The organism is Rhizobium mulingense (assembly GCF_029194105.1).
GTDB classification, from domain to species: Bacteria; Pseudomonadota; Alphaproteobacteria; order Rhizobiales; family Rhizobiaceae; genus Rhizobium; species Rhizobium mulingense.
In genome coordinates this window covers 398445-455309 of the sequence record NZ_JARFVE010000005.1, presented here as the reverse complement: position 1 = coordinate 455309, position 56865 = coordinate 398445, and the positions used below count along the sequence as shown (strand labels likewise).

The following is a 56865-nucleotide window of genomic DNA, read 5'->3' as shown; positions in this document are numbered from 1 at the left end:
CCGCATCTGCCGTTGCCGCCGACAGCGATCGCCAGGCTGACAGAGCTGCGCAAAGTGAAGGCGGCGACGGCCTGAAGTCTTTCAGACGCGCAAAGGACGCTGTAACACTTTGAGTTGCTGCACAATTTCATGCTTAAATCGATACCGATTTAGCGAATTGTGCAGGCAGCCCGCAGCCGTTCTACCTCGTTGACGACCTGCTCCAACCACTGATCGCGAATGCCCATCTGCCTCAGATGCGCAAGCGTGTTGAAGACATAGGCATCGTTCGGACCGGACTGACCCCTGGCCTCGTTCACCACCTTTGCCGCCGCGAGCGTATCGAGCGTGCCGGCATATTGCTCGTGGTCGCGATCAGCGACATAGGTAACCGCCTGCGTCCTGCGACCGCCGGCAAACTGCAGCCGAACCCGGCGCTCCAGATAGACATTGGTGACAAGTTCGCGGGCGCGGAGATACTCGATCACCTCATCCCATCTGTCCGGCGAAATACGGAAGGCCATGCCGCGGCAGGCGCCGCCCCTGTCGAGGCCGAGAACGAGGCCCGGATTGTCGCGTGTGCCGCGATGAACGAAGGAACGGACACAGAGCGAACGCCTGTAACCATGCACCAGGGCTTCTGCCCGTTCAAGGAACTCGAAGCCCGGATTCCACATCAGCGAGCCGTAGCCAAACACCCAAAATTCGTCCATATCGCACGCCAGACCGGAATCACTTTGCGATTCACCATTGGAGAACATCATGGCAGCGTCAAGCCGATCCGGCAGCGGTCAATCCAGCAGCGGCAAGAAATTCTGGTTGCTGGGCGGAGGTATTCTCCTGGCGATCACGCTTTATACCGGCGGCTGGTTCTATGCGGCATCGGCGTTGAAGACCACGGTGCTGAAAGCGATCGCGCCGCGCGATCAAGCGGGCGTCAGCGGCGAATGCTCCGATATCGAATTCCGCGGCTATCCCTTCCGCATCGGCCTGTTCTGCTCGAAGGTCGATGTCGACGACAGTGTCAACGGCGTCTCCGCCACCTTCGGCGCCCTGCGCTCGGCAGCCCAGGTTTATGCGCCCGGCCATATCGTCTGGGAACTCGATTCGCCGGCCGAGATCCGCACCAGCAACGGCCTTTCGATCTCAGCTCAGTGGGCGAACCTGCAGTCGAGCCTGGCGACCAGACTGAAGGGCATCGACCGCAGCTCGATCCTCATCGAGGGGCTGAAGGCGACGGCGGTCTCTTCCTTCACCGGCCAGACGGTGAGCTTCGATGCCGCCCGCACGGAAATTCATCTGCGCCAGAACGGCGCCGATCTCGACGGCGCGATCTCCGTGAAGGATGCGAATACGGCAATCACCGACTGGCCCCAGGTCTTCCCGAAACTCTCCGCCAGCATCGATGTGACCGTTGCCGGCAAGGCCGGCCTGATCGACGGCAGCGACCCGAATGGCCTCAACGGTTCTGCCGGCGAGCTGCGCCGCATCGTTGCCAACATCGGCGACGGCAAGGTCATGACGCTGACCGGTCCCTTCTCCTTCGACGAACAGGGTTTACTGTCGGGAAAATTCAAGTTGGAGATCGAACGGCTCGAACCATGGGGCGAGAGCCTGAAGCAGACCTTCCCCGACATCGCCTCGACCGTCAACACGGCGACCAAGCTCTTGAAATCACTTGCCGGCGGCAAGGATAAGGTGTCGGTAGATCTCATTGTCGATCATGGCAACGCCACCGTCAGCGGCTTCATCCCGCTCGGCCGGATACCGCCGATCTGACCAGCCCGTTTCTCAGGCTATGTGCTTGATGAAAAAAACCTCGGGCACCGATTGCAGACCGGGCAGCTCGATTGCGCCGGTTTCGATAAATCCGTTGCGGCGATGCCAGTCCTGCGGCCGGCTCTCGTCGCATTCGCTCGAGGTCATCAGCAGGCGTGCGCCTTCGCCGCGCATCGCCGCCTCCCAGGCGAGAAACAGCGTCGTCCCGACACCCGACCGGCGATGACCGGGAAGGACGCGGATCATTTCCATATAGGGAACTCTGCCCCAGAAGCGGGAGAACCGCAGGAAACCGACCATCTCGCCGTCCTCCCGGGCGACGAGATATTCGCCGAGCGCCACACATCGCGATATCCATGGCTGACCGAGGTTGGCATCTTCGCGCACAAGCCAAGCGATATCCTTCTGGCTGGCGCTCGCCACCTCCACCATCGCTCGGCTACTTCTTGTCCAGCGGGTGAGGGCGGCCGAAATCCGGCGCGTCGACGTCTTGACCGGCCTGGACGATCGAGCGGCGGATGGCGCGCGTACGGGTGAAGAGCTCGAAAATCTTATCGCCTTCACCCCAACGGATCGCCCGCTGCAGATAGGCGAGATCTTCAGAGAACCGCGCCAGCATTTCGAGGATCGCATCGCGATTGTGCAGGCAGACGTCGCGCCACATGGTCGGGTCGGAGGCGGCGAGGCGGGTGAAATCGCGAAAACCTGAAGCCGAATATTTGATGACTTCCGATTCCGTCACCGTCTCCAGATCGTCGGCCGTTCCGACGATATTATAGGCGATGATATGCGGCAGGTGCGAAACGATCGCGAGCACCTTGTCGTGGTGTTCCGCATCCATCTCGTCGACCTTTGAGCCGAGCGCCTCCCAAAATGCGCGCAGCCGCTTCAGCGCCGTCTCGTCGGTGCCCGCGACCGGCGTGAAGATGCACCAGCGGCCTTCGAAAAGGCCGGGGAAGCCGGCATCGGGGCCGGATTTTTCCGTGCCGGCCAGCGGATGGCCGGGGATGAAATGCACATTGTCAGGCATATGCGGCTGCATCTGCGCGATGACCGACGCTTTGGTCGAGCCGACATCGGTGACGATCGCCCCGGACTTCAGGTTGCCAGCGATTTCCTTCGCCACACTTTCCGAAGCGCCGACCGGCACCGAAACGATGATGAGGTCGGCATCCTTGACGGCCTCTGCCGAAGAGGTCGTATAGCGATCGCCGAGGCCAAGCTCCTCCGCACGCTTCAGCGTATCGGCGCTGCGTGTGGCAACGACGATCTGCTTCGTCAACCCGAGCCGGCGAACGTCGTGGGCGAGCGAAGAGCCGATCAAGCCGATGCCGATCAGCGCGATCCGGTCAAACAGCACGCTCATGCCTGACGTCCCATGAATTCGCGGAGGGTTGCTATGACACCGCGATTGGCCTCTTCGGGACCGATGCTCATCCGCAGCGCATTGGAAAAGCCGTAGCTGCGCACCGCGCGCAGAATGTAACCGCGGCTCGTCAGAAGTTCGTCCGCATCGGCGGCACGCTTGCCGTCGATCTCAGGGAAATGGATGAGGATGAAATTGGCGACCGAAGGCGTGACTTTAAGCCCGATCGCTTCCAGCGCCTCCGTCAGTGTTTCCACCCACATCTGGTTGTAGGAGACGGCCTGCTGCACGAAAGCCTGGTCACGGATAGCCGCGGCACCGGCAGCGATTGCCGCCGCATTCAGGTTGAACGGCGCACGGACGCGGTTCACCGCATCGACGACCTCGGCCGGCGCATACATCCAACCGACGCGCAACGCCGCCAGACCGTAGGCCTTCGAAAAGGTGCGGGTCATCACCACGTTGGAGCTGGAAGACACGACCTCGATTCCGGCTTCGTAGTCGTTGCGGCGCACATATTCGGCGTAAGCCGCATCGAGCACCAGGACGACGTGTTTCGGCAGGCCCGCCTGCAGGCGGCGGATTTCGCTCACCGGAACATAAGTGCCGGTGGGATTGCCGGGATTGGCGATGAAGACGATCTTCGTCCTTTCCGTCACCGCGGCAAGGATCGCGTCGACATCGACGGTATAGTCCTTTTCCTTGACGACGACAGGCGTGGCGCCCGCGCCCATGATCTGGATCTTGTAGACCAGGAATCCGTGCTCGGTGATGATGCCCTCGTCGCCGGCGCCGAGATAGACATGGCAGAGCAGGCCGAGCAGTTCGTCCGAACCATTGCCGCAGAGGATGTTTGCCGGATTGAGGCCATGCACGGCGGCGATCGCCTCGCGCAGTTCGATCGCCTGCCCGTCGGGATAACGTCCCAGATTATCGGCAGCGGTCTTGACCGCCTCGATCGCTTTCGGGCTGGCGCCGAGCGGCGTTTCGTTGGAAGAGAGCTTGTAAACGCGGGCAACACCCGGCGCATGTTCTTTGCCCGGAACATAGGATGCGATATCGAGAATACCGGGACGCGGAACGGGCTTGCTGATCTCAACGCTCATGGGTCGACCTTGGATTTTCCGGAAAATGACCCAGTGGCATTAAAGCGGAATGCGGTTCTTGTCGAGAGCCGGGAACGGGCTTACCGGTTGCGCGTCGTCGGCACGCCGTGGGGTGCGAGAACCGGCACGAAGACGCGGCGGGAGGCGCGTGCCGCTACCGGCAGTCCCTGATAGAGCCGCTTCTGCGCCTCGACGATGATCACGCCCGAAAAAGCCGGCCACAGCGTCCGGCCGATCCGCTCGAAGGCGCGGCGAAGCCGCAGGATGGTCCTGAGCTTCGAGGGCGGAAAGAACAGCGCTTCGGCCGTCGCGCCCGGGGTGAAATTCGTCTCGCGCAGCAGATGCGTCAACTGACCGCGCGAATAGGGCCGGCCCGAACCGAAGGGCGTATGCTCCATGCGGGCCCAGACGCCGCGCCGGTTCGGCACGACGATGACCAGCCGTCCGCCCGGTGCCAGCACCCGCCAGAGTTCCTTCAGCGTCTCGCGCGGGCTTTCCGCAAATTCCAGCGAATGCACCATCAACACCCGGTCGATCGAGGAATCGGGCAGCGGCAGTTCCTCATCGAAAATCAGCGTCGTCGACGACAGCGAGCCCATCGGCCAGTTCACCGCGCCCTGCCCGGCCGGCATGAAGGCAAAGGTGCGCTCGGTATCGGCCTGGAACCGATCGAGGAAGGGCACGGCATAACCGAGACCGACCAGACGCTCCTGCGGCAGGCGCACCCAGAGCGAGGCTAGCGCCATGGCGATCGACTGCTCGGCAAAACGCCCGAGGTCGGAATGATAGAACTGACGTAGGTCGACGATATCGGCGTGCATTGCGATAAATGTTATCAGCGGGCGGTTGGACTTCAAGGCCGGAACCTCTACATTCCCGCGAGACTCGCAGGACAAAGGATTATTGAACGATGAAACCTTTGGAATTAGACGTTTTTCTCTGCCGCACCGATAATTTCGGCGTTCTCGTGCATGATCCGGAGACGGGATTTACCGCGGCGATCGACGCGCCGGAGGAAGCCCCGATCCTGGAAGCGGCGACACGGCGCGGCTGGAAGATCACGCATATCTTCACCACCCATCATCACACCGATCACGTCGCCGCAAATCTGGCGCTGAAGGAGCAGTTCGGCTGTGAAATCATCGGCCCGATCAACGAGGCCGTCGCCATTCCCGGCCTTGACCGGACGATGGCGGATGGCGACAGGTTCCTCTTCGGCAACCACACGGTCAACGTGATCGAGACGCCGGGCCACACCGCCGGCCACATCTGCTATCACTTCGTCGACGACAAGCTGCTTTTTGCCGCCGACACGCTGTTTGCGCTCGGCTGCGGCCGCCTGTTCGAGCGCCCCGCGGCCGACATGTGGCATTCGCTGCAGAAACTTGCCGTGCTGCCGGATGAGACGGCCATCTATTTCGGCCACGAATATACGCTCTCCAACGCCCGCTTCGCGCTGACGGTTGATCCCGACAATGAACGCCTGAAGAGCCGCGCCGCCGAGATCGAAGCTTTGCGCGCCGAGGGCAAGTTCACCATCCCGACGACGCTTGGACTGGAAAAGGAAACCAATCCGTTCCTGCGCGCCGGCGATCCGGCGATCCGCCGCAACCTGATCATGGAAGGCAAGACGAACGAGGAAGTCTTCGCCGAGATCCGCAAGCGCAAGGACAATTTCTGATGTCGCCCGAGGACATCGTCCGGCAACTTGGCATGCAGCCGCATCCGGAAGGCGGCTGGTACGTCGAGACATTCCGCGATACGGCAGGCGGAGAGCGCGGACATTCCACCGCGATCTATTACCTCCTGACCAGCGGGCAGCGCTCGCACTGGCATCGCGTCCACGACGCCGCCGAAATCTGGCATTACTACACCGGCGCGCCGCTGGCGCTGCACCGCTCCCAGGACGGGGCGGCAAGCGAGACCCTGACGCTCGGACCGAATCTGATCGCAGGCGAGCGGCCGCAGGCGATCATTCCCGCCAATTGGTGGCAATCGGCCGAGACCCTTGGCGATTTCACCCTGGTCGGCTGTACCGTTTCGCCCGGTTTCCTATTTTCAAGCTTCGAAATGGCCCCGCCCGGCTGGACGCCCGGCGGCTAGAGCCTTTCCTGGTTAGATTGAAGCATTCTGCCGGGGGCAGGTTTTCGTCATGGCAGAGGCGATTGGCGACGGGCATACCCCAAGGTACGTCCGAGCCGATCGCCTCTGATCCTGGTGGAAACATGCCCGGCCCACCGGCCGCACCGCTTCGCCGTGGCGAAGCGATCAGTGCGTCCGGCGATTCTGAGTCTCGCAGATTTGCCAGGAAAATCTGCGGGAGGGTTGGCTGAAACGGGCCGGCTGATGGACCGGCCGGCTTGGCCGTAGAGCCGGGCTACGACGCGCGCCGGCCGGCAGAATGCTTCAATCTAACCAGGAAAGGCTCTAAGACCTATTCCGCCGCGGCCGGCCTTAGCCCGGACTTGCGACGGAACATCTCCTGAGCGGCCAGCACCGCCCCGCCGGTGACGAGCAGGCAGGCGAGCGCGATCCGCCAGCTCGGTTCGGCAAATCCGAACAGCGTCAAGATCAGCGTCGAAAGCAGCGGGGCTGCATAACTTGCCGCGCCGAGGATCTGGATATCGCCGTTCTTGACGCCGTAATCCCAGGCGTAGAAAGCAGCGCCGACGGGCAAAAGTCCAAGCCCGATGACGGCGATCCATTCGAAGCCCGTTGCCGGCCAGACGGTCGTCTCGAGGCCGAGATGGCAGAAGAACGACAGGATTGACGTCGCAAGGCAGAAGCCGGTGACGACGTCGGTGGAGACCGCCTCGAAGCGCCGCGTCAACAACGAATAGCCCGACCAGGTGAAGGCGCAGAGGAAGGCGGCGCCGTAACCGACGGCATAGGCGCCGTCGAAATCAATGCCATTGCGGCCGACGATCAGGAAGGTGCCGCAAAGGCCGGCCAGCGCGCCCGCCACGTGATACCAGCGCAGCCGTTCGCCCGGCAGCAACGCCGAGCCGACGACGATCAGCAACGGCCAGAGATAGGCGATCAGCCCCGCCTCCACCGCCGGCGCGTTCCTGAGCGCGGTGAAATAGAGGAAATGGTAGCCGAAGAGCCCGGCAATGCCGGTCAGCCACACCTTTGCCGGCTGCTTCAACAGCGTCAGCCGCGACGGCTTGAGAATGAGCACGACGAGGCCGGGGACGCTGCCGATCGCAAAGCACATGGCCGAAAGCTGGAACGGCGGCATCTTGCCCGAAGCAGCCGTAAACAGCGCCAGGAACGACCACATCAGAATGGCCGTAAAACCGATAAACGTCGCGCGAAGCTTCACCTGTCCCCCCTTCACGGAGGCGAAAGCTCTCCGTCAGCTGACGCTGCCATATTTGACGGCAGTGATCGTCACCATCCCATATTCGGTTGGGATGCGCACATAGACGGGAGCATATACATTTGCCGCGTCCGACTTGGCAAACCAGATTTCCATGCGGTCGCTCTTGCTCAGATAGTCGATATCCTTGCGGCCCTTCTTGTAGCCCGAGCGCGGCACAAAGCGGACGCCGCAGACGACCGCCTTGCCCTTGAAGCCGTCGGTCGAAAAATCCTCGTCGCCCTTCGGAGAGAGCACGAGATCCATGCGCGTCTCGCCATCGAAGATCGGCAGCGTCTGCGGGCAGATTTTGGTGTCGCCGGTGAAGACCAGGCCGGAGATCGGATCGAGCACGGAGCGCATGTCGCGCGGCGTAACGTCGATCCAGTTCTTCGGCCGCTTCGGCGGCGGGGTCGTCGTCGCCGAGATGATATCGCCGTTGCGATAGCTGACCTCGTAGACGCGGGCTTTCTTGCCTTTCTTGTAGTAGAGCGAATATTTCAGCGCCTGCAGTCGGTCGTTACGGACGACGCCGCTGACGCTGGTCTTTGCCGAAATGGTCGTGACGAGATCGGCAAGGCCGGCGGATTTGATATCGCCGGCGATCGTGTAGCTGTGATCGTCCTCGATCTGCGTCAGGAACGCGGCGCGCGCGATCGGCAGGCCCGCAAGCGTCACCCGGTATACCGTCCGGTGCTGGATCTCGGCCGCCGATGCCGGTATGGCAAGAAGCGCGGCGATGACCGAAATGAAAATGCGTCTGCCCGAATGAGCCATGTGTGAAGCCTTGTCTTGCACCGCGCGCGGCAGCCCTTGCCGAAACGCTCTATACTCCCGCCATGCCGGGAAGAAAACAGCAGCTTTTTGACAGAATTGCGGGAAAGGCCAAGGTTTGGCTTGACGCGAGCGGGCTCTCTGACTATAGAACCGCAACTTTCCAATCATGCCTGTTGGATTGCGAGCCCGGTTTTGCCGGGGATGGCAATTCGATGGCCCGAGAAAAAACAAGAATAGGTGTTCCATGTCCCGCGTGTGCGAATTGACCGGCAAGGCCGTCCTGACTGGTAACAATGTCAGCCATGCCAACAACAAGACCAAGCGCCGGTTCCTGCCGAACCTGTGCCAGGTAACGCTGATTTCCGACGCTCTCAACCAGCGTTATCGTCTTCGCGTTTCGGCTGCTGCTCTCCGTTCCGTCGAGCATCGTGGCGGCCTCGATGCCTTCCTGCTGAAGGCCAGCGAAAACGAACTGTCGATGCGCGCACGTCTGCTGCGCCGCCAGATCGTCAAGAAGACCGCCGAAGCGGCTGTTGCCGCCTAAGCTTCCGCCCTTCTTGCATACGGCTTCAAAGGCTTGAACGGGTGATACCGGACAAGCCTTTTGCTTTGCCGGCCCGTCTCTCCAACTGGTGGCATCACCCAGGATAAAAAAATGCTGAAGACGCGCTATACCATCGCCTATGTCGCGCTGATGACGCTGATCGTCGTCGCCTCCAACTTCCTCGTCCAGTTTCCGCTGAACGCCGAAGTTGCCGGCATCAACCTTGCCGACATTCTGACATGGGGCGCCTTCTCCTATCCGGTCGCCTTCCTGATCACCGACCTGACCAATCGCCAGTTCGGCCCGCAGGCGGCCCGCAAGGTTGTCTTTGCCGGTTTCGTCGTCGGCGTGACGCTCTCGTTCTTCACCTCGGCCCCGCGCATTGCCATCGCCTCCGGCTCGGCCTATCTCGCCGGCCAGCTGCTCGATATCGCCGTCTTCAACCGCCTTCGCCGCCAGGCTTGGTGGCGCGCGCCGCTCCTCGGCTCGCTGATCGGCTCGGCGCTCGACACGGTGATGTTCTTTTCGCTTTCCTTCGCCGCGTTTTTCGTCGTCCTCGGCCCGAACGAGCCCTTTGCGCTGGAGGCGGCTCCCATCCTTGGCGTTTTCGCTGCCGAGGCGCCGCGCTGGATTTCCTGGGCGATCGGCGATTTCGCCGTCAAGATGATCGTCGGCCTCGTCATGCTGCTGCCTTATGGCGCACTGATGAACGTGCTGCGGCCGATGCAGCCCGTCCGCGCTGGCTAAGTCTGAGCAAGTCACCGCCGCCGCCGGACCGCACCGGCGGCGATTGCCGGGTGCAGCAGTACCTCCGCAGCTAGATCGTCTAGTTCCCGCGATGAATCGAGCCTGAGGACGGGCGCCGTCTGCGTTTCCAGCCATTGCTCATGCGCCGCAAGACTACGGCGTTCCGGGCCGGCCGTGTCATAGCTTGCCGCCCATTCCAGGAATTCTCCGCCTTTGGTTTCCATGTCGCCGCCAGGCCCGATCCTATTTCCGTATCGAGCCGCCTCGCGCGCACAGATTCGCGCCATTCGAAGCTCCGGTTCGATCCTGAGGAACACGATCAGATCGTAGAGCGGCTCGAGCGGCCTTCCCCATTTCAGCGCCGACCCGGAAAGAACCCAGGCCGCCGGGCCGCCGCGTCTCCTCGAGCAGCAGCCTTATGCGCTCGCCGGCATCCCGCGGCGTCGTGAACGGTGGATCAGTCGGCAGCCAGAAGAAGTCGTCGGTGTCGAGATGGGCGATATCCAGCCGTGCCGCAAGCGCGTGACCGAGCGACGTAGTGCCGGAACCGGACGCACCCATGACATGAATATGCACCATGATTTTCCTCCGAAACCGCCGCTTGCGATACCGCGAGCGGGATAACCGAGGCATGTGACGTCAATCTGACGATCCGAGCAATTGCGGCTCTTCGGCGAGCCGGAATTCCAGCATCAGATTACGCTGCAGAATGGAATGGTTGTCATCCGACACCAGAACGATATGGGTCGTGCCGTCGGCCGCCTGAAAAGCATCGAGACCTTCCATATTGTCGATCTGCGAATTGAAATTGCCTTCGAGCAGCAATTCGCCCTCGACCACGGCCCCCGGCCTGATATCGGCGCCCTTGATGCGACGAAGCCGCATGCCGATGCCCTCGGCCATGTTGAAGCGGCGTTCGAGCAGCAGCAGGTCGCCGTTCGGCAGGAAGGTCCCGTCGGTGGCGTCGAAGCTGCCGTCCCGCGCCACCGCAAAACGCCCTTTCAGCGGCCCGCTGAGAATCGCCGCCACCCGGTTGCCCTCGCTGTCGAGGCCGCGCTCCGAGACCACAACCACACCGCCCTTGAGCGGGCTCGATGCGGGCGCAACAGCAATCGTCTCGATGCCGCGATTGTCCTTCAGCATCTTGCGCGGAATGAGCAGCGGAAGGGTGCCGATCGCCCGCGATTCGGCAAAGCCGGGATCGGGATAGATATCGACGCGATGATCCTGCTCGAAGGAGACCAGGACCCGGTCGCCGTCGAGCGCCAAGCCCTCGGCATCCATATATCCCTTGCCTTCCAAACTCAGGCCCGCACGGTTCTTCATCGGGGTGATCTCGACATCCGAAAGGCCCGAAAGCTTTCCCTTGGCGTCGCGCTCGATGCTGCCGGTCAGCCACTGGCCGGTATCGAGCACGACCACGAAATGCTTTTGGTCCGGCCGGAAACGGATAGAGGAAAGCGAGCCGAACAGCGCCTTGCCGGAAACCATCTCCAGGCCGCCGAGAAATTCCAGCGGTCCGAATTTCGCCTCCGAAGAGCCGATCCTGAATTCCGATATTTTGCCGGCTAATAACCGGCACTTCGCCGCCGGCCCATGAGGGGCAAGCGCCTGTTGCGATGCAGAGAGCGATCGACGCCGCACGGCGGAGGCGCTTACCTGTCATTCGGGACATTTCCCTGAAGCGGCGTCAGCCGGCACGGCGCAGCCGGCCGCCGCGCGGCTGGACGGATTGATCTTCGAAGAGCGACGCAAGCTGCTCGGTCATCGCCCCGGCAAGCTCGTCGGCATCGACGATCGTCACGGCCCGGCGGTAGTAGCGCGTCACGTCGTGACCGATACCGATCGCCAGCAATTCCACCGGCGAACGGGTCTCGATCCGTTCGATGACGGCACGCAAATGCCGCTCCAGATAATTGCCGGGATTGACCGACAGCGTCGAATCGTCCACCGGCGCCCCGTCCGAGATCATCATCAGAATGCGGCGCTGTTCGCGGCGCGCAAGCAGGCGGTTATGCGCCCAGATCAGCGCCTCGCCGTCGATATTTTCCTTCAGCAGACCCTCGCGCATCATCAGCCCGAGATTGGCGCGCGCCCGCCGCCACGGCGCATCGGCCGATTTGTAGACGATGTGGCGCAGGTCATTGAGGCGGCCCGGCGTCTGCGGCTTGCCGCCGGCAAGCCAGCTTTCACGCGCCTGTCCGCCCTTCCAGGCCTTTGTCGTGAAGCCGAGGATCTCTACCTTGACGCCGCAGCGCTCCAGCGTGCGGGCAAGAATGTCGGCGCAGGTGGCCGCAACCGTGATCGGCCGGCCGCGCATCGAGCCGGAATTGTCGATGAGCAGAGTGACGACCGTATCGCGGAACTGGGTGTCGCGCTCCATCTTGAAGGAGAGCGCCTGCATCGGATCGATGATGATGCGCTGCAGCCGGGCCGGATCGAGATAACCCTCCTCCAGGTCGAAATCCCAGGAGCGGTTCTGCTGCGCCATCAGGCGGCGCTGCAGCCGGTTGGCGAGGCGACCGACGGCGCCCTGCAGATGCGCCAGCTGCTTGTCGAGGAAGGCGCGCAGGCGCTCCAGCTCAGCGGCGTCGCAGAGCTCCTCGGCGGTGATGATCTCGTCGAACTCTTCGGTATAGACGTGATAATCGACCTTTTCGTTGAAATCGGCAAAGGGCGTGTTCGGGCGGCGGGTCTCGCCCGGCGTTTCCGAATCGTCCTCGCCCTCTTCCATCATGTCGTCGTCGGAGATTTCGGCGCCTTCGGTCTCGCCGTCCTCCATCTGTTCGTCGGAAACTTCACTGTCCTCGACCGGGGCGGCATCGGTGCCGGCATCCTCGTCGACCTCGTCCTGATCCTGCTCGTCGCCGCTCGGCTGGTCTTCCTGCTCCGACTGATCGTCATTGTCGGCTTGGCTGTCGTCGTCGCCGTATTCCTCGGCCATCTCCATGGCCGACAGCATGTTGCGGATTACCTTGGCGAAGGCCTGCTGGTCGTTGATCGCGCCCGACAGGTTATCGAGCTCGGAGCCCGCCTTGTCCTCGATGAAGCCGCGCCAGAGGTCGAGCACCTTGCCGGCGGAGGCCGGCGGGCGCTGGCCGGTCAGCTTCTCACGCACCATCATCGCGACGGCTTCACCGATCGGTGCGTCTTCCTGGCGCTCGATGCCGGTGAAGTTCGCCTTGGAGTATTTCTCCTCCGTCATGGAACGAAGGTTCGACGCCATGCCCTCCATGCGCAGCGCGCCGATCGATTCGACGCGCGCCTGCTCGACCGCGTCGAAGATCACCCGGGCGTCCGAGCCCTGCGGCGCCATCGTCGCATGCACCTTCTCGTCATGGCAGGCAAGCCGCAGCGCCATGGAGTCGCCAAGCCCGCGGGTGACCGCCAGCTCATGCGCCGTCGGCCGCTTGGAAAGCTCCGGCAGGCGGATGCGCTCGCCGGTCATTCCCGGCCGTTCGTTGGCGAAGGTTACCTCGACATCGCCGTCACCGGCGACCGAGCGCACGCACCCTGATATCGCCCGGCGCAACGGCTCGACATCGACGGGCGCGCCGGGCTTTGCTTTCGAATTGTCACCGCGAGCTGCCATGATCGGTCGGTCTCAGGCTCCGAGAACGATGTTGGCGGCACTTTCCTTCAGCTCGACGCCGAAGGCGCGCTGATAGTGCTCGGCGACCAGCGGCCGCTCCAGCTCGTCGCACTTGTTGAGGAAGGTGGTGCGGAAGGCAAAGGCGAGATCACCGAAGATCTCGGCGTTCTCAGCCCAGGTGATAACCGTGCGCGGGCTCATGACGGTCGACAGGTCGCCGTTCATGAAGGCAGCGCGGGTCAGATCTGCGACACGCACCATCTTTGACACGATCTCGCGGCCTTCCCTGTCCTTGCCGAAGCTCTTCACCTTGGCGGCGACAATATTCACTTCGTGGTCATGCGGCAGGTAGTTCAGCGTCGTGACGATCGACCAGCGGTCCATCTGCGCCTGGTTGATCTGCTGCGTGCCGTGATAAAGGCCTGTGGTGTCACCGAGGCCGATCGTATTGGCGGTCGCAAACAGGCGGAAAGCCGGGTGCGGCCGGATGACGCGGCTCTGATCGAGCAGCGTCAGGCGGCCGGAGGATTCGAGTACGCGCTGGATGACGAACATCACGTCGGGACGACCAGCATCATATTCGTCGAAGACGAGGGCGACATTGTGCTGATAGGCCCAGGGCAGAATGCCGTCCTTGAATTCGGTGACCTGGAGGCCGTCCTTGACGACGATCGCGTCCTTGCCGACGAGATCGATACGGCTGACATGGCTGTCGAGGTTGATGCGCACGCAGGGCCAATTGAGCCGTGCCGCCACCTGTTCGATGTGCGAGGACTTGCCGGTGCCGTGATAGCCGGAGATCATCACGCGGCGGTTATGGGCAAAGCCTGCGAGAATGGCGAGCGTCGTGTCGCGGTCGAACAGATAGTCGGGATCGAGGTCCGGCACATAGGCGTCGCCCTTGCTGTAGGCGGGAACGCGGATGTCCGAATCGATGCCAAAGGTCTCGCGGACCGAAACGGTGGTATCGGGCAGTTCAGATATATCCAGGTCGATCTTGCTCATCATGTCTCCAAGGCGGGTGATGCCACCCGGCCATACTGTCTCAGGCCATGTCGCAACCGTGACGCCGCGATTATCTCCGCGCCCGTCCAGGTCGGAACGTCGGCGATACTTCTCCGGGACTGAAACGAAACCTCGGCGGGATGATGACCGCGTGCGAGCATTCTTGAAAGAGTCCCGGACAAGAAACGCCGCGTCCGGAAGGTCGGCGGAGGCGATGGGTAAACACGCAAATAGGAGCCGCGTTTGCCTGCGGCCTCAGCCGATTTGGACCATACCCGATTGAAGCCTAAGAGCAAGGACGGGAATTAACAAAAACCATTCTGCTTCAACAATTGATAGGCCTGGATGACGGCACGGAAACGCTCCTCCGAACCGCGGTCACCGCCATTGGCATCCGGATGGTGCTTCTTGACCAGTTCTTTGTAGCGGCTCTTGATCTCCGCCGACGTCGCATTGGCATGCAGCCCCATCGTATCGAAGGCCTTGCTTTCCAGCGATTTCAGCTTGCGCGCCTGGGGAAAACGCGGCCCGCTGCCCTTGCCGCCTTCCTTGACGAAGCCGAAGGGATCGCGAACGCGCGTATAAGCGCCGGAGCGGACTTCCGAATGCAGCGGACTGTCCTTCGCCGATTTGTTGACGCCGACGGTCCATGTCGGCCGGTGGCCGGTGACCGCCTCTTTCTGGTATCGCGCGATCTCGCCGTCCGAAAGACCGGAGAAATAGTTGTAGCCCTTGTTGTATTCCTTGACGTGTTCGAAACAGAACAAAAAGAACTGGCCTTCGGCATTGCGTCCGACGGGAGCGCGATGCGCACCTTTCTTGTCGCAGCCGTCCCATTGACAGGTAGGCGGCGCCTGCTCTGTCTCCTGCTCGCGTTTGCGGCGTGTTCGGATGCGATCGAAATATTTGGAATCAAGTCTCATGGCGGCGCTAATTATGGGGCTGTCGCAAGGCGACAACAAGAATTGACAAATGGGAATGTTGCTGGCTTGGTGGGAACCCCTTTCGCGCAACAGCAAGACCGGATGATGACCCTCAGGACCCGCATCGAAGAAAAACTTGTCGAAGCCTTCGCGCCCGAACGCCTAAGCGTCATCGACGAAAGCCACCTGCATGCCGGCCATCAACCCGATATCACAGGCACCGGCGAAACCCACATGCGGGTGAGGATCGTTTCGGCGAAATTCGCCGGCCTGTCGCGGCTGGCGCGCCACCGCGCCATCACGGATTTGTTGAAACCGGAACTCGAAGCCGGCCTGCACGCGCTGGCCGTCGAACCGGCGGCACCCGGCGAGGCGACGCGATGGTAGCAGCGTCTATATGGGGAATGACCGCCGGCGATCCAAGCGGGATCAGGCGGATTTCGCGCCGTCTTCCCCGGCCGGACGGATGCGCAGCTTGGTAATGCGGTTCTTCTCCCGCTTCATGACGACGAAACGTTTGCCGTAAAAGGTGAAGGCCTGGCGCTCTTCCGGAATGGTCATCGATTCATGGATGACGAGGCCGGCGATTGTCGTCGCCTCCTCGTCGGGCAGGTTCCAGTCGAGCGCACGGTTCAGGTCGCGGATCGGCACGCCGCCATCGACGACGACCGAACCATCCGCCTCCTGGCGCACGCCCTGAATCTCGATGTCGTGCTCGTCGGAAATGTCGCCGACGATTTCCTCGAGAATATCCTCGAGCGTGACGATGCCCTGCACCTCGCCATATTCGTCGACGACGACGGCGAAATGCTGTTTGCGGCGCAGGAAGGCATTGAGCTGGTCTTCGAGGTTGGTGCTGTCGGGCACGAACCACGGCTTCTGCGCGATCTTGACGATATCCAGGTTCTGCGGCTCCATGTTCGGCTCGGCCAGTGCGCGCAGCAGATCCTTGGCATGGACGACGCCGATGATGTTGTCGATCGTGCCGCGCCAGAGCGGCATGCGCGTATAGGGGCTTTCAAGGATGGCGCGCACCACCGTTTCCGGCGGATCGTCGGCATTGATTGCCCGCATCGCGGTGCGGTGGACCATGATGTCTGACAATTCCAGCTCACCGAGGTCGAGCACGCCGCCGAGCCGGTCGCGATCGGCCTTTACCACCGATCCCTCACGGTGGAGCAGATCGACGGCGCCGCGCAGTTCCTCATGCGCCGTCAGCATCGACACCTCCCGTGAGAGATTGATGCCGAACAGTGCCAAAATCTGCCGCACGACCGCATTGACGAAGGAGGAGGCCGGTCCGACGACGGCGACGAAAAGCCTGGCTGGAAGCGCCACCGCAAGCGCGAAGCGCTCCGGCGTCGAGATCGCCCAGCTCTTCGGAAGCACTTCCGCGAAGATGACGAGGATGACGGTCATCGCCAGCGTCGCCAGCGCCACGCCGGAACTGCCGAACAACCCGAGAAACACGCTAGTGGCGATCGACGACGACAGGATATTGGCGAGATTGTTGCCGATCAACAACGCGCCGATTAGCCGGTCGCGCCGTTCGATCAGCTGGCGGACGAGGCCGGCGCGCTCGTCGCCGTTGACCTCAAGCGTATGGATGCGGCTGCGCGAAACGGCGGTCAGCGCGGTTTCCGAGCCGGAAAAAAAGGCGGACATCAGCACGAGGGCCGTGATCGAAAGGATCTCCGGCCAATATGTCGCGAGAAATGCCAGAGCGCCTTCGACCGTCATCAGGGGTGTTTTTCCCGGAGAAAGCTGATCACCTCGGAGGCCGGAACGTCGTCGGCGACGAAGGACTGGCCGATGCCGCGCGTCAGGATGAAGGTGAGCTTGCCGCCCTTGACCTTCTTGTCCTGCGCGATCGCATCCATCAGCATCTCGGCCGGCGGCAGCTCGCCCGGAATGTCGGACATCCGGGTCGGCAGGCCGACCGCCTGCAGATGCCGCTCGACGCGGCGCGCATCGTCGGGGCTGGCAAGGTTCATCCGTCCGGAGAATTCATGGGCTAGCACCATGCCGATCGAAACGCCTTCGCCGTGCACAAGGCGGCGACTGTCATAGCCGGTGGCCGCTTCCAGCGCATGGCCGAAGGTGTGGCCGAGATTGAGCAACGCCCGCTGACCGGTCTCGCGCTCGTCGGCGACGACGACATCGGCTTTTGCCTGGCAGCTGGCGGCGATCGCTGCGATGCGGGCGGCGCCCCCGGCAAACACGGCCTTCCAGTTCGCTTCCAGCCAGGCGAAGAAATCCGGCTTGTCGATCAGACCGTATTTCGCCACCTCGGCGTAGCCGGCGCGGAATTCCCGTTCGCTCAGCGTATTCAGCACGTCGGTGTCTGCCAGAACCAGGTCCGGCTGATGGAAGACGCCGATCAGGTTTTTGCCGTGGCGGGAATTGATGCCGGTCTTGCCGCCGACGGAGGAATCGACCTGCGCCAGCAGCGAGGTCGGCACCTGCACGAAGCGCACGCCGCGACGCACAATGCCGGCCGCAAACCCCGAAAGGTCGCCAATGACTCCGCCGCCGAGCGCGATGACGCAGTCGTTGCGCTCGACGCGGGCTTCCAGCACCTTATCGCAAGCCGTCATCAGATGTTCGAAACTCTTCGTCTTCTCGCCGGCCGGCAGCACGACCGCAGCCGAGGCAATGCCCGCCGCATCGAGGCTGGCAACGAGGGCGTCGAGATAGAGCGGCGCGACATGTTCGTCGGTGATGACAGCCGCCTTGCGGCCCTTGAGGCGCGAAGCGATCTCGGCACCGGCCCGCGCAATCAGCCCCGGCCCGATCAGGATGTCGTAGGCGCGCTCGCCGAGCGGCACATGCACGGTCTGGACGGCCTGCGCTGAGCTTATCGCATTCATGACGCTGTATTTTCCTTCTGAGCTTCGATCACCGCCTTCAGCACCTCGTCGGCCATGATTTCCTTGCGCACATCGCGCGAGAGCACGGTCAGATCGGCCTGGGCGTAGATCGGATACCGTGCGTTCATCAGGTTTTCGAGCGTCTGCTTCGGACTTTCGGTCTTGAGCAGTGGCCGCGTGTCGCGTTTGTTGACCCGTTCCCAGAGCACGTCGAGATCCGCCTTCAGCCAGACCGAAAGGCCGCCCCTCTTGATATGCCTGCGCGTCCGCTCGTTGACGAAGGCGCCGCCGCCGGTGGAGACGACGCGCGGACCGCTCTTCAGCAGACGCTTCATGACCCGCGTTTCCAGCGCCCGGAATTCGTCCTCGCCATAGGCCGCGAAAAGTTCGGCGATCGTCATGCGCGACACTCGCTCGATTTCGTGGTCGCTGTCGATGAAGGGAATGCCGAGCTGGCTGGCGACAATCCGCCCGACGGAGGATTTTCCCGCCCCCATCAGGCCGACAAGGATCAGATTGCGTGAACCGAGCGCGGCGCGAGCTCTGTCTTTCAGGCTGTCAGCAACGGTCAGCAGTGGTTCACTCATCGGTCCATTCACACTTTGTTTGCAAACCGTATCGACAAATGCAGATGGAGCGTCAAGTCGCGGACAAGGGAATCATGGCTTGAATACCGCTTCTTGCACTTGCAGATACGCTTCTTATAACAGAAGCAGAGCATGAAGGAGTTGCCGGATGCCGACCCTGTTCCGTTTTCTGTTCGTCTGCGCGATCCTCGCCGGGACGGTTTACGGAGCGATGTGGGCGCTTGCGACCTTCGTGGAGCCCGAGCCGCGCGACGTGACAATCCGCATTCCGTCCGAACGGGTCAATCCGCCGGCGACGGGCGCGATCGGCACGACCAGGAAGTGACCGGCATGGTGGATCTCGGCCGCGTCCATGTGGAATCCTTCCTGGAAATGATGAGCGCCGAACGAGGCGCCGCCGCCAACACGCTGCAATCCTATGAGCGCGATCTCGATGACATCCGGTCCTTCCTGAACGGCCGCAGCATCAGGTTGACCGAAGCCGCCTCCGCCGATCTTTCCGCCTATCTCGCCTCGCTCGCCAGCCAGGGTTTCAAGCCCTCCTCGCAAGCGCGCCGGCTTGCGGCCATGCGGCAGTTCTACAAGTTCCTCTACGCAGAAGGCATTCGCACCGACGACCCCACCGGCGTGCTCGACGCGCCGAAGAAAGGCCGGCCGCTGCCGAAGACGATGGGGGTCGAGGAGGTCGGCAGGCTGCTATTCCAGGCGCAGACCGAGGCCGAGGATCCGGCCCCGGGCCAGTTGCAGCGCCTGCGCATGCTGGCGCTGCTGGAATTGCTCTATGCCACCGGCATGCGCGTCAGCGAGCTCGTCTCGCTTCCCGCCCGCGTCCTCGACCAGGAGGGCCGCTTCCTGATGATCCGCGGCAAGGGCAACAAGGAGCGGCTAGTGCCGTTGTCGCAATCGGCGATCAGGGCGCTGAAATCCTACGGGCGGCTGCTGACGACCGAAAATGCCGTGGCGAAGGAGCCGCAGGAAAGCCCCTGGCTGTTTCCGGCCGCCTCGAAGGAGGGCTACCTGCCGCGTCAGGTCTTTGCGCGCGACCTGAAGAACCTAGCGATCCGCGCCGGTCTGACGCCGTCGCTGATCTCGCCGCATGTCATGCGCCACGCCTTTGCCAGCCATCTGCTCGCCAACGGCGCCGATCTGCGCGTCGTGCAGGAACTGCTCGGCCATTCGGACATTTCGACCACACAGATCTACACACATGTGCTCGAAGAGAGGCTGCAGCAGCTCGTCCAGACGCATCACCCCCTTGCCAAACAGGCGAAAAAGCACGAATAGGACCGGCGACAAGGGGCGGAGCCAGGAAAACGCCCCGGGCACAAGGAACGGAAACGCACCTCATGCACAATTATCTCGACTTCGAAAAGCCGATCTCCGACCTCGAAGGCAAGATCATCGAGCTGAAGAAGCTCGCAACGGAAGACGAGAGCATCGACACCACCGACGAGATCAGCCGGCTGGAGGTTCGCGTCCGTGAGGCGATCGTCGAAATCTATTCCAAGCTCAACGCCTGGCAGAAGACGCAGGTCGCCCGCCATCCGCAGCGCCCGCACTTCGTCGATTACGCCAAGACGCTGTTTCAGGAATTCACGCCGCTGGCCGGCGACCGCAAGTTTTCCGAGGATGCCGCCATCCAGGCAGGCCTTGCCCGCTTTCGCGGTCAGCCTGTCGCCGTCATCGGCCAGGAAAAGGGCAACGACACCAAGTCGCGGCTGAAACACAATTTCGGCAGCCCCCGCCCGGAAGGCTACCGCAAGGCGATCCGCATCCTTGAAATGGCTGATCGTTTCGGCCTGCCGGTGATTTCGCTGGTGGATACGGCCGGCGCCTATCCCGGCGTCGGCGCCGAAGAGCGCGGCCAAGCCGAGGCGATCGCCCGCTCGACGGAAATGTGCCTCGGCGTCAAGGTTCCCCTCGTTTCCGTCGTCATCGGCGAAGGCGGCTCTGGCGGCGCGATCGCGATCGCCACCGGCAACAGGGTCTATATGCTCGAGCATTCGATCTACAGCGTCATCTCGCCGGAGGGCGCCGCGTCCATTCTCTGGCGCGATTCGACCCGCGCCCGGGAAGCGGCGACCAACATGAAGATCACCGCCGAAGACCTGAAGTCGCTTGGCGTCATCGATGGCATCATTTCCGAGCCGCTCGGCGGCGCCCATCGCGATCCCGACAGCGTCATAGCCGCAACCGGCGATGTCATCGCCAATGCGCTCGGCGAAATGGCATCGCGTTCCGGCGAACAGCTGCGCAACGAACGGCGTCAGAAATTCCTCAATATGGGCCGCAACCTCTAAGACAAGTTGCGCTTTTCAGCGATTGAGGCCAAATCTTGGCCACATTGATATTATCTGTAACATTCGCGCTTGCGGGGATGTTCGGGGCACGTCATAGGCTGATAAGGTTTTATAAAGTATAAGCCGCCTATGATTCCTTCCAGTGCCCGAACTCCATAGGCGGACCGGGTCGCACTATCTTTATGGGCTAATTTGGATGCGCATACGTCATTTTGCCTATGTTTCCCTCATCGCGCTGGCTCTCGCCGGCTGCAACGACACGCTGGAAACCGCGCAGGTTGATCTCTCCAAGGTCAAGAACAAGGTCGAGCAGCCGCTCCCTCCCCATATCCTCAACGCCATGGCCGCCAAGGGCATGGACCGCAATTCGCCTATCATGATCCGCATCTTCAAGGAAGAAGGTGCAATGGAGATCTGGAAAGCGAAGACCGACAACCGTTTCGACAAGATCGCCGATTACAAGATCTGCGCCTGGTCCGGCCGCCTCGGTCCGAAGGTCAAGACCGGCGACCGGCAGGCGCCGGAAGGCTTCTACGAGCTGACACGCGCCAACCTGAACCCGAATTCCAAATATTATCTGGCGATCAACACCGGCTTCCCGAACCGCTACGACGCGGTGAACGGCCGCACCGGCTCCGATCTGATGATCCACGGCGCCTGCTCGTCCTCCGGCTGCTATTCGATGACCGACCAGCAGGTGCTGGAGATCTATGCCTTTGCCCGCGACGCCTTCAAGGGCGGCCAATCGACGGTGCAGCTGCAGGCCTTCCCCTTCCGCATGACGGCGGAAAACATGGTCAAGCATCGGCTTGACCCGAACTACGACTTCTGGAAGATGCTGAAGGTCGGCTACGACAATTTCGAAGTGACGAAGCGCCCGCCCGAGGTGAACGTCTGCGAGAAGAAATATGTCTTCAACCAGCAGGCAACCGATGGCGGCGCCTTCAACGCCGCCGGCAAATGCCCTGCCATGTCGACGCCGCCGGCGCTGACGGCCGCCCTTGCCTCCTACGGCAAGTCCTATGATGCCGAGTATGCCAAGGCGATGAGCAAATATGACGGCATGGCCTGGTACGACCCTTCCGAAGCCGAGCGCAAAGCCGTGGTCGCCAAGCTGCGCAAGGGCCGCGAACTCGCCTTCGCGCCGACCGGCACCTCTCTCGAAGCCGGCCGCATGGTCAAGGTCGCCGAACTCGAAGACCTGATGGCCAAGCGCACGACGCAGAGCCTCACCGCCAACTCCGCGGCCGGCGCCACGCCGACAACGCCGGCCCAGCCGCAGGCAACGACCGTTGCCGCCGCGGCGCCTGCGGTCGTGCCGGTGCCGATGCAGAATCCGCTGGCCTATACCGCGCCCGCGCCCGAACCGCAGGAGACGGCAGAAGCCGCGGCAAAGAAGCCGTTCTGGAAATTCTGGGCGCGGAACTGAACGGCTTGAACCCCGTTCTCTACGATCTTCGCGGCCTGAAATGCCCACTCCCCGTGATGAAGACACGCAGGAAGCTTGACACCATGGCAAGCGGCGCGCTCATCCTCGTCGATACCAGCGATCCGATGGCGGTGATCGACATGCCGCATTTCTGCAATGAGGACGGCCACGAACTGGTCGAGATGGAAAAGACCGAGGGCGGTCATCGCTTCCTGATCCGCAAGCGGTAGAACATGTCACCAGCGCATCGGCCTGAAAATCCGACTCGATTTTCCGATAGCTTGATGTGGCGCTTTTAGATTCGCAAACCGGGAATTGCGAGCGGATTGTCGGACAGCGCCTGGCGATCCGGTGTGTCGATCCGCGGCTTGCCGAGGAAGGCGTCAAAGAGATCCTTCACGAAGGCCTCGGGTAGGTCCTTGGTGATCAGCACCATGCGCGTGCGCCGGTCTTGCGGATTCGGCCACGCTGGCAGCCGCATCGGCGGGTGAAAGATGCTCTGGACGCCGTGCAGCACCAGCGGCCGTTCCGGCCGGTCGGAGACGGATACGATCGCCTTCATCCGCAGCAGCTTTTCGCCATGGGCCGAGCGCAGGAGATCGACGAACATTTCGAGTGCCATCGGATCGATCGGCTTCTCTTCGACGATGGAGAAAGACCGGATCGAGGCATCGTGACGATTGACGTCGTGCGGATCCTGACCCGCATGGCTGTGGCCATTGTGATGGTGATGGTGATTGTGATCGTGGCCGTGATTGTGGTGATGCGCCTCATGCGCATCCTCGTCCTGCAGCCAGCGGCCGACATCGGCGATCTTCGTCGCCGGATCGTAGAGACCGTTCACCAGGAGCGCGGCGCTGCCGGCCTCGGGTTCGTCGGCATCCATTATCGCCGCGCGCGGATTGAGCGTCCGCAGGCGCTGTTCCAGCTCCGCCGTTGCGCCGGCCATTGATATCTTCGAGACGATCAGCCGGTCTGCGACCGCAACTTGCTTGCGCGCTTCCTCGTGATTGTCGAGCGTCTGCAGCCCATTAACCGCATCGACGACCGTCATGACACCGTCGAGCTCGAAATTCGTGGCGATGACCGGATTGCCCATGATCGCCTGCATGACGGGCGCGGGATCGGCAAGGCCGGTCGTTTCGATGACGACGCGCTTCACTAGTTTGACGCGACCCGTCTGCACGGCGTCCATCAGGTTCGCCAGCGTATCCACAAGCTCGCCCCGCACCGTGCAGCAGAGGCAGCCATCGGACAATTCGATGATGGAATCGCCTGAACTTTCGACCAGCAGATGGTCGATGCCGACATCACCGAATTCATTGATGATGACAGCCGTATCCTTCATGTCAGGGTCTTTGAGGATGCGGTTCAATAGCGTCGATTTGCCGGCGCCGAGAAAGCCGGTCAGGATGGTGACCGGAATCCTGTCATTAAACGCGCTCATATCTGCTTTTACCTTAGAAAGCCCATCTTGTCTTAAAACGAGGTCGGGCGCCGCAGCGGCACCGGCACGTTGGCGATGCCTCCAGCCGTATCGCCGGTCGCCACCTTTTCCGGCTGCTGAGACGGCTGCGGATCCTGCCCCGGAATGAGGCCGGCGAAGACGAATTGCGGGTCGTGGTCCATTTCCAGAATATAGGGCGAGTGCACCTTCATGCGGCCGACCTCGTCTCGCGTTTCGCTGCGTATCTTGGCGCCCTTGGCGCTGCAGATATCGGCGGTGATGTCGGTCACCTGGTCTTGTCCCGGCCCGTAGGGCTTCAGCGAGCCGAGCGTGTCGCTGCCGGGAAACTGCGTCGTAAAGCCCTTCTGCAACAGGTTCGCCGTCGCATCGGCACGCGCCGCGAGACTGTCAGTGCCGAGCACCACGGAAACAAGCGTACGGCCGTTGCGCGTCGCCGAACCGATTTGGTTGAAGCCCGAGGCGCAGATGAAACCCGTCTTCATGCCGTCGGCGCCGGCGAAGCGGCCGATCAGCATATTGAGGTTCGGCACGTTCTGCTGACCGGTGGTGAAGCCCTCGAGCGCGAAATAGCCGGCATATTGCGGAAAGTCACGGCGCAGCGCCACCGTCAGCACCGCCAGGTCGCGCGCCGTGGTATACTGCCCCTTGCCCGGCAGGCCGTTCGGATTGACGAAATGCGAATCCGTCATGCCGAGCTTCAGCGCCTCGCCGTTCATCCGATTCACGAAACCTTCCTGCGTACCGCCGACGGCTTCTGCGACCGCAACCGCAATGTCGTTGGCCGATTTCACCATGAGTATCTTCAAGGCACTGTCGAGCGTCAGCTTCTGGCCTGGCTTGAAATACATTTTGGCTGCCGGCTGCGCGGCGGCGCGCTTGCTCATGACAATGGGCGTATCAAGGCTGATCTGGCCGGCGCGGATCGCATCGAACACGGTATAGACCGTCATCAGCTTGGTGAGCGAGGCCGGATACCACTTGCGGAAGGCTTCCTCGTGTTCGAGCACGCGGCCGGTCTGGACGTCGACGAGAATATGCGGATTGGCCTGAGCGAGCGAAACGGAGGCGAAAAAAGCGGCAGTCGCGGCGGCGGTGAAACGCAACGGCCGCTTGGCGGCAAACAAACGGAAGTGGCTCGTCGACACGGTTCGTCCTTCAGATGTCCGGAAAATCTCGCAACCTTCATCTATCTAGCCTATATGGCTATGACATGGCAAAGGTCATTGACGAAGTAATTTCCAAAAGCCTCACACCCTTTTGATGCGATCAAAGATTGTCGGGATTTCATAACAGGAACGCCAACATGCCGATTTTGAACAGAGCCGCCGAATTGCAGGATGAAGTCGCCGAATGGCGCCGCCACATTCATGCCCGCCCCGAGCTCCTCTTCGCGGTGGAAAACACGGCCGCTTTCGTCGCCGAAAAGCTCAAGGAATTCGGTGTTGACGAGATCGTCACCGGCATCGGGCGCACCGGGGTCGTCGGGCTGATCAAAGGCAAGGGCGAAGGCCGCCGCACTATCGGCCTGCGCGCCGACATGGACGCCTTGCCGCTGACCGAGATATCAGGCAAGCCCTGGGCCTCGAAGACGCCGGGCAAGATGCATGCCTGCGGCCATGACGGCCATACCGCCATGCTGCTCGGCGCCGCGAAATATCTGGCCGAGACCCGCAATTTCAACGGCAACATCGCCGTCATCTTCCAGCCCGCCGAAGAAGGCGGCGGCGGCGGCAACCTGATGGTCAAGGACGGCATGATGGAGCGCTTCGAGATCGAAGAAGTCTACGGCATGCACAATCTGCCGGGCCTGCCCATCGGCCAGTTCGCCACCCGCAAGGGCGCGATCATGGCGGCGACCGACGAGTTCACCGTCACCATCAAGGGTCGCGGCGGCCACGCCGCCCAGCCGCACCGGACGATCGACCCGATCGCTATCGGCGCTCAGATCGTCGCCAACTTACAGATGATCGCTTCGCGCACCGCCGATCCGATCAGCTCGGTCGTCGTCTCGGTGACCAAGTTCAACGCCGGCTTCGCCCATAACGTCATTCCGAACGATGCGACCTTCGCAGGCACGGTCCGCACCCTGGACGACAAGATGCGCACGCTTGCCGAGACGCGCTTCCGGCAGATCGTCGATGGTGTGGTCGCAGCCCACGGTGCCGAAGCCGAGATCAGTTTCCACCGCAACTATCCCGTCACCGTCAATCATCCTGATGAGACGGAGCACGCGGTCGCCACCGCCAGCGCCATTGCCGGCGAGGACAACGTCAACGCCGAAATCGATCCGATGATGGGCGGCGAGGACTTCTCCTACATGCTGAATGCCCGCCCCGGCGCCTTCATCTTCATCGGCAACGGCGACAGCGCCGGCCTGCACAACCCGGCCTACGACTTCAACGACGAAGCCATCGCCCACGGCATCTCCTATTGGGTCCGCCTCGCCGAACAACGCTTGGGTCTCTAAAGAGCGTCGCGATTTTTCAATTCGTCCTCGTGCTTCAGGTTCATTTTACGCATGTCGTCATCGCAAAATCGCCGCACAGTTTTGCGCGACATGCTTCGGCAACAATTAAGGCTTGGCTTCACGCCAAGCCTTTTGTATGCATGGCGTGCAAGTGGTCCCGTAGCTCAGCAGGATAGAGCACCAGATTCCTAATCTGGGGGTCGCGCGTTCGAATCGCGCCGGGATCACCAGTCTTTAAGCGATGAGCAGATCGCGTATTGCCTCACACCTTGATTGGAATCCTTGCCTCAATCGCAGCTTCGATGAAAGCCTGTCGCGCGTCCTCCCGGGTTCGCTTTCCGGAGATGACATCGGCGCACACGGCGCAAGCCCGATCCAGGGCGGGGCCCTCGTCTGTGGGCCAGTCTTCAATCAATGCCCATGTCGCAGCCTGCGTGGTCTGGATCACTACCCATTGATCCGGTCCTTCAAGGGCGATCGTCACCGGCTTCGTCCAGATGGTCTGCATTCTCTTTGGCCTTCCTTGGGTGCTGTGGGAGTAGTTAGACTGATCGGTCTCGTCTTGCAAATCAGCACCGACCGCATTGCTTCCCAATCGGTTCAATGTGCGTGAGGAGAGGTTCGCCGGCCGCGCACAACCCGCCGCACGCCAAATCCCAGCAGCGCCGCAATCACCCAAGCGCTGATAAAACCAATCGCAGCCCAGACGAGGCCTGCGAAGCTGACCGGCACGCCGGGCACGAAATCCCGCAACGTATTGGCGAAAACGACATCATCCGGTTCCCCGATGAGCACGAACGGCTTGGTCACGGGGGCGGCGGCGCCGAGTTTCAGCTGCTGCGACAGCAGCGTTTCGTAGCGTGCGATCGTGCTTTGCATGGAGGCGCCGCGATCGCGCAGGAAGTCGTCGGAAGATTGCGCGTAGGTTTTCAGCGCCTGCTGGCGATTGAGATGGTGCTCGGTCGCCTGCCTGTTGAAATCCTCGACGATGACGCGCAATTCGTCTATCGCTCCGCCGATTCGCTGGCGATATTGCTGGGCAAATTCAGGCGCCTGCGAAAACACCGTGCCACCGGCAAGCCCGGCGACGATGGCGATGATTCGTGCAATCGGTCCCATGATCGATGCCTCCGGCTATCCCTGCGCTAACGATCCGCGGCCGCAAAGGTTTCTGCTTTCGACACAATCGGTAACGCTATGTGATTGAACCGGCGACGCTTCTGGCGAGTTGACACCGTGACAACCGAGTTGCTCCCCGTGAGCAACTGAGAAAGAGAGGCTCGTCATGAAACAGTTCGTCCTCGCCTGCACGCTCGCCGCGGCGTCCGTTTTGTCAGCCATGCCGTCCCAGGCGGCAAGCGTGACCATCACTACGGATGACGCGCGCCCCTACTATCGTGATTCGGAGCGCCCCTATTACCGCCACCACAGTCCCTATTATCGCCACGACATGCGGCGGCGCTACGTTTCCCGCGATTGCTTCACCAAGACGGAAAAGATCCGCCGCCACGGCCATACGGTCATCAAGGAAACCCGAATCTGCCGCTAAGGCAAAGCCCGGCCGATCCTTTCGGCCGGGCTTTTCATCTGGTATCCTCCGGCAAGGAACTTCGCAAATCCCGCCGCGTTTAGGGCGAAATGGGAGTATTCGCGATGCTTATCAAGATGACTGTTCTGGCAATCGCGTATGTTGCGGTCTGCGCTCTGCTTCTCACTATCGCCTATCAGTTGCAGGGACCGGTGGCCACGGCGAAGACCGATCGGCCGGCCGGCTCGTCTTTTCTGATCGAGCGCTTCGCCGGTTGATCAGCTGAACGCCGGCCCGACAAAGGCGACCGAGAAGGCAGCGCGGCTCGCCGTCGAGCCACGGCCGCGGCCTATCGACCTGCGCTCCTTCCAATGCGGTGGAGCGCCCCTCACCATCAATGCGTGCCGTCCAGGGAGAACCCGCCAAGGAGGATCCGGTTCTGAACGTTATGCACGCCCTCGACGGCCATGGCGACCGCGGTCGCCCGTTCGATCTCCCCGACTGTGCCGACCGTGCCGCTGAGCACGATCTGGTCTTTTTCCATCGTCACCTCGACGTCGGACGCATCGATACCGCCGGCAATCGCCAGTGCATTGGCGACGGCCGCCTCGACAGACGCGCGATTGGCGATTTCCGCTTCCATTTCAGGCTCCAGCCCGTGAAATGTCTGCTCCTTGAAAACCATGACCCGTTCCTCTGTGAAACCTTGAAAGGAAACGCCCGCCGGTTGGTTTTGGTTTCAGCGTGTTACCAGTTGAGGCGATAGCGCAGATTGAGACTGCCGGCCTCGTCCTCGGAAAACGGGTTGTTCATCGACGCATCGAGATTGAGGTTCGGCAGGATCGTCTGGCTGACAGCCACCGAACTGGAGAAATCGCCGCTGGCATTGCTGAGGCCGGCGCCGGCCGAAAGCGCGGTCCCTGTCCAGGGGTGGATGAGTTTCAGCGCCTGCGACGCCGTCACCGAGGCCTGCCGGGCATCGACCGGATCGTAACCGACGCTGACGGAGCGGCTCGATTGCACGTCGAGCGAATCCGACAGGATCCAGCTGCGCGAACGACTGAGCGTCAGCGCGCCGCTGCCGCGCAGCGTATCGACGCTGACCTTCACGCCCCGCTGTGATTGGCCTGCCGGTGTGACGTTCGTTCTCACGATTCTACCCCAGAGCATCGCCTGTTCGGAATCGGGCAGCGGCGCGCCTCCTTTCGTCGCTGCCAGCGCAATGTCGGCGCCGGCGCTTGTTTCCCATTCCGCCGGCAGACGAAAACCCATCGTCGCCTTGTACGACCGGTCCGAAAGCTTGGCGGGCGACCAGATCAGCAGGTCGTCTGCCTTTGCCGCCGCGGGAAGCGAAAGAAGCAGCACGGTGAAAAGAACGCAGGCTATCTTGAATATCGTCATGTGACCCAATCGTTTGGCAAGCTTGCTCACCGAACGGCGCGACGCCGCAGCAAAAGTGCGCACTGAAAACCCGCAAGGAAGCAGCGCGGCCAAGCCGTCCTTCCCAATGTCATCCTCGATTTAATATGTGGCCGAACGGCCGGCGGCAGCTAGGTGCCCGTCAAATGGACGCCGCTGCGCCCTTTGATACCCATGCGGCCATGAGCGGCCGCCTGAGATTCACGATTCCCTCAGGAATATTGCCAGGATCACATCTCGCCGCCGCTCTGTAAAGCCCTTGAGGGCCGAAATCTGCTGCACCGCACACTTGCCGCACCCTCCAAACCCTAGTAGAGCCTGAGCCTACGAGACAAATTTTCGCGAAATTCCACATGACGACCGGCAAAACGGCGCCGCGGCGCCTCAGCATCTTCGGTTCGACCGGCTCGATCGGCCGCAACACGCTCAATGTCGTCGAACACCTGGGCGGACGGGACAACTTCGAAATTTCCGTGCTGACCGGCAACGGTAATGTCGAATTGCTGGCCCGGCAGGCAAAAGCATCGGGCGCGCGGCTGGCGGTGACGGCGAGCGACCGGCATTACGAATCGCTGAAGAGCGCGCTTTCCGGCAGCGGCATCGCGGTCGCCTCGGGAAAATCAGGCCTTATGGAAGCCGCCGATCGCGAAGCCGACTGGGTCATGGCTGCAATCGTCGGCACGGCGGGTCTCGCGCCGACGCTCGCCGCCGCACGCCGCGGCGCCGATATCGCCCTTGCCAACAAGGAATGCCTGGTCTCGGCCGGCGATCTCTTCCTCAAGTCGATTCGTGAAGGCGGCGGCAAGCTGCTTCCAGTCGACAGCGAGCACAATGCAATTTTCCAGGTGCTGGAAGAAAGCCAACGCCACGCTGTCGAACGCGTCATCCTGACGGCGTCGGGCGGCCCCTTCCGCACCGCCTCGCTCAAGGAAATGGCCGATGTGACGGTGGAAACCGCGCGCGCTCACCCGAACTGGTCGATGGGCTTGAAGATTTCGATCGACAGTGCCTCGATGTTCAACAAGGCGCTGGAAATGATCGAAGCCCGGCATCTGTTCGGCCTGACGCCCGAACAGATCGAGGTCATCCTTCACCCGCAATCGATCATTCATTCGATGGTCGGCTATACCGATGGCTCTGTCCTAGCCCAGCTCGGCGCGCCCGATATGCGCACTGCCATCGGTTATGCCCTGTCCTTTCCGCGCAGGCCGAACCTGCCGATCGAGCGCTTGGATTTCGCTAGGCTCGCGAGGCTAGATTTCGAAGCGCCTGACGAGGTGCGGTTCCCGGCGCTGCGGCTGGCGCGTCTTGCGATGACCCGCGGCGGTGTCCAGGGCGCCGTGCTGAACGGCGCCAAGGAAGTGGCCCTGCAAGCCTTCATCGAAGGACGCCTGTCCTTCCTCGCCATGGCCGACATCACCGAGAGGGTCATGGACGATCTGGCCCACCTGCCGCCGGCTGCCGGGATGGACGATGTTTTCAGCGCCGACAGCCAGGCCCGGCAGCGGGCTTCGGAATTGATGAAACTGGATCTCGTCGGCTGAGCCTACCGCATAATTCCTTGCGCTGTAGCGGCTGCAATTACCGCAACCGGTTGCCGCCCTCGTCGAACAACCGGCAATCAGCCGGCTCAAATAGCAGGCTGACCTGATCGCCGGCCGCGATGCTGACCGGCGAACGATGCTCGACAGTCAGCGATTGGCCGTCGCCAAGCTGACAGTAGAGATATTGCGTTCCCCCGAGATATTCCGAGAAATCGACCGTGGCCATCAGCCTGCCCGACCGATCGGGCGCCACCTTCAGATGCTCCGGCCGCAGACCGAGCGTCACGGCGCCGCCGGCCAGTCGGCCCGTGCAGGACAGGACGGTTTCGATGCGGACGCCGGCAACTTCAACCAGGCCTTGCTCGGCCGAGCGAGCGGTTAGGAGGTTCATCCTCGGCGAACCGATGAAGCCCGCCACGAAGGTATTGGCGGGATCTTCGTAGATCTGCCGCGGCGTTCCGGCCTGCTCGACCCGGCCGTCGCGCAACACGACGATCTTGTCGGCAAGCGTCATCGCCTCGGTCTGATCGTGGGTGACATAAATCATCGTGTTGCCGAGATCGCGGTGCAGGCGGGCAATCTCGATGCGCATGGAAACGCGCAGCTCCGCATCGAGATTGGAGAGCGGCTCGTCGAACAGGAAGACATCGGGCTTGCGCACGATCGCCCGGCCGATCGCCACGCGCTGGCGCTGGCCGCCGGAAAGCTGTCCGGGCCGGCGGTCGAGCAGGTGGTCGATCTTCAGGATCGCAGAGGCCGCCTTGACGCGCGCCTCGATCTCGGCGGCGCTCGTGCGCGCCATCTTCAAGCCGAAGGCGAGATTGTCCCGCACGCTCATATGCGGGTAGAGCGCGTAGGACTGAAAGACCATCGCAATGCCGCGTTCGGATGGATCGAGATCGGTGACGAGACGTCCCTTGATCTCGATCTCGCCGTCGGTAACGTCCTCGAGGCCGGCGATCATTCGAAGCAGCGTCGATTTTCCGCAGCCGGACGGTCCGACGAAAACAACGAATTCGCCCTCATCGATCGTCAGATCGATCCCGTGGACCACCGGCAGACTGCCATAGCTTTTTCGCACGTCCTGGAGCACGACGCTCTTATTGCCCATACCGTTCGTCATCCCCAAACGACCTACTTGTCCGCCTGGACCCAGACGAGCATCTCTCCGGGCGCGCGGTTGTCCCACAGATGATAGGGCACGAAGCGCGCCGTGGCGACCCGCCTTTCGGCCGGCGCCTGGCGGTAGAGCGGCGCTCCCCAGTTCGATGTCTCCTCGCGTTCGACTTTGAGATCAAGGGCGACGGCATCGTTGAGGTCCTTCAGCACGACGGTTTCGGCGGCCGGCAGCGTGCGTGGCAGGACGATGGCGTTGAGATCCTCGCCATTATCCGTCGTTTCCACGCAGTAGACGAGCGGGCCGCGCATCAGGGCGACGCGGCCGGCATCCTGGCGCACCTTCGGATTGGCATATTGCGGACGAAGCGAAAGCGGCAGATGAAGGGCGACGCGATCGCCGTCGGCCCATTGCCGATCGATCCTGGCATATCCGTCACGGATATGGTCGCTGAGGTCGAGCATCGATCCGTTGACGCTGAGGGTTGCGCCCTCCGCCCAATCGGGAATGCGCAGCGACAGCGCGAAGGCCGCCGGCTTCTTCAGCCGGGTGGTAAAGGCGACCGCACCGTCCCACGGATAGCTGGTGGTCTGCTCCAGTTCCACCTCGGCGCCATTGGCGAGCTTCAGCCGAGCGGTGCTTTCGCCGTAGAGATGCACGGCGATCTCATCATCGGCAACCGCATACATGTACGAGCCGATCGAGGTCACCAGACGGGCGATGTTCGGCGGGCAGCAGGGGCAATGGTGCCATTTCCACCGGTGGTGCTTGCCGGCGCTTTCAAGCGGATTGTCGTAGAAGAAGGTCTTGCCGTCTGTGGAAAGGCCGGGCAGCGCGCCGTTATAAAGCGCCTGCTCCATGATGTCGGCATAGCGCCGATCCGGCCCGCGCCCGAGCATGCGGCTTGCCCAGAAAACCAGACCGACAGAGGCGCAGGTTTCCGCATAGGCCGTGTCATTGGGCAGATCGTAGTAATCGGTGAAGCCTTCATTGGAGGCGGCCGGCCCGATTCCGCCGGTGATGTACATCTGCTTGGTCGTCAGATCGTCCCACAGCGTTTCCAGCGCCGCCGTCAGGCTGTCGTCCCTGTATTCGGTGGCGATATCGGCCATGCCCGAATAAAGATACATGGCGCGCACAGCGTGGCCGACGACCTTTTTCTGCTCGCGCACCGGCTGGTGCGCCTGCCCATATTCATAGGTCTTCTGATGGTAATCGGACACGCTGCGGCCGTCGCGAACGGCCTCCGCCGTGAAGAAATGCGGCTCGGTGCCGCGTTCGTCGATGAAGAATTTCGACAGGTCGAGATACTTCTTCTCGCCCGTGACGCGGGCGAGCTTGACCAGCGCGAGCTCGATCTCCTCATGGCCGCAATAGCCGGGGATCTGGCCTTCGCCATGGCCGAAAACCTTGATCATGTAATCGGCATAACGGCACATGATGTCGAGTAGCTTGCGCTTGCCGGTCGCCTGATAATAAGCGACCGCCGCCTCCATCAAGTGTCCCGCGCAATAGAGTTCGTGATGATCGCGCAGGTTCGTCCACCGGCGGGATGGTTCGACGCGCTGGAACCAGGCGTTCAAGTAGCCGTCCTTGTCCTGCATCCGCTCATACATATCGATGATCTCGTCGGCGCGCGCCTCGAGCTTCGGGTTCGGCCGGCGGTAGAGTGAATAGGCGATGGTCTCTATCGACTTGCCGAGGTCGGAATCCCAGAACATCTGCGTCGTCCCGCCCCAAGGCTGAATGGGAATGACGACACCGGGGCTCGGCTGATTGACATCGATCGCCTTGAGCATGCCGGCCTCGACGCAGCGGTCGAGCAGCGTCTCGGCGGTGGAGTTGCAGACGGCATCCTGCCATTTGCCCCAGAAGCCGCCGAGATCGACATCGGGAACGGCGACGGGACGAAACTGGCGGTCATTGCTTGATTTGGTCATGGGCTCGACTTTCTCTCATTTCACCGCGCCGGCCATCAGCCCGCGCATGTAGTAGCGTTGCAGTAGCAGGAAGACGATCAGGCATGGGATCGTCATGACGATGACGCCGGCCTGAACCGCTCCCCAGTTGATGGCGCCGAGGCGCCCGGCGCGGACCGCCGTCATCAGCACCGGCAGGGTGTATTTCTCGTTGCTGGAGAGCAGCACGAGAGCGGCGAGAAACTCGTTCCAGGCATTGAGGAAGGCAAAGATCGCCACCGTCGCGACACCGGGCAGCACCAGCGGCAAGAGAACGCGGGCAAGAAGCCGGAGGTCTCGGGCCCCGTCGATGCGGGCGGCCTCCTCGATCTCCTTCGGCACGGCGTCGAAGGCGTTGCGCATCATGAAGACCGAGAAGGGCAGTTGCAGCGTCACATAGACGAGTGTCAGCCCGATGAGCGAATTGTTGAGGCCGAGCTTTGCCAGGATGATGAAGAGCGGCGTCAGGATCGACTGGAAGGGGATCATCAGCGTGGCGATGATCAGCACGAAGAGCGCATTCTTCATCGGGAAGCGATATCGGGAGAAGCCGTAGCCGGCGAGCAGGCTGACGAGGACGGTCAGCACGACGGTGGCGACCGACACGAACAGCGAATTGATCATATGCCGCCAGATGCCGGCGCCGAACGTATCGAGCAGCGCATAGGCATCGAAGCTGACGCCCGATGTCGGCCAGGGCGGCAGAGGCGGCAGGCTGGCCTCCGTGCCCTGCCGGAAGGAGGCGAGCAGCGTGATCGCGAAGGGCGCCAGAAAGAAGATCGAAATGGCGATGCCGGTGAGATGATAGACGGACTTCACGCGGATCGCCTTGCGCGTCCGGCGTTCCCTTGACGTCGTCATGGACGCTCCTCCCCGACGCGCAGCAGCCAGAGCTGCACGATGCTGATCGCCACCAGGATGGCGAGAAGGGCGATCGAGAGCGCTGCGCCATAACCCAGGTTGAACGACACGAAGGACTGGTTGAAGATATAGTAGACCACCGAGATCATCTTGTTCTGCGGTCCGCCCGACGTCATGATGTAGAACTGGTCGAAGGCGAGGATCGAGCCGGTGACCGAGACGATCAGCGCCAAGGCGATCGTCTTGCGCATCAGCGGCAGCGTCAGATGCCGGAAACGCTGCCAGCGGCCGGCGCCGTCGATGCGGGCCGCCTCCGTCAGTTCGGACGGAATGGCCTGCAGCCCGGTCAGAAGGATGATCATGGTGAAGCCAGCGATCTTCCAGACGACCATCACCACAACAGTGAGAAAGGCAGTGTCAAAGGTCGCCAGCAGATTCGGGCTCTTTTCGACGAGGCCGAGCGCTTTCAGGGCTGGGCCGATGAAGCCGCTATCGACATTGGCAAGCCAGACCCAGAGCAGCGAGGCCGTCGCAAGCCCGACGACGACGGGCAGGAAGATGATCGTGCGATAGGCGCTGACGAACTGCCGTTCCTTTTCGACGAAGATCGCCAGCGGAAAAGCAACGGCGAAGATCGCGATGGTGACGATGACAGTATAATAGGCGGTGAAATTCAGCGCCGTCATGAACCGCGTGTCGTTGACCATGCGGTAATAGTTGTTGAAGCCGATCCAGCGCGACGCGCCCATCAGCGGCCAGTTATGCAGGCTCATCCATCCCGTGAAGAGAACCGGCATGATGAAGAAGACGATGACCAGCGCCATGGCCGGCGCGATATAGGCAAGGCCGCGCCAGTTTGATCTGCGCCGTCGCCTGCGCCGAGGCAATAGAATCTCTGAGCCGGAACCGGTCATCGAAACGCTCCGCATCTTTGAATTGGAATTGGCCGGGAAGCTGCCACCGCCCCCCGGCCGCGGCCGTGGGAGAGTTTATTGGCCGCTATCGATGATCGATTGCATTTCCGACTGGGCGCTGGAAAACGCACCATCGACATCGTCGCCGAAGATGGCGGCGTTGGTGAAGCTTGCCCATGGGCCGTTGGCGCTGTTGATCAGGTCGTTGAACTGCAGCGTATAGGGCGTCTTCGCGACGCTAATCGCCTTGAGGCCGACCTGCATGCGCGGATCGAGGCCCTCCAGCACTTTGTCGGCGATATCGCCGCGTGTCGGCAGGCTGCCATATTTCGCCATGATCTTTTCACCGTCCATCGAATAGATATATTCGAGGAACTCCTTCACCGCGTCGATCTTCTTCGTTCCCTTGGTGATGACGAAGTTGTCGCCGCCGGCAAAGGACGAAGGGTTGCCGTCAACGCCCGGAATGAGGGTTACGCCGAAATTGATCTCCGGATGCTGGGTCACCAAAGTTCCGATTGCAAAGGCGCCGAGGCTCTGCTGCCCGATCTTGCCGTTGGTGAAGGTCAGGAAGTTCGTGCCGTTGTCGCTGGCCGCGCCCGCCGGCACCAGATCTTTCTTGACCATGTTGCGGTAGATGTCGACCGCCTTGCGCATCTGAGGCGTATCGAGCGTCGCCGTCTTGCTGTCGGCCGACAGGATGTCGGCGCCCGCGCCCCAGACCAGCGGCGTAAAGGTGAAGATCATGCAGCCACCGCAGCCACCGCCAGAGAAATAGAAGCCGTAAGTGTCGTCACCCAGCGCCCGGATCTTCTCGGCGTTGGCGGTAATTTCATCCCAGCTCGCCGGCGCTTTCTCCGGGTCGAGACCGGCCTTCTTGTAGAGATCCTTGTTCCAGGCGAAGACCGAAGTCTCCACCGAGAGCGGCAGGCCGTAGATCTTGTCCTGATAGGTGCCGAGGCGGACATGCGACGGCGAAAGCGAATTGAAATAAGGCAGCGACTTTGCCCAGTCCGTTAGGTCTTCCAGCTGGCCGGCCGCGGCAAAAGCCGGGTTATAGATGAGATCCATCGACAGCGCATCGGGCGCCTGCCCGCCGGCAATCGCGGTCGCATATTTCTGCACCAGTTCGGAGAACGGCACTTCGGTCATGACGACCTTGTTCTCATGGCTGGAGTTATAGGCTTCGACGACCTTCTTGAAAGCGTCGCCGATCCCCGAGCGAACCCACATTTCGACATTTTCGGCAGCCGACGCAGCCGAAAACAGGCATAAGGTAGCGATGCCGGTCGCCGCCAATAGACGCTTGATCATGACATTCCTCCCAATATGGCGCATCTCCTCGCGCCTTCGCTCATTCCCTCGAGGTTTTACCCCCGCATGACTGCCGGACGACGAGCCGGCACGGCAATTTCCTCACGCCCGGCTCGACAGGCCGTCCTTCCGCAAGCTCCAGCACCGTTAATCCGGCCTGTCGCCCGAGCTCCTTGAGCTCCATATCCACCGTCGTCAGCGGCGGCCGCGTCTGAGCCGCGACGATCTCCCAATTGTCGAAGCCGATGACCGAGACGTCCTGCGGCACCTTGATGCCGCGCTCGCGTAGCGCATCCACCGCACCGCGAGCGATCTGGTCGTTGCCGCAGAAGAGCGCGTCCGGTTTTTCGCCCGGCCTCTTCCACAGCTGCTCGATCGCCTCATGGCCCCAGCTTTCCGACCAGACGCCATAGAGCACCGGCTCGCGGTAGCCCGCCACCTCATGATAGGCGCCGGCCCGTTCCCGCACCGAAAAAAACTCCTCCGGCCCGGTGATATGTGCGATCCGCCGCCGCCCGATCTTCGCGAGCCATTCGACCGCCAGTTTCGCGCCCTGTTCGTCGTCCGAACGAAAGGTAACGCTGTTCTGCGTCCCTTCCGTAAAGGCGTAGACGACGGGCACATGCAAATTCGACAGATCGACGGGCAGACGTCTGTCCAGCCGCTTGCCGGTCGCAATGATGCCGTCGACCTGCTTGTCCAGCATCGCATCGACATGGGTCTGGGCGAGCGCCGGATCGTCTTCGATGGCGCACAGAAAAACCGAAACCCCATGATCGACGAGCGCGTCCGAAATGCCCGCCATCACAGGCAGCGTAAAACGGCCGTAAGTGTCGTTCGTCAGCAGTCCGATGGTGAAGCTGCGCTTGCTGAGCAGACCCCTTGCCAGCGCATTCGGCCGATAGCCGATTTCGCTGGCGATCCGTTTCACTCTCTCGCGTGTTTCCGCTCCCATCCGGCCCGTATCGTTGAGCGCCTTCGACGCCGTCGAAATGCTCACCCCTGCCGCCGACGCCACCTCATGGATGGTGATCCTGCCTCTTTTTCCTCCCGCTAGGTTCAGCGCTTCCTCCTTCTTAAGTCGCCTGAGAAAAGCTTTTACCAAGTCCACTGTCAAGTGAGAAAAGGTTTTCTCATGCAATTCGGAAGGCCGGCATCGAAGAGGTGCTGCACGGCGAAAAGCGAGCGCACGGGATCTGGGACCGATAGGCACGCGTCCCAACGCACCAGCGCCGGATGGTACTGTTCAGCCAGAAAAGGTTTAGGGGCGAAGTCTCACGGCCGCAACCTCCGATGGAGGATTCTGGCCGCGATTCCAACAGGGCAATCTTAGAGAATCAGGCGACGTGCCTTGCCAGCGCGCAGCGCGACCAGAGCGAATGCAGGGCGTCGACCAGATGCGCGATATCAGCGTCGGAATGCAGCGGCGTCGGGGTGATGCGCAGCCGCTCGGTCTTCTTCGGCACGGTCGGATAGTTGATCGGCTGGACATAGACGCCGCAATTATCGAGCAGCAGGTCGGAGATCCACTTGCACTTGGCGGCATCGCCGACCATGACCGGCACGATGTGGCTGGGATTGTGCATATGCGGAATGCCGCGCTGGTCGAGCATGGCCCTGAGCTTGCGCACCCGGTCCTGATGGCGGGCGCGCTCGAACTGGCTGACCTTCAGATGCTGGATCGAGGCGACCGCACCGGCGGCTAGCGCCGGCGGCAGCGCCGTGGTGAAGATGAAGCCGGAGGCAAAGGAGCGGATGAAGTCGCAAAGGGCTGCCGACGCGGCGATATAGCCGCCCATCACCCCGAAAGCCTTTCCGAGCGTGCCCTCGATGACGGTCAGCCGGTCCATTAGCCCCTCGCGTTCGGCAATGCCGCCGCCGCGCGGGCCGTACATACCGACGCCATGCACTTCGTCGAGATAGGTCATCGCCCCGTATCTGTCAGCGAGGTCGCAGATCTCCTTGATCGGGGCGATATCGCCATCCATCGAATAGACGCTCTCGAAGGCGATCAGCTTCGGCGCCTTCGGATCCGCGGCTTTCAGCTTGGCTTCGAGATCGGCGACGTCATTGTGCTTCCAGATCACCTTGCCGCACTTGGCGTAACGGATGCCCTCGATCATCGAGGCATGGTTGAGCGCATCGGAGAAGATGATCAGGCCGGGGATCTTGGCGCCGAGCGTGCCGAGTGCTGCCCAGTTGGAGACATAGCCCGAGGTGAAGATCAGTGCCGATTCCTTGCCGTGCAGATCGGCGAGCTCACGCTCGAGCAGGACATGATAGTGGTTGGTGCCAGAAATATTCCGCGTGCCTCCCGCACCCGCGCCACAGTGGTCAATGGCGGCCTTCATCGCCTCGATCACCTTCGGGTTCTGGCCCATGCCGAGATAGTCGTTGGAGCACCAGACCGTGACTTCCTTCTCGCCATCGGCCGTATGACGCGTAGCACGCGGGAAGTTGCCGCGATGACGCTCGAGATCGGCAAAAACGCGGTAGCGGCCCTCAGCATGAAGCCCGTCCAACTCGTTTTTGAAAAATGCTTCGAAGTCCATCTTATGCTCCAGTATCACGCGGCCGTTCTTGCCGACCGGACGTCCGCGCGTCAATGCTTACCCTTTGCTTTAACATCAACTGCGGCAAAAGGCCCAGATTTTTGAATGATTCCAGACAAAAAAATGCCTGCACCACAATCAGTGGGATCGGTGCGGCAAAAGCGCCTGACATAGGCGCAAAATCCGCACGGCCCGCAACAACATCCTTGATGCAAAAAAATCAAGACAAGAGTGGACAACCCTTTCTTCCGACATAGTTTTCCAGCTAGCCTGACAAAAAAACAAAAGGGACGGCCTATGCCCACTGGACGACAACCTCGGAGAAAAGAGATGAAAAAAGCTGTCATACTCGCATTGATCGGCCTGTCGATCGCAAGCTGCACGCCGACCCAGCAGGGCGCCGGTATCGGCGCTGCATCCGGCGCCGTCATTGGCGGTGCGGTCACCGGCAATGTCCGCGGCGCGGCCGTCGGAGCCGCCATCGGCGGCGTATCAGGCGCTCTAATCGGAAGCGTCGCGGAACAGCCTGGCCAGTGCTATTATCGCGACCGCTACGGCCGCCGCTACATCGACGCCTGCCCACGCTGAGCGTTCGCAGAACGGCAAAAACAAAAAATCCCGGACACACATCCGGGATTTTTTGTGCTGAATTAGCGCGTGGGCAATTTAAAATGGTACACCCTGCGCGATTTTGCCGCTAAGCTGTTCACAGCTGGGCAACGAAGCTTCATGTAGGCGTAACCAAAAGCAGCGGATGCGGATTAGAGGGACAAGTCCGAAAATAGGTACTGCGTATCGGCGAACAGGCACCATGATGGTGGTCGCGGCGGCAGCTGCTTTCTCACCGGTCCTGATCGGCGACGCTTACGCCTTCAAGCTTTTCGGCATTACCATATTCGGCAAGGAGGAGGATGAAGGCGAACAGGTGCCCGATCCGGTGCGCTATCACGTCGACCTCAAGGCCGACACCGCCGATCCAGATCTTAAGGAAGCGCTGGAAAACAGCTCCCGCCTTGTTAGCGACCAGAAACAGCCCGTCTCCGGTGACCTCGGCATCGTCATCAAGGCGCGTGATGACCGTGAGCGGCTGATCGCCGCCCTATATGAAAAGGCCCGCTACGGCGGCGTGGTCACGATCACCATCGATGGCAAAAACATCGACGACCTGCCGCCCAATCCGACCTTCGACCGCTCCGGGCCGATCCCCGTCACTGTCGACATAACACCTGGCCCCGTTTTCAGGGTCAGGGAAGTGCAGTTCGGTGGCGACGCCGCAGGCCATAATCCTGCCGATTACGACCTCTCCCCGGGCGCCGAGGCCGGTTCGCTCGCCATCATCAAGGCTGGCGACAAAATAGTCGAGCAGTTGAAAAGCGAAGGCCGCCCCTTCGCCAAATTGACCGAACGCAAGGTCGTCGCCGATCACAGGAGCGATACGGTCGACATCGTGCTCGCAGCCGAAGGCGGACCTGTCGCCCCGATCGGCGATGTCGGAGTCACCGGCGAAAAAACCGTGCGGCCAGGTTTCATCCAGCGTTATTCCCGGCTGAACAAAGGGGACGCCTATTCGCCGGAAAGGCTGAAGAAGGCCGGCGAGCGCCTTCGCGCGCTCGGCGTCTTTTCGAGCGTCACCATTCATGAGGGCGATGCGCTGGCGCCCGACGGCACCCTGCCGATGACGATCGAGGTTTCCGAAGGCAAGAGGCGCTATTTCGGCGTCGGCGCCCAATATTCCACCACCGACGGCCTCGGCATCCAGGGCTATTGGGGCCACCGCAACCTGTTCAGCGAGGCCGAGACACTGCGGATCGAAGGCTCAGTCTCGCGGCTCGGCGAAGCCACCGATGTCGGCAGCTTCGACTATTCCGCCGGCATCCTCTTTACCAAGCCCGGCGCCTTCTTCCCTGCTGCCACCCTGAAGGCCGGCATCGTCGCCAAGACCCAGAATCCGGATGCGTATAACGCGACGCTGGTCACCGCCTCGCTCGGCCTTTCCTACGAATTGACCGACAAGGACACGGTATCGGCGAGCGGCGAAGTCAGCTGGGAGCGCGATGACGACGCCTTCGGCACCAATGACTATCTGACCATCGCGCTACCACTCCAATATGATCGTGACGCTCGCGACGACAAGTTCAATCCGACCGAAGGCTATCGGGCCACAGTATCAGCAAAGCCCGGCTACGAGATCTTCAACGCCACCCCCTATGCGGCGTTCGAGGGTTCGATCTCCGGCTATCTGCCGTTCGGCGCCGAAGATCGCCTCGTGCTTGCCGGCAAGGTCGCCGCCGGCGTGCTGATCGGCGGCGGCGGGATCGAGGATATTCCTGCCACGCAGCGCTTTTTCGCTGGCGGCGGCGGTTCGGTGCGCGGATACAGCTACCAGGAAATTTCACCTTACAACGACAATGGCGACGCTACCGGCGGCCGCTCATATGTGACCGGGTCGCTGGAGGCCCGCTTCAAGATCACCGATACGATCGGCCTCGTGCCCTTCATCGATGTCGGGACCGTATCGGACAGCACCTTCCCGGGTTTTTCCGATATCCGCGCCGGCGCCGGCGCGGGAATACGATATGCCACACCTTTCGGGCCGCTGCGGCTTGATTTTGCCGTGCCGCTGAACAAGTACGAAGATGGCACAGATTATGGAATTTATGCCGGCATCGGCCAATCCTTTTAGGGTTGCCGATTCGGGTTCCTTCCGATCGATGGCCGCATGAAAACGGGGTAGTCCGCGCCGATGCAAACGCTGGCAAAAATCATCAACTGGGTCGTGCGGGTCACCGGCTATGCCGTCGGCGCCATTTTGATTCTCGCTGTCGCGGCACTTGCGATCTTCGGCTTCACCTCCTTTGGCGCCCGCATCGTCACCGAAAGGATCGCCTCCACTCTTTCCAACCGCGACATGACGATCGAGGTGCGCGAACCGGAAGGGCTATTGACCGGCGGGCTTCGCGCCGCCGAAATCTCCCTGTCCGACACGCGGGGCGTTTTTGCGGAAATTCATGGCGTGGCGATCGATTGGAACCCGCTGGCGCTGCTGACGGGAACATTCCACGCCAAGCGTTTCCAGATCGACACGATCAGCGTGCTGCGCAAGCCGGTGCGCACCCTGCCCTCCCGGCCGAACGCAGAAAATTCCGGCGGCTTCGCACTTCCGGTCAAGGTCGATGTCGACCATGTGGCCCTGCCCGATATCAAACTGGCCGAAGCTTTTGCCGGACGCGCTTTCGCGCTCGCCGCCGAAGGCAGCCTTTCGGCGGATGGCGACGGCGGCGAAGCGATGATCAATGTCAGCCGCCACGCGGTTCCGGATGCGCGCCTAACTGCCGATATCGCCTACGCGCCGGTCGAAAACCGGCTGCGGCTGAAGGCGCAGCTTGCCGAGCCGAAGGGTGGGCTGTTGGCGGATTTCCTCGGCCTGCCCGGCAATCCTGCCGTTAACATCGACCTCGACGGCCAGGGACCGATATCCGACTGGGCAGGCAAAATGCAGGCTGCACTCGACGGACAGCAGCGCGCTGCAATCGAGGGCCGGCACTCGATTAGCGCAGACGGGCTGCACCATCTCGATCTCAAGGGTGGCGGTGACCTGAGCTCGCTTCTTCCCGCAGCATTCCGACCGCTTTTCGCCGGCCAGACCAATATCGACCTTGCCGCCACCTTCGACGATCATCGCAAGATCGATATCCAGACGGGCAATATCGCCACCGGCAGCGTCGTCATCGCCGCATCGGGCACGCTTGATCCGGCCGGCAACAACAGTCTCAACGCCAACCTGCTCGGCACATCCGGACCTGTCGATTTCCGCTGGCCGCTCGCCGAAGGCGAAGCGCGCTTCCTGATATCCGGCCTCAATCTGGCGCTGACCGGCGATGCGCAGGCGGCGCGACTAAGTGTCAGTGGCTCGCTGGACAGTGCAACCCTCCCGCAGGCCGATATCGGCAACGTCAAGCTGACGGCAAAGAGCGACGCCTTCAATCTTGCCGCCCGCGCCGGCAGCATCCAACTGCGCCTTGTCGCCGGCGACGTGACCTTTGCCGAGCCGAACCTCAACCGTGCGGTCAAAGGCCCGGTCACGATCGCCGCGCCGCTGCAGATCACGGCCGGCGGCATTGGTTTCAATGGCACCACCGTCGAGAGCGCCAATATCAACGGCAGCCTCAACGGCTCCTATCGGCTGACAGACCGCGCTCTGACCGGCAATATCAAGCTGGTCGTCGAACCGGCGGCTCTGCCGGCCGCGGCGACAAGCAGGTTCGACGGGCCAATCTCGCTCGAAAGCCAGGTCGCGGGCGCCATCCCGTCGAAATTCGCGCTGTCCAACCTCGTCGTCAAGTCCGGAACGCTCGAAGCCGCCGGCAACGTCGCGCTCGACGGCTCGACCTTGAACGCCGATCTCTCGGGCCGGCTGCCCGACGTCGGCAAGCTGACGGCGGGCGCAAGCGGCGGGGCCGCTTACGCGTTGCGGATCGGGGGCGAATTGCCGGCCCTCTCCGTGACAGCCAATATCAAGGCTGCCAGCCTGCAGATGGCCGATCGCATGCTTGCCAACCTCAATATCGATCTCACCGGCGTCGCCGATCCGAAGGCGCCACAGGGTAAGATTGCCGCGAGCGGCACGATCGACGGCCATCCGATCGGCGTCAATGGCGATTTCCGCTCCGAGGACGGCAGGATGAGCATTCCAGCGCTGACCGCCGACATCGGCGGCAACCGGCTGACCGGCAATCTGGAATTTTCGCCCTCCCTGACACCCTCGGGCGCATTGACTTTCAATTTTCCCAATATCGGCCTGCTCGCCGCCCTCGGCGGACAGAAAGCCGAAGGCGATCTCAAGGGATCGCTCGGCATCGCCGGCGACGGCGCCAGGATTGCCCTGAAGTTGCAAGCGACCGGCGATTCGCTCCGCCGCGATACACTCGCCATCGTCAAACCTGAGATCGATGTCACGGTGAGCGATCTCAGCGCCCTTGCGGCAAACGGCACGGTCCGGGCGGATGAGGTGAATGCCGGCGCAAACAGGCTGGCCGGCCTTTCGCTCGCTTTCACCAAGCAGCAGAATCAGACCGACTTCGATCTCAATGCCGCCTATGATGGCAATCCGGTGCTGGCGGCCGGCAATATCCAGACGACAGAGGGCACGGTCGACGTCAATCTCGATCGTTTCTCGGCAGCCCCGCGCAATATCCCGATCGAGCTTGCCGCAGCGACGCAGGTCAAAATCGCCGGCGGCGCCGCCAGTCTGGACGGACTGACGCTGAAAACAGGCACCGGCTCGGTGAGCGTTACCGGTTCGGCTGGCGAGACGCTGAAGCTCGATGCCGTCATCAAGGAGCTGCCGGCAGCGCTCGCCAACGGTTTCGTGCCCAACCTTTCCGCTGGCGGCACGATCTCCGGAACGATCGCCGTGACGGGAACGCCGGCCGCGTCCGTCGCCGACTTCAAGCTTGACTGGAAGGATGCGACGACGGGCCAGACCAAGGGGGCCGGGTTGGCGCCGTTCGCGATCGCCGCCGGCGGCAAATTTGCCGACAAGAAGCTCGATTTCGTCACGACGATCGGCAGCGCCGACGGCCTCTCGCTCAAGGCGGCCGGCGATGTCGGCCTCGCCGACCCGACGGCGCCGGTGCTCGATATCGACGCCGATATCCTCAACCTGCCCGCCCGTTTCGCCAATGGTCTTGTTCCCGATCTCGCCGCCGAAGGCGCGATTACGGGAAGGGTGAGCGCCGCCGGCTCGCTCAAGGCTCCGACCGCCAATTTCGATCTCGCCTGGAAGCGTGCCGCGACGAGCCACACCAGGCGCGCGGGCCTTACCGGGCTTGATGTGACCGCGTCCGGCAAATTCGCCGACAACACGCTCGATTTCAATGCCGCGGTCAACGGCGCCGACAGCCTGTCTCTTAAGGCAAATGGCAATGTCGGCATGACAGGGACGACGATCGGTAGCGTCAAGATCGACGCAACACTGACCAATGTCCCCGCAGCTGTTGCAAACGGTTTCGTCCCCGATCTCGCAGCGGCAGGCCTTGTCTCCGGAACGGTCTCGGCGAGCGGATCACCTGCCGCCCCGACCGCCGATTTCGATCTCCATTGGCAAAATGCCGTCACAAGCCAGACGAAACGCGCCGGCCTCGGCGGTCTCGGCGTGACGGCATCCGGTAAATTCGCCGACAATAAGCTCGATTTCGACGCCGCGGTCAGCGGCGCCGACGGGCTCTCGCTCAAGGCAAACGGCGATGTCGCCATCACCGGCAGGACGCTCGCTGCCGCCAAGGTCGATGCGACGCTGGCAAATATCCCGGCAAGCATTGCAAACAGCTTCGTCGCCGATCTTGCTGCCGAAGGCTCAGTCTCGGGAAAGATCTCGGCGGCAGGCTCACTTTCCGCGCCGACCGCCAATTTTGATTTCAGTTGGAAAGGTGCTGCAACGAACCACACCAGGCGTGCCGGGCTTACCGCTCTCGGCATTACCGCATCGGGAAAATATGCCGAGAACAAGCTCGATTTCAACGCAGCAGCGCTTGGCGATCAAGGCCTCTCACTAAGGGCCATGGGCAATGTCGCCCTCGCCGGCACGACGATCGACAGCGTGAAGCTCGATGCCGAGATCGCCAAGGTCCCCGCCGCCCTCGCCAACGCCTTCGTTCCCGGGCTGGCGGCCGGCGGCACGATATCCGGCACCATGTCTGCGGCCGGCACACCCGCCGCACCGAAGGCCGATTTCAAGCTCGACTGGACGGATGCCGCAACCAGCCACACCAGGACCGCCCAACTTTCCGGCCTCGCGCTTACCGCATCGGGCCACCTTGCCGACAATAAGCTTGATTTCGACGCCAATCTCGGCGGCAAGGACGGCCTCTCGCTGAAAGCTGCGGGCAATGTCGCGATATCGGGCACCTCGGTCCGCAACCTTGACGTCAAGGCCGATCTCGCCAATCTGCCCGCGAGCCTTGCCAACGGCTTCGTTCCCGGCCTTGCGGCAGAGGGCACGGTGTCGGGAACGGCATCCGCCTCCGGCGCGCTTCCCAAACCCGCCGTCGACTTCAAACTTGACTGGAAAAACGCCGCCACCGCCCAGACCAGGAGCAGTGGTCTTTCTGGCCTCAGCGCCGCGGCATCCGGTAAATTGGCCAATGACAGGGTCGATTTCGATGCCAGTCTCGCCGGCAAGGACGGCGTGCTGGCCAAGGCGACCGGCGGCGTCACGATTGCCGGAACGGCCATCCGCGACCTTTCGGTCAATGCCGATATTCCCGCCCTGCCGGCAAATATCGCCAATGCCTTTGTTCCCGGGCTCGGGGCCGAAGGCACGCTTTCGGCCAGCGCCGTCACATCGGGAACGCCGGCCAATCCGGTCGTCGATTTCAAGCTTGACTGGAAGGATGCGGCGACCAGCCACACCAAGGCTGCCGGCCTCTCCCGTCTTGCGCTGGCGGCAACAGGAAAATATGCCGGCGACAGGCTCGATTTTGATGCGGACCTCCGCGGCGGCATTGCGCTGAAAGCCGTCGGTAATCTTTCCATTGCAGGCACCTCGATCCGATCGATCGAGGTCACCGCGAATGCCGCCAATGTTCCGGCTGCCCTCGCCAACGGCTTTGTTCCGGGTATTGGCGCCGACGGTACGATCTCGGCGACCGCCAAGGCGACCGGCACGCTGTCCGCGCCCGCCGTCGATTTCAGGGTCGATTGGAAGAACGCCGCGACGAGCCAGACAAAGGGCGCCGGTCTTTCGCCGTTCACCATCGGCGCATCGGGCAAGCTGGCCGACAACAAGCTGACGGTCGACACCAGTCTTGCCGGTGACGCCGGCATGTCGCTGAAGGGCGGCGGCCGTGTCGTGATGTCAGGCAATCGGGCTCTCGACCTGCGCTTCAACGGCAATGTTCCTTTCGCAGTGCTCGGCACCCCGCTTGCGCAGCAGGGCCTGGTCGCCGAGGGGGTCGCCACCGTCAATCTTGCGATCGGCGGAACAGCCGCAGCACCTGTCATCAACGGCACGGTCTCGACCAATGGCGCCAAGCTCGTCGACGTCAGACGCAATCTTGCTGTCAACAATCTCGCAGCCACCGTGACCTTCAATGGCACCCAGGCCGTGATATCGCGTCTCAGCGGCAATCTTGGCGGCGGCGGCACGATTTCGGCGAGCGGCACCATCGGTATCCAGCCGGCCGGCGGCTTTCCCGCCGACATTTCGATCAAGCTCGACAAGGCAGTCTATGTCGACGGAACCCTCGTCGTCTCGACCGTCAACGGCACCGTGAGCCTGCGCGGGCCGATCATGAGCGCGACACTGAGCGGCAAGCTGCGGCTGGACAAGACCTCGATCACCGTCCCGGAAAAATTGCCGACTTCGCTCAGCGAAATCGACATACGGCACAAGAACGCGCCGCGGGCCGTAGTTGCGCAGCTGCGGGAGGACGGCGAGCGGAAAACCGGCGAGAAATCCTCCGTGATCACCCTCGATCTCGAAATCGACGCGCCCTCGCACATCTTCGTGCGTGGCCGCGGCATCGATGCCGAACTCGGAGGCCGCGTGACGATCCGCGGAACGGCGGCAGTACCCGTCGTCACCGGCGGGTTCACCATGCGCCGCGGCCGGTTGACCATTCTCAACCGCCGTCTGAATTTCTCCGACAAGAGCAGGATCACCTTTGCCGGCGATCTAACGCCGGCGCTCGACATGGAAGCTAGCTCCACCTCCGGCACGACGACCCTGACGGTCGATGTGGCCGGCCTCGCCACCGATCCTTCGATCACCTTTTCCTCCTCGCCCCAGCTGCCGCAGGACGAGGTGCTGGCGCAGCTGATATTCGGCCAGTCGATGTCGAAACTCTCGCCGGTGCAGATCGCCCAGCTCGCCGATGCCGTCAGCCAGCTGGCCGGCAACCGCTCCACCTCGCTTTTCGAAGGCCTGCGCAACCAGCTCGGCGTCGACGATTTCGACGTCAGCACCGATGAGAAGGGCCAAACGAGCGTCAGCGTCGGCCGCTACCTCAACGACCGCACCTATTTCGAACTGCAGCAGGGCGGCGCGGCCGGCGCCAAGGCGATCATCAATCTCGATGTCGGCCGCGGAGTCAAATTGCGCGGCGCCGCTGGCGGCAACGGGGCGGGCGAAGCGGGCATCGTTTATGAGCGGGAATATTGAGGCGGCCTAGAAGCCGGTCTTGCTCGTCTTGAGAAGGATGTTGGTCTCGGTCGAGTTAATACCGTTGATCAGCCGAATGCGGCGTAGCGTCTCGTCGAAGGAGGCAAGGTCACGATCCTCGAGTTCGGCGACGAAATCCCATTTGCCGTTGGTGCTGTGAAGGGCGCGGACCTGCGGCAGACCCCGCAACTGATCGGCTACCCTGTCGGCCAGTTTGCCGAGCACCTCGATCATGACGATGGCGCGCACGCCGGCGGATCGCGTCTCGTGACCGGTCCGGATGGTGAAGCCGACAATGGTGCCACTGGCAACGAGCCGGTCGATGCGGGCGGCGACCGTTGCCCGCGACGCACCGGTCTGAGCCGCAAGCGAGGAAACGGACATCCGGGCATTGTGACGAAGCGCGCTCAAGAGTTCGGTATCGAGATCGTCCACGCTGATCACTCTGTCAAAATAGCTTTATCAATCTGCGCAATCATATTCCATTTCTGACACTTTTCCATCTTTTTGCCGGCAGCCCTTTATCCCACTATCGGCCTAAACAGGCCTCAACGCGGAGCCCTCGCATGAATGTCCAATCGCGATCTGTCACCCTCATCGGCGCACCCTTGGAGGAAGGCTCCGGCCGCCGAGGTGCTGCCATGGGCCCCGCGGCGCTGCGCATCGCCGGCGTCGACCAGACACTGATCGATCTCGGCCACGATGTCGCCGATAATGGCGACCTCAGGATTGTGCCGGCGATGGACCTGCCGAATCATTCCAAGGCCCATAATCTGAGGATCGTCGGCGCCTTCACCCGCGCACTCGAAAGCAGCGTCTATGATGTCGCCGCCTCCGGCCGCTTTCCGCTCATTCTCGGCGGCGACCACAGCCTTTCCATGGGCAGCGTCTCCGGCATGGCCCGCTATGCCGCCGGCAAGGGTCGTCCGCTCTTCGTTCTCTGGCTCGATGCCCATGCCGATTTCAATTCTCCGGCCACCTCCCCCTCCGGCAATATTCACGGCATGCCTGTCGCCTTCTTCTGCGGCGAGGCGGAGTTCGCCGAGATCCTGCCGAAGGGCCGTCCCTTCGTCGATCCGAAGCATGTTTTCCAGGTCGGCATCCGCTCGGTCGATGCGCGCGAGCGCGAGGAAATCCACGAACACGGTGTCAACGTCTTCGATATGCGCGCCATCGACGAACAGGGCATCGGCGCCATCATGCGCCATATTCTCGATGTCGTCGCCAAGGCCGACGGCCTGCTGCATGTCAGTCTCGATCTCGATTTCCTCGATCCCGATATTGCCCCTGGCGTCGGCACGACGGTGCCGGGCGGCGCGACCTTCCGCGAGGCCCATCTTGTCATGGAGATGCTATCCGACAGCGGTCTCGTCTCGTCGCTCGATCTCGTCGAGCTCAATCCGTTTCTCGACGATCGTGGCAAGAGCGCCCGCATATTGGTGGAATTGACGGCCAGTCTCTTCGGCCGCCGCATCTTCGATCGTCCAACCCGTGCCGCATAGACCAGGCTTAGAGGGAAAAGTGCCATGACCACTTCGGAAAAATTGATCGCCACGGAACAGCGGCTCGGCGCCAATAATTACAAGCCGCTCGACGTGGTGCTGACGCGCGGCGAAGGCGTGTATGTCTGGGATACCGATGGCAACCGTTATCTTGATTGCCTCTCTGCCTATTCCGCCGTCAACCAGGGCCATTGCCATCCGAAGATCCTCGCCGCCATGGTGGAGCAGGCCGGCCGGCTGACCCTCACCTCCCGCGCCTTCCGCAACGATCAGCTCGCCCATCTCTATGAGGAGCTCGCGGAGCTGACCGGCTCGCACAAGATCCTGCCGATGAACTCCGGCGCCGAAGCGGTGGAGACCGCCATCAAGGCGGTGCGCAAATGGGGCTACGAGGTCAAGGGCGTGCCGGAAGGCCAGGCGGAGATCATCGTCTGCGCCGACAATTTCCATGGCCGGACGCTGAGCATCATCAGTTTCTCCACAGACCCCGACGCCCGCAACGGCTTCGGCCCCTACACGCCGGGCTTCCGCATCATTCCCTTCGGCGATGCCGAGGCTTTCGCCGCCGCCATCAACGACAATACGGTGGCGGCGCTGATCGAGCCGATCCAGGGGGAAGCCGGCGTCATCATCCCACCGGCCGGTTATTTTATCCGTATCCGCGAGCTCTGCACGGCAAACAACGTCACCCTCATCCTCGACGAGATCCAGACCGGCCTCGGCCGTACCGGCAAGCTGCTGGCCGAAGAGCACGAGGGCATCGAGGCCGATGTGACGCTGATCGGCAAGGCGTTGTCCGGCGGCTTCTATCCGGTATCCGCGGTACTTTCGAATTCCGAGGTGCTGGGGGTTCTGAAGCCCGGCCAGCACGGCTCGACCTTCGGCGGCAACCCGCTCGCCTGCGCGGTTGCGCGCACCGCGCTGAAGGTGTTGACGGAGGAAGGCATGATCGAAAACGCCGCAGCGATGGGCGACTATTTCCTCGAAGGCCTGAGGTCGATGCGCTCGAACATCGTCCGCGATGTGCGCGGCCGCGGTCTGATGATGGCCGTCGAGCTGGAACCCGAGGCCGGCGGGGCACGCCAATATTGCCATGCGCTGAAGGAGCGCGGCCTTCTCGCCAAGGACACCCACGACCATACGATCCGCCTTGCCCCGCCGCTGATCATCTCAAGGGAACAGGTCGACTGGGCAGTCTCGCAGATCGAAAAGACGATCGGCTGACGGAAATCGAGACTGAAAACCTGGGTAATCCGGTTTCCGATTTAGATTTGGGCAACACTCTTTCGCTAATGTCGTCGTAACCGTAACGATGCTTCGCCGGACGCAAAGCCATCGCGTGGTGTGAAGGCAAAGCTCGTCAGCGCCAATGGGGGCGCACTCGCTTCTGCTTTGGCTTACGACAGTTGGGAAGAATTCTAATGGCTACGATCAATTCCACTAGCTTCAGCGGCGATACGCTCGAGATCATTGCCTTCCGCCTTCATGATCAGGAATTCTGCGTCAAGACCACGACCATCCGCGAAATCCGCGGTTGGGCGCCGTCGACGCCAATCCCGCATGCGCCGGCCGATGTCATCGGCGTCATGAACCTGCGCGGCTCGGTCATTCCGATTATCGATCTCGCCTATAAGCTCGGCATGAAGAGCACCGTCGCCAACGAGCGCAGCGCCATCGTCGTTGCCGAAGTTCACAGCATGGTCATCGGCATGCTGGTCGACCGCGTCTCGGATATCCTCACCATCTCCTCCAGCCAGGTCCAGCCGGTGCCCGAGGTGACCGCCTCCTTCGACCGCGCCTATTGCGAAGGCATCATCGCGTCGGAAAACGGCATGATCTGCTTCCTGAACCTCTCCAAGATGTTCAAGGAAAACGAAACGGACGATCTGGCAGCCTGATCCGCCAATAGAATTCGCCCATCGAGAACCGCCCGTCCGGGCGGTTTTTTATTTGCGCACGGCAACCAATCTTCGGATGCCGCAATACATTCTTGACGCCATCTCCAGCGGGCTCACCGGCGCGGCATCTCGTTTCACGCGTCGCCAGGGCGCACGGCGCTGCCGCGGCAAGCGCCGACAGTTGGGAAGAATTCTGATCCCAAGCTGCATCACGTTGAACGGACCCGCATCCTATAAAATCGATTCCGGGATTACGCCGTGGGACCTAAGATGAAGCGCGCCGGCGCATACCGCCTCGGCGCGCTTCAATCGGTTATCCGAACAACGCGAAGATCGTCCGTAGCGTCACCCATACACCCCAGAGATCTAAATTTTGCGGGAATGCGAAAGGCAGCATGCTGCTGCCTCCGCAGGCATGAGCTAGTTGGATTACCGGATCCGGTGTGTTTCCGCCGCCGGTTTGCGGATCAGGGGAGCGGCCTGCAGCACGAGGGCATCCAAGCCGTTTTCCTCCTTTTCCAGAATTTCGAACAATTGCCGCCGCATACGCGGCTCCCAAAATTTGTTGATATGGTTGGCGACCCCCTCAGCGGCCTCGCTGGCCGGCTGGCTCTTGAAGAAGGTGGCGATCTGGTTTGCCATATAGACGAGTTTGGTCTTGGTATCATGCGACATCGGCAATGCTTCCGGGCGAGATGCGGTGCGGGTGAGTGAAAATCTCGAAGTCCTCGCCGCGCACCAGGGCGACGAGCGTCATGCCGGCCTTTTCGGCCGTGCGGATGGCAAGAGCCGTGGGCGCTGAAATGGCGATGAGCACGGGGGAGCCGAGGATCGCCGCCTTCTGCACCATCTCGACCGAAAGCCGGCTGGTAACGGCGACGGCGCCGCTCCCGCCGTTTTCGCCCGCGCGGATAACGGCGCCGCAAAGTTTGTCCAGCGCATTGTGCCGGCCGACATCTTCGCGCACGGCAATCAGACCTCTACCGGGAAGATAGAAGGCGGCGCCATGCACCGCCCGTGTCTCGCGATGCAGCGGCTGTGCCTCGTTCAGAAGCGAAACGGCGCGCACGATATTGGCATGCGAGAGCGACAGCGGTGACGTCGAGACATCCGGCACCGGCCGCACTGCCTGTTCGATCGATTCGATGCCGCAGAGCCCGCAGCCGACCGGCCCCGCCATGCTGCGGCGCCGCGCCCGCAGCCGATCGGCGACGTCGTCGACAAGGTTGACCTGCACGTCGATCCCCCGCTCGCCCGCAACGACCTCGATGCCCGATATCTCCGCCCGCTCGGCGATGATCCCTTCGGTCAGGCTGAAGCCGACGGCAAAATCTTCGAGATCGGCGGGCGTCGCCATCATCACCGCATGCGAGCTGCCGCCATAGGAAAAGGCGATCGGCACTTCTTCCGGCACGATACGAGAGCCGCTGTGCATCAGGCCGTTGCGGCGCGCGGTTTCGGGGGCGTGAGCGGTGGTGGGGAAAGTCATGGCTTACGCGCCCTCATCCGCCGTTTAGGCACCACCCGGGGCTCGAGCCGCCGGCCGACAACGCCGAACCGTACCGCCATCGTCACTCCGCAGCCTCGAGCTTGCCGGCGATGCGGCGCGATTGCCGTGCCTGCTCATCATATTCCATCTGCCAGTCGGTCGGCCCGTTGGAAGGCGAGACCTGCACCGCCGTCACCTTATATTCCGGGCAGTTCGTCGCCCAGTCGGAAAAGTCGGTGGTGATGACGTTCGCCTGCGTATTGGGATGATGGAAGGTCGTATAGACGACGCCGGGCGCTACGCGATCGGTGATCAGCGCCCGGAGCGTCGTGTCGCCGGAGCGGCTCATGAGCTTCACCCAGTCGCCGTCGCGGACGCCGCGCTGTTCGGCATCGTGCGGATGGATTTCCAGCCGGTCTTCCGCATGCCAGACGACATTCTCGGTCCGCCGCGTTTGCGCCCCGACATTGTACTGGCTGAGGATGCGGCCGGTGGTGAGCAGCAGCGGGAAGCGCGGGCCGGTGCGTTCATCGGTCGCCACATATTCGGTGCGGATGAACTTGCCCTTGCCGCGCACGAAGCCGTTGACATGCATGATCGGCGAGCCGAGCGGGTTCTTCTCGTTGCAGGGCCACTGCACCGAGCCCAGCTTGTCGAGATAGTTGTAGGAGACCAACGCGAAACTCGGCGTCGTCGCGGCAATCTCGTCCATGATTTCCGACGGATGGCTGTAGTTCCAGCCGAGTCCCATCGTCTGGGCAAGCTTCTGCGTCACCTCCCAGTCGCCGTAACCGTTGCGCGGCGACATCACCTTGCGCACGCGATTGATGCGCCGCTCGGCATTGGTGAAGGTGCCGTCCTTCTCGAGGAAGGTCGAGCCCGGCAGAAAGACATGGGCGTAGTTGGCAGTCTCGTTGAGGAACAGGTCCTGAACGACGACGCATTCCATCGCCGCCAGCCCGGCCGCGACATGTTTGGTATCGGGATCGGACTGGAGAATGTCCTCACCCTGGACGTAGAGGCCCTTGAACGAGCCGTCGACCGCCGCATCCAGCATGTTGGGAATGCGCAGGCCCGGCTCGTTGTCGAGCTTCACACCCCAGAGCTTTTCGAAGATGTCGCGCGTCGCATCGTCGGAAATGTGCCGGTAGCCCGGCAGCTCGTGCGGGAAAGAACCCATGTCGCAGGAGCCTTGCACGTTGTTCTGGCCGCGCAGCGGATTCACGCCGACGCCGGGACGGCCGATGTTGCCGGTCGCCATCGCCAGATTGGCGATCGCGATGACCGTGGTCGAACCCTGGCTGTGTTCGGTGACGCCGAGACCGTAATAGATCGCGCCGTTGCCGCCCTTGGCATAGAGCCTTGCCGCGCCGCGCAGATCCGCCGCCGGCACGCCGGTGAAGATCTCGGTCTCTTCGGGGCTGTGCGCCGGTTCAGCGACGAAGGCCGCCCAGTCCTCGAATTCCGACCAGTCGCAGCGCTCGCGGATGAAGGTCTCGTCATACAGGCCTTCGGTGACGATCACATGTGCAAGCGCCGTCATGACGGCCACATTGGTGCCGGGCTTCAGTGGCAGATGATAGGAAGCCTCAACATGCGGCGACCGGACGATATCGGTGCGGCGCGGATCGATGACGATGAGCTTGGCCCCCTGGCGCAGCCGCTTCTTCAGCCGTGAAGCGAACACCGGATGGCCGTCGGTCGGGTTGGCGCCTATGATGACGACGACATCGGACTGTTCGACGCTGTCGAAATTCTGCGTGCCGGCCGAGGTGCCGAATGTCTGGCCGAGGCCGTAGCCGGTTGGCGAGTGGCAGACGCGGGCGCAGGTATCGACATTGTTGTTGCCGAAACCGGCACGGACCAGCTTCTGCACCAGATAGGTTTCCTCGTTGGTGCAGCGCGACGAGGTGATGCCGCCGATCGCCTCGCGACCATACTGGTACTGGATGCGGCGGAACTCCGACGCCACATGCGCGAAGGCCTCGTCCCAGCTCACCTCGCGCCAGGGATCGCTGACCTTTTCGCGAATCATCGGGTTGAGGATGCGTTCCTTGTGGTTGGAATAACCGTAAGCGAAGCGACCCTTGACGCAGGAATGCCCGCGATTGGCCTGGCCGTCCTTCCAGGGAACCATGCGCACCAGCTCCTCGCCGCGCATTTCCGCCTTGAAGGAACAGCCGACGCCGCAATAGGCGCAGGTGGTGATGGCCGAATGCTCGGGCTGGCCGATCGCTATCACCGACTTCTCGGTCAGGGTCGCCGTCGGGCAGGCCTGGACGCAGGCCCCGCAGGAGACACATTCGGAATCGATGAAGGCTTCATGCGCACCCGCGGAAACCTTGGAGCCGAAACCGCGCCCCTCGATCGTCAGCGCGAAGGTGCCTTGCACCTCCTCGCAGGCGCGCACGCAGCGCGAACAGACGATGCACTTGGAGGGATCAAAGGTGAAATAGGGATTGGACTCGTCCTTCGGCGCCCATGTCAGATTGATCTCGCCATTGTTGCGCGCCCTGACATGGTTGTCGCCGTCATAGCCGTAGCGCACGTCGCGCAGGCCGACGGCGCCTGCCATGTCCTGCAATTCGCAATCGCCGTTGGCAGCACAGGTCAGACAGTCGAGCGGGTGGTCGGATATATAGAGTTCCATCACGCCGCGGCGGACATCCTTCAGCCGATCCGTCTGCGTGTGCACCACCATATTGGCCGCCACCGGCGTCGTGCAGGAGGCCGGCAGGCCGGCCCGGCCCTCGATCTCGACGAGACAGAGCCGGCAGGAGCCGAAGGCTTCCATCATGTCGCTGGCGCAGAGCTTCGGCACGGTGATGCCTGCCTCCATCGAGGCGCGCATGATCGACGTGCCCTCCGGCACGATGATCTGCTGCCCGTCGATGGTCAGCGTCACCATGGTTTCCGATTTCGAAGCGGGAGTGCCGTAGTCGATTTCATGGATGAGAGACATGGTCGGCCTCCTGTATGGACGTGGAAATGAGCAATTCGCAGGAAGTTAACGGGTGGAAAGTCATCACTCAGCCGCCTCCGCGATCGGCGCCGGCGAAAAATCCTCCGGGAAATGCGTCATCGCGCTCATGACGGGATAGGGCGTGAATCCGCCGAGCGCGCAGAGCGAGCCCAATTTCATCGTGTTGCAGAGATCGGCCAGCAGCGCTCGGTTCTTCTCCGGCTCGATGCCATGGGCGATCATGTCGGCCGTCTCAACGCCGCGCGTCGAGCCGATGCGGCAGGGGGTGCACTTGCCGCAGCTTTCGACGGCGCAGAATTCCATGGCGAAACGCGCCTGTTTCAGCA

General features: G+C 62.2%; 53 protein-coding genes, 1 tRNA gene and 2 pseudogenes (2 of these 56 running past the window's edge). 23 read left to right on the top strand and 33 right to left on the bottom strand.

The window, feature by feature from the left end:
* On the top strand, positions 1-75 hold the 3' portion of the coding sequence (locus tag PYR71_RS14835; protein ID WP_275619886.1) for a lysophospholipid acyltransferase family protein. 723 nt of this gene lie to the left of the window's left edge; 75 of the gene's 798 nt are visible here — the last part of the coding sequence; the start codon falls outside the window, past its left edge; the stop codon is at positions 73-75.
* Positions 76-149: 74 nt separating this feature from the next.
* Here the strand turns inward: PYR71_RS14835 and PYR71_RS14830 are convergent, their stop codons facing one another.
* Positions 150-692, bottom strand: coding sequence for a gamma-glutamylcyclotransferase (locus PYR71_RS14830; RefSeq protein ID WP_275619885.1), 543 nt, complete (start codon positions 690-692; stop codon positions 150-152).
* Between the two features lie 49 nt (positions 693-741).
* Here PYR71_RS14830 and PYR71_RS14825 point away from each other — a divergent pair, with 49 nt between their 5' ends.
* Complete coding sequence (locus PYR71_RS14825; protein WP_275619884.1) at positions 742-1758, top strand: DUF2125 domain-containing protein; 1017 nt, start codon at positions 742-744, stop codon at positions 1756-1758.
* 12 nt (positions 1759-1770) lie between these two features.
* Here the strand turns inward: PYR71_RS14825 and PYR71_RS14820 are convergent, their stop codons facing one another.
* The 4 genes from PYR71_RS14820 to PYR71_RS14805 all read right to left on the bottom strand — a co-directional run bounded on the left by PYR71_RS14820 (position 1771) and on the right by PYR71_RS14805 (position 5087).
* Complete coding sequence (locus PYR71_RS14820; protein ID WP_275619883.1) at positions 1771-2190, bottom strand: GNAT family N-acetyltransferase; 420 nt, start codon at positions 2188-2190, stop codon at positions 1771-1773.
* Between the two features lie 7 nt (positions 2191-2197).
* Positions 2198-3124 (bottom strand): prephenate/arogenate dehydrogenase family protein, encoded by a 927-nt coding sequence (locus PYR71_RS14815; protein WP_275619882.1) that lies wholly within the window; start codon positions 3122-3124, stop codon positions 2198-2200.
* A complete protein-coding gene (gene hisC / locus PYR71_RS14810; RefSeq protein WP_275619881.1) occupies positions 3121-4230 on the bottom strand; it encodes a histidinol-phosphate transaminase in 1110 nt (369 codons plus the stop codon). Before hisC ends, PYR71_RS14815 begins: the two co-directional genes overlap by 4 nt.
* 80 nt (positions 4231-4310) lie before the next feature.
* Complete coding sequence (locus PYR71_RS14805) at positions 4311-5087, bottom strand: class I SAM-dependent methyltransferase (RefSeq protein WP_183917154.1); 777 nt, start codon at positions 5085-5087, stop codon at positions 4311-4313.
* A 53-nt stretch (positions 5088-5140) separates the two neighbouring features.
* Between PYR71_RS14805 and gloB the strand changes: the two genes are divergently transcribed.
* Together gloB and PYR71_RS14795 are read left to right on the top strand one after the other, a co-directional pair.
* Positions 5141-5911: a hydroxyacylglutathione hydrolase gene (gene gloB / locus PYR71_RS14800; RefSeq protein WP_038691617.1), complete on the top strand. Its 771-nt coding sequence runs from the start codon at positions 5141-5143 to the stop codon at positions 5909-5911.
* Positions 5911-6333 carry a cupin domain-containing protein gene (locus tag PYR71_RS14795; protein ID WP_183917156.1) on the top strand — a complete coding sequence of 141 codons (423 nt, stop codon included), beginning with the start codon at positions 5911-5913 and terminating at the stop codon, positions 6331-6333. Before gloB ends, PYR71_RS14795 begins: the two co-directional genes overlap by 1 nt.
* A 331-nt stretch (positions 6334-6664) precedes the next feature.
* Here PYR71_RS14795 and yddG read toward each other — a convergent pair whose 3' ends face one another.
* The gene (gene yddG / locus PYR71_RS14790) at positions 6665-7555 is read right to left on the bottom strand and encodes an aromatic amino acid exporter YddG (protein ID WP_183917158.1); all 891 of its coding nucleotides are present in this window, start codon (positions 7553-7555) and stop codon (positions 6665-6667) included.
* Positions 7556-7588: 33 nt separating this feature from the next.
* The gene (locus tag PYR71_RS14785; RefSeq protein ID WP_183917160.1) at positions 7589-8368 is read right to left on the bottom strand and encodes a DUF3108 domain-containing protein; all 780 of its coding nucleotides are present in this window, start codon (positions 8366-8368) and stop codon (positions 7589-7591) included.
* A 244-nt stretch (positions 8369-8612) separates the two neighbouring features.
* Between PYR71_RS14785 and rpmB the strand changes: the two genes are divergently transcribed.
* Entirely contained in the window at positions 8613-8912 is a 300-nt protein-coding gene (gene rpmB, locus PYR71_RS14780; RefSeq protein ID WP_004679586.1) for a 50S ribosomal protein L28, read from the top strand.
* 111 nt (positions 8913-9023) lie between these two features.
* Positions 9024-9659 (top strand): VUT family protein, encoded by a 636-nt coding sequence (locus PYR71_RS14775; protein ID WP_275619880.1) that lies wholly within the window; start codon positions 9024-9026, stop codon positions 9657-9659.
* Between the two features lie 11 nt (positions 9660-9670).
* Here the strand turns inward: PYR71_RS14775 and PYR71_RS14770 are convergent.
* From PYR71_RS14770 to PYR71_RS14750, 5 genes and pseudogenes are all read right to left on the bottom strand, one after another.
* Positions 9671-10238: pseudogene (locus PYR71_RS14770) on the bottom strand (ATP-binding protein).
* Positions 10239-10298: 60 nt separating this feature from the next.
* A pseudogene (locus PYR71_RS14765) lies at positions 10299-11325 on the bottom strand (esterase-like activity of phytase family protein).
* 24 nt (positions 11326-11349) lie between these two features.
* A complete protein-coding gene (gene cobT / locus PYR71_RS14760; protein WP_275619879.1) occupies positions 11350-13251 on the bottom strand; it encodes a cobaltochelatase subunit CobT in 1902 nt (633 codons plus the stop codon).
* Between the two features lie 12 nt (positions 13252-13263).
* Positions 13264-14256 (bottom strand): cobaltochelatase subunit CobS, encoded by a 993-nt coding sequence (gene cobS / locus PYR71_RS14755; protein WP_010030065.1) that lies wholly within the window; start codon positions 14254-14256, stop codon positions 13264-13266.
* 305 nt (positions 14257-14561) lie between these two features.
* A complete protein-coding gene (locus PYR71_RS14750) occupies positions 14562-15179 on the bottom strand; it encodes a J domain-containing protein (RefSeq protein WP_275619878.1) in 618 nt (205 codons plus the stop codon).
* Positions 15180-15281: 102 nt separating this feature from the next.
* Here PYR71_RS14750 and PYR71_RS14745 point away from each other — a divergent pair, with 102 nt between their 5' ends.
* Positions 15282-15566 carry a BolA family protein gene (locus PYR71_RS14745; RefSeq protein WP_275619877.1) on the top strand — a complete coding sequence of 95 codons (285 nt, stop codon included), beginning with the start codon at positions 15282-15284 and terminating at the stop codon, positions 15564-15566.
* Positions 15567-15608: 42 nt separating this feature from the next.
* Here PYR71_RS14745 and PYR71_RS14740 read toward each other — a convergent pair whose 3' ends face one another.
* The 3 genes from PYR71_RS14740 to PYR71_RS14730 are packed head-to-tail and all read right to left on the bottom strand — an operon-like array spanning position 15609 to position 18636.
* On the bottom strand, positions 15609-16919 hold the full coding sequence (locus PYR71_RS14740; RefSeq protein ID WP_183917174.1) for an HlyC/CorC family transporter: 1311 nt from the start codon (positions 16917-16919) through the stop codon (positions 15609-15611).
* Entirely contained in the window at positions 16919-18049 is a 1131-nt protein-coding gene (gene aroB, locus PYR71_RS14735; protein ID WP_275619876.1) for a 3-dehydroquinate synthase, read from the bottom strand. Before aroB ends, PYR71_RS14740 begins: the two co-directional genes overlap by 1 nt.
* The gene (locus tag PYR71_RS14730; protein ID WP_275619875.1) at positions 18046-18636 is read right to left on the bottom strand and encodes a shikimate kinase; all 591 of its coding nucleotides are present in this window, start codon (positions 18634-18636) and stop codon (positions 18046-18048) included. The genes aroB and PYR71_RS14730 overlap by 4 nt, the downstream gene beginning before the upstream one ends.
* A 148-nt stretch (positions 18637-18784) precedes the next feature.
* On the opposite strand from PYR71_RS14730, the gene PYR71_RS14725 reads away from it, so the two are divergent.
* From PYR71_RS14725 to PYR71_RS14705, 5 genes are all read left to right on the top strand, one after another.
* On the top strand, positions 18785-18961 hold the full coding sequence (locus PYR71_RS14725; protein ID WP_275619874.1) for a hypothetical protein: 177 nt from the start codon (positions 18785-18787) through the stop codon (positions 18959-18961).
* 5 nt (positions 18962-18966) lie between these two features.
* Positions 18967-19920 (top strand): site-specific tyrosine recombinase XerD, encoded by a 954-nt coding sequence (xerD, locus tag PYR71_RS14720; protein WP_275619873.1) that lies wholly within the window; start codon positions 18967-18969, stop codon positions 19918-19920.
* A gap of 62 nt (positions 19921-19982) precedes the next feature.
* On the top strand, positions 19983-20936 hold the full coding sequence (locus tag PYR71_RS14715) for an acetyl-CoA carboxylase carboxyltransferase subunit alpha (RefSeq protein WP_183917185.1): 954 nt from the start codon (positions 19983-19985) through the stop codon (positions 20934-20936).
* 196 nt (positions 20937-21132) lie between these two features.
* Positions 21133-22365, top strand: a complete 1233-nt coding sequence (locus PYR71_RS14710) for a L,D-transpeptidase family protein (protein ID WP_275619872.1) — start codon at positions 21133-21135, stop codon at positions 22363-22365.
* A gap of 5 nt (positions 22366-22370) precedes the next feature.
* The gene (locus PYR71_RS14705) at positions 22371-22595 is read left to right on the top strand and encodes a sulfurtransferase TusA family protein (protein ID WP_275619871.1); all 225 of its coding nucleotides are present in this window, start codon (positions 22371-22373) and stop codon (positions 22593-22595) included.
* A 65-nt stretch (positions 22596-22660) separates the two neighbouring features.
* Here PYR71_RS14705 and PYR71_RS14700 read toward each other — a convergent pair whose 3' ends face one another.
* Positions 22661-23812 (bottom strand): CobW family GTP-binding protein, encoded by a 1152-nt coding sequence (locus tag PYR71_RS14700; RefSeq protein WP_275619870.1) that lies wholly within the window; start codon positions 23810-23812, stop codon positions 22661-22663.
* Positions 23813-23844: 32 nt separating this feature from the next.
* The gene (locus PYR71_RS14695) at positions 23845-24978 is read right to left on the bottom strand and encodes a D-alanyl-D-alanine carboxypeptidase family protein (RefSeq protein WP_275619869.1); all 1134 of its coding nucleotides are present in this window, start codon (positions 24976-24978) and stop codon (positions 23845-23847) included.
* A 158-nt stretch (positions 24979-25136) separates the two neighbouring features.
* Between PYR71_RS14695 and PYR71_RS14690 the strand changes: the two genes are divergently transcribed.
* Positions 25137-26300: a M20 aminoacylase family protein gene (locus PYR71_RS14690; RefSeq protein ID WP_275619868.1), complete on the top strand. Its 1164-nt coding sequence runs from the start codon at positions 25137-25139 to the stop codon at positions 26298-26300.
* Between the two features lie 153 nt (positions 26301-26453).
* Positions 26454-26530: transfer RNA gene (locus PYR71_RS14685), tRNA-Arg, on the top strand.
* Positions 26531-26562: 32 nt separating this feature from the next.
* Here the strand turns inward: PYR71_RS14685 and PYR71_RS14680 are convergent.
* Positions 26563-26808, bottom strand: coding sequence for a DUF982 domain-containing protein (locus PYR71_RS14680; protein WP_275619867.1), 246 nt, complete (start codon positions 26806-26808; stop codon positions 26563-26565).
* A gap of 92 nt (positions 26809-26900) precedes the next feature.
* Entirely contained in the window at positions 26901-27419 is a 519-nt protein-coding gene (locus PYR71_RS14675; protein ID WP_275619866.1) for a DUF2937 family protein, read from the bottom strand.
* A 166-nt stretch (positions 27420-27585) separates the two neighbouring features.
* On the opposite strand from PYR71_RS14675, the gene PYR71_RS14670 reads away from it, so the two are divergent.
* The gene (locus PYR71_RS14670) at positions 27586-27849 is read left to right on the top strand and encodes a hypothetical protein (protein WP_064686360.1); all 264 of its coding nucleotides are present in this window, start codon (positions 27586-27588) and stop codon (positions 27847-27849) included.
* Positions 27850-27953: 104 nt separating this feature from the next.
* On the top strand, positions 27954-28106 hold the full coding sequence (locus PYR71_RS14665) for a hypothetical protein (RefSeq protein ID WP_010034942.1): 153 nt from the start codon (positions 27954-27956) through the stop codon (positions 28104-28106).
* A gap of 116 nt (positions 28107-28222) precedes the next feature.
* On the opposite strand, the gene PYR71_RS14660 is transcribed toward PYR71_RS14665, so the two are convergent.
* Positions 28223-28513, bottom strand: coding sequence for a BON domain-containing protein (locus PYR71_RS14660; protein WP_010034950.1), 291 nt, complete (start codon positions 28511-28513; stop codon positions 28223-28225).
* 62 nt (positions 28514-28575) lie between these two features.
* Positions 28576-29229 carry a hypothetical protein gene (locus tag PYR71_RS14655; protein ID WP_275619865.1) on the bottom strand — a complete coding sequence of 218 codons (654 nt, stop codon included), beginning with the start codon at positions 29227-29229 and terminating at the stop codon, positions 28576-28578.
* A gap of 371 nt (positions 29230-29600) precedes the next feature.
* On the opposite strand from PYR71_RS14655, the gene dxr reads away from it, so the two are divergent.
* The gene (dxr, locus tag PYR71_RS14650) at positions 29601-30791 is read left to right on the top strand and encodes a 1-deoxy-D-xylulose-5-phosphate reductoisomerase (RefSeq protein ID WP_275619864.1); all 1191 of its coding nucleotides are present in this window, start codon (positions 29601-29603) and stop codon (positions 30789-30791) included.
* Between the two features lie 37 nt (positions 30792-30828).
* Here the strand turns inward: dxr and PYR71_RS14645 are convergent, their stop codons facing one another.
* The 7 genes from PYR71_RS14645 to hemA all read right to left on the bottom strand — a co-directional run bounded on the left by PYR71_RS14645 (position 30829) and on the right by hemA (position 39507).
* Positions 30829-31914 (bottom strand): ABC transporter ATP-binding protein, encoded by a 1086-nt coding sequence (locus tag PYR71_RS14645; RefSeq protein WP_275619863.1) that lies wholly within the window; start codon positions 31912-31914, stop codon positions 30829-30831.
* Positions 31915-31925: 11 nt separating this feature from the next.
* A complete protein-coding gene (locus tag PYR71_RS14640; RefSeq protein ID WP_183917211.1) occupies positions 31926-33848 on the bottom strand; it encodes a glycoside hydrolase family 127 protein in 1923 nt (640 codons plus the stop codon).
* A gap of 15 nt (positions 33849-33863) precedes the next feature.
* On the bottom strand, positions 33864-34727 hold the full coding sequence (locus PYR71_RS14635) for a carbohydrate ABC transporter permease (RefSeq protein WP_097608910.1): 864 nt from the start codon (positions 34725-34727) through the stop codon (positions 33864-33866).
* On the bottom strand, positions 34724-35641 hold the full coding sequence (locus PYR71_RS14630; protein ID WP_183917213.1) for a carbohydrate ABC transporter permease: 918 nt from the start codon (positions 35639-35641) through the stop codon (positions 34724-34726). Before PYR71_RS14630 ends, PYR71_RS14635 begins: the two co-directional genes overlap by 4 nt.
* A 75-nt stretch (positions 35642-35716) precedes the next feature.
* Positions 35717-36955 (bottom strand): ABC transporter substrate-binding protein, encoded by a 1239-nt coding sequence (locus PYR71_RS14625; protein ID WP_275619862.1) that lies wholly within the window; start codon positions 36953-36955, stop codon positions 35717-35719.
* 40 nt (positions 36956-36995) lie between these two features.
* Positions 36996-37973 (bottom strand): LacI family DNA-binding transcriptional regulator, encoded by a 978-nt coding sequence (locus tag PYR71_RS14620; RefSeq protein ID WP_275619902.1) that lies wholly within the window; start codon positions 37971-37973, stop codon positions 36996-36998.
* Between the two features lie 319 nt (positions 37974-38292).
* Complete coding sequence (gene hemA, locus PYR71_RS14615) at positions 38293-39507, bottom strand: 5-aminolevulinate synthase (RefSeq protein ID WP_275619861.1); 1215 nt, start codon at positions 39505-39507, stop codon at positions 38293-38295.
* A gap of 330 nt (positions 39508-39837) precedes the next feature.
* Between hemA and PYR71_RS14610 the strand changes: the two genes are divergently transcribed.
* The 3 genes from PYR71_RS14610 (at position 39838) to PYR71_RS14600 (ending at position 48667) form a co-directional block, all read left to right on the top strand.
* Entirely contained in the window at positions 39838-40095 is a 258-nt protein-coding gene (locus PYR71_RS14610) for a YMGG-like glycine zipper-containing protein (RefSeq protein WP_004679653.1), read from the top strand.
* 166 nt (positions 40096-40261) lie between these two features.
* Complete coding sequence (locus PYR71_RS14605) at positions 40262-42190, top strand: autotransporter assembly complex protein TamA (RefSeq protein ID WP_275619860.1); 1929 nt, start codon at positions 40262-40264, stop codon at positions 42188-42190.
* Between the two features lie 60 nt (positions 42191-42250).
* Positions 42251-48667: a translocation/assembly module TamB domain-containing protein gene (locus PYR71_RS14600; RefSeq protein ID WP_275619859.1), complete on the top strand. Its 6417-nt coding sequence runs from the start codon at positions 42251-42253 to the stop codon at positions 48665-48667.
* A 6-nt stretch (positions 48668-48673) separates the two neighbouring features.
* Here the strand turns inward: PYR71_RS14600 and PYR71_RS14595 are convergent, their stop codons facing one another.
* Complete coding sequence (locus PYR71_RS14595; RefSeq protein WP_183917223.1) at positions 48674-49111, bottom strand: Lrp/AsnC family transcriptional regulator; 438 nt, start codon at positions 49109-49111, stop codon at positions 48674-48676.
* A 122-nt stretch (positions 49112-49233) separates the two neighbouring features.
* On the opposite strand from PYR71_RS14595, the gene rocF reads away from it, so the two are divergent.
* The 3 genes from rocF (at position 49234) to PYR71_RS14580 (ending at position 52067) form a co-directional block, all read left to right on the top strand.
* Positions 49234-50169, top strand: a complete 936-nt coding sequence (gene rocF, locus PYR71_RS14590; protein ID WP_183917224.1) for an arginase — start codon at positions 49234-49236, stop codon at positions 50167-50169.
* A 24-nt stretch (positions 50170-50193) separates the two neighbouring features.
* Positions 50194-51393, top strand: coding sequence for an ornithine--oxo-acid transaminase (rocD, locus tag PYR71_RS14585; RefSeq protein ID WP_275619858.1), 1200 nt, complete (start codon positions 50194-50196; stop codon positions 51391-51393).
* A 197-nt stretch (positions 51394-51590) separates the two neighbouring features.
* Positions 51591-52067, top strand: a complete 477-nt coding sequence (locus tag PYR71_RS14580) for a chemotaxis protein CheW (RefSeq protein ID WP_011427049.1) — start codon at positions 51591-51593, stop codon at positions 52065-52067.
* 429 nt (positions 52068-52496) lie between these two features.
* Here the strand turns inward: PYR71_RS14580 and PYR71_RS14575 are convergent, their stop codons facing one another.
* The 4 genes from PYR71_RS14575 to PYR71_RS14560 form a co-directional block, all read right to left on the bottom strand.
* Positions 52497-52742, bottom strand: coding sequence for a formate dehydrogenase subunit delta (locus PYR71_RS14575; RefSeq protein ID WP_183917228.1), 246 nt, complete (start codon positions 52740-52742; stop codon positions 52497-52499).
* Complete coding sequence (gene fdhD / locus PYR71_RS14570; protein ID WP_275619857.1) at positions 52732-53556, bottom strand: formate dehydrogenase accessory sulfurtransferase FdhD; 825 nt, start codon at positions 53554-53556, stop codon at positions 52732-52734. Before fdhD ends, PYR71_RS14575 begins: the two co-directional genes overlap by 11 nt.
* An 82-nt stretch (positions 53557-53638) precedes the next feature.
* Entirely contained in the window at positions 53639-56518 is a 2880-nt protein-coding gene (gene fdhF, locus PYR71_RS14565; protein ID WP_275619856.1) for a formate dehydrogenase subunit alpha, read from the bottom strand.
* Between the two features lie 63 nt (positions 56519-56581).
* Positions 56582-56865 carry the end of a formate dehydrogenase beta subunit gene (locus PYR71_RS14560; protein ID WP_275619855.1) on the bottom strand. Its footprint extends 1273 nt past the window's final position, so 284 of the gene's 1557 nt are visible here — the last part of the coding sequence; the start codon falls outside the window, past its right edge — the gene reads right to left on this strand; the stop codon is at positions 56582-56584.

What these genes read in the sequence shown, in the direction of transcription:
- PYR71_RS14830 (WP_275619885.1), bottom strand. Translation starts at nt 692, where the DNA reads ATGGACGAATTTTGGGTGTTTGGCTACGGCTCGCTGATGTGGAATCCG.
- PYR71_RS14825 (WP_275619884.1), top strand. Translation starts at nt 742, where the DNA reads ATGGCAGCGTCAAGCCGATCCGGCAGCGGTCAATCCAGCAGCGGCAAG.
- PYR71_RS14820 (WP_275619883.1), bottom strand. Translation starts at nt 2,190, where the DNA reads ATGGTGGAGGTGGCGAGCGCCAGCCAGAAGGATATCGCTTGGCTTGTG.
- PYR71_RS14815 (WP_275619882.1), bottom strand. Translation starts at nt 3,124, where the DNA reads ATGAGCGTGCTGTTTGACCGGATCGCGCTGATCGGCATCGGCTTGATC.
- hisC (WP_275619881.1), bottom strand. Translation starts at nt 4,230, where the DNA reads ATGAGCGTTGAGATCAGCAAGCCCGTTCCGCGTCCCGGTATTCTCGAT.
- gloB (WP_038691617.1), top strand. Translation starts at nt 5,141, where the DNA reads ATGAAACCTTTGGAATTAGACGTTTTTCTCTGCCGCACCGATAATTTC.
- PYR71_RS14795 (WP_183917156.1), top strand. Translation starts at nt 5,911, where the DNA reads ATGTCGCCCGAGGACATCGTCCGGCAACTTGGCATGCAGCCGCATCCG.
- PYR71_RS14785 (WP_183917160.1), bottom strand. Translation starts at nt 8,368, where the DNA reads ATGGCTCATTCGGGCAGACGCATTTTCATTTCGGTCATCGCCGCGCTT.
- rpmB (WP_004679586.1), top strand. Translation starts at nt 8,613, where the DNA reads ATGTCCCGCGTGTGCGAATTGACCGGCAAGGCCGTCCTGACTGGTAAC.
- PYR71_RS14775 (WP_275619880.1), top strand. Translation starts at nt 9,024, where the DNA reads ATGCTGAAGACGCGCTATACCATCGCCTATGTCGCGCTGATGACGCTG.
- cobT (WP_275619879.1), bottom strand. Translation starts at nt 13,251, where the DNA reads ATGGCAGCTCGCGGTGACAATTCGAAAGCAAAGCCCGGCGCGCCCGTC.
- cobS (WP_010030065.1), bottom strand. Translation starts at nt 14,256, where the DNA reads ATGAGCAAGATCGACCTGGATATATCTGAACTGCCCGATACCACCGTT.
- PYR71_RS14750 (WP_275619878.1), bottom strand. Translation starts at nt 15,179, where the DNA reads ATGAGACTTGATTCCAAATATTTCGATCGCATCCGAACACGCCGCAAA.
- PYR71_RS14745 (WP_275619877.1), top strand. Translation starts at nt 15,282, where the DNA reads ATGATGACCCTCAGGACCCGCATCGAAGAAAAACTTGTCGAAGCCTTC.
- PYR71_RS14740 (WP_183917174.1), bottom strand. Translation starts at nt 16,919, where the DNA reads ATGACGGTCGAAGGCGCTCTGGCATTTCTCGCGACATATTGGCCGGAG.
- aroB (WP_275619876.1), bottom strand. Translation starts at nt 18,049, where the DNA reads ATGAATGCGATAAGCTCAGCGCAGGCCGTCCAGACCGTGCATGTGCCG.
- PYR71_RS14730 (WP_275619875.1), bottom strand. Translation starts at nt 18,636, where the DNA reads ATGAGTGAACCACTGCTGACCGTTGCTGACAGCCTGAAAGACAGAGCT.
- PYR71_RS14725 (WP_275619874.1), top strand. Translation starts at nt 18,785, where the DNA reads ATGCCGACCCTGTTCCGTTTTCTGTTCGTCTGCGCGATCCTCGCCGGG.
- xerD (WP_275619873.1), top strand. Translation starts at nt 18,967, where the DNA reads ATGGTGGATCTCGGCCGCGTCCATGTGGAATCCTTCCTGGAAATGATG.
- PYR71_RS14715 (WP_183917185.1), top strand. Translation starts at nt 19,983, where the DNA reads ATGCACAATTATCTCGACTTCGAAAAGCCGATCTCCGACCTCGAAGGC.
- PYR71_RS14710 (WP_275619872.1), top strand. Translation starts at nt 21,133, where the DNA reads ATGCGCATACGTCATTTTGCCTATGTTTCCCTCATCGCGCTGGCTCTC.
- PYR71_RS14700 (WP_275619870.1), bottom strand. Translation starts at nt 23,812, where the DNA reads ATGAGCGCGTTTAATGACAGGATTCCGGTCACCATCCTGACCGGCTTT.
- PYR71_RS14690 (WP_275619868.1), top strand. Translation starts at nt 25,137, where the DNA reads ATGCCGATTTTGAACAGAGCCGCCGAATTGCAGGATGAAGTCGCCGAA.
- PYR71_RS14680 (WP_275619867.1), bottom strand. Translation starts at nt 26,808, where the DNA reads ATGCAGACCATCTGGACGAAGCCGGTGACGATCGCCCTTGAAGGACCG.
- PYR71_RS14675 (WP_275619866.1), bottom strand. Translation starts at nt 27,419, where the DNA reads ATGGGACCGATTGCACGAATCATCGCCATCGTCGCCGGGCTTGCCGGT.
- PYR71_RS14670 (WP_064686360.1), top strand. Translation starts at nt 27,586, where the DNA reads ATGAAACAGTTCGTCCTCGCCTGCACGCTCGCCGCGGCGTCCGTTTTG.
- PYR71_RS14665 (WP_010034942.1), top strand. Translation starts at nt 27,954, where the DNA reads ATGCTTATCAAGATGACTGTTCTGGCAATCGCGTATGTTGCGGTCTGC.
- PYR71_RS14660 (WP_010034950.1), bottom strand. Translation starts at nt 28,513, where the DNA reads ATGGTTTTCAAGGAGCAGACATTTCACGGGCTGGAGCCTGAAATGGAA.
- PYR71_RS14655 (WP_275619865.1), bottom strand. Translation starts at nt 29,229, where the DNA reads ATGACGATATTCAAGATAGCCTGCGTTCTTTTCACCGTGCTGCTTCTT.
- dxr (WP_275619864.1), top strand. Translation starts at nt 29,601, where the DNA reads ATGACGACCGGCAAAACGGCGCCGCGGCGCCTCAGCATCTTCGGTTCG.
- PYR71_RS14645 (WP_275619863.1), bottom strand. Translation starts at nt 31,914, where the DNA reads ATGACGAACGGTATGGGCAATAAGAGCGTCGTGCTCCAGGACGTGCGA.
- PYR71_RS14640 (WP_183917211.1), bottom strand. Translation starts at nt 33,848, where the DNA reads ATGACCAAATCAAGCAATGACCGCCAGTTTCGTCCCGTCGCCGTTCCC.
- PYR71_RS14635 (WP_097608910.1), bottom strand. Translation starts at nt 34,727, where the DNA reads ATGACGACGTCAAGGGAACGCCGGACGCGCAAGGCGATCCGCGTGAAG.
- PYR71_RS14630 (WP_183917213.1), bottom strand. Translation starts at nt 35,641, where the DNA reads ATGACCGGTTCCGGCTCAGAGATTCTATTGCCTCGGCGCAGGCGACGG.
- PYR71_RS14625 (WP_275619862.1), bottom strand. Translation starts at nt 36,955, where the DNA reads ATGATCAAGCGTCTATTGGCGGCGACCGGCATCGCTACCTTATGCCTG.
- hemA (WP_275619861.1), bottom strand. Translation starts at nt 39,507, where the DNA reads ATGGACTTCGAAGCATTTTTCAAAAACGAGTTGGACGGGCTTCATGCT.
- PYR71_RS14610 (WP_004679653.1), top strand. Translation starts at nt 39,838, where the DNA reads ATGAAAAAAGCTGTCATACTCGCATTGATCGGCCTGTCGATCGCAAGC.
- PYR71_RS14605 (WP_275619860.1), top strand. Translation starts at nt 40,262, where the DNA reads ATGCGGATTAGAGGGACAAGTCCGAAAATAGGTACTGCGTATCGGCGA.
- PYR71_RS14600 (WP_275619859.1), top strand. Translation starts at nt 42,251, where the DNA reads ATGCAAACGCTGGCAAAAATCATCAACTGGGTCGTGCGGGTCACCGGC.
- rocF (WP_183917224.1), top strand. Translation starts at nt 49,234, where the DNA reads ATGAATGTCCAATCGCGATCTGTCACCCTCATCGGCGCACCCTTGGAG.
- rocD (WP_275619858.1), top strand. Translation starts at nt 50,194, where the DNA reads ATGACCACTTCGGAAAAATTGATCGCCACGGAACAGCGGCTCGGCGCC.
- PYR71_RS14580 (WP_011427049.1), top strand. Translation starts at nt 51,591, where the DNA reads ATGGCTACGATCAATTCCACTAGCTTCAGCGGCGATACGCTCGAGATC.
- PYR71_RS14575 (WP_183917228.1), bottom strand. Translation starts at nt 52,742, where the DNA reads ATGTCGCATGATACCAAGACCAAACTCGTCTATATGGCAAACCAGATC.
- fdhD (WP_275619857.1), bottom strand. Translation starts at nt 53,556, where the DNA reads ATGACTTTCCCCACCACCGCTCACGCCCCCGAAACCGCGCGCCGCAAC.
- fdhF (WP_275619856.1), bottom strand. Translation starts at nt 56,518, where the DNA reads ATGTCTCTCATCCATGAAATCGACTACGGCACTCCCGCTTCGAAATCG.